The 57,671-nt window shown below is 55.3% G+C and carries 53 protein-coding genes (1 of these 53 running past the window's edge); 30 read left to right on the top strand and 23 right to left on the bottom strand.

The window, feature by feature from the left end:
• Positions 1–166: 166 nt before the first annotated feature.
• Positions 167–424, bottom strand: a complete 258-nt coding sequence (locus K9N21_14975) for a hypothetical protein (GenBank protein ID MCF8145216.1) — start codon at positions 422–424, stop codon at positions 167–169.
• A gap of 400 nt (positions 425–824) precedes the next feature.
• Between K9N21_14975 and K9N21_14980 the strand changes: the two genes are divergently transcribed.
• The 13 genes from K9N21_14980 to K9N21_15040 all read left to right on the top strand — a co-directional run bounded on the left by K9N21_14980 (position 825) and on the right by K9N21_15040 (position 15,593).
• On the top strand, positions 825–1,799 hold the full coding sequence (locus tag K9N21_14980) for a GlxA family transcriptional regulator (protein ID MCF8145217.1): 975 nt from the start codon (positions 825–827) through the stop codon (positions 1,797–1,799).
• A 391-nt stretch (positions 1,800–2,190) separates the two neighbouring features.
• A complete protein-coding gene (locus tag K9N21_14985) occupies positions 2,191–2,676 on the top strand; it encodes a universal stress protein (protein ID MCF8145218.1) in 486 nt (161 codons plus the stop codon).
• A gap of 306 nt (positions 2,677–2,982) precedes the next feature.
• The gene (locus K9N21_14990) at positions 2,983–4,536 is read left to right on the top strand and encodes a PAS domain S-box protein (protein ID MCF8145219.1); all 1,554 of its coding nucleotides are present in this window, start codon (positions 2,983–2,985) and stop codon (positions 4,534–4,536) included.
• Positions 4,511–5,872, top strand: coding sequence for a sigma-54 dependent transcriptional regulator (locus tag K9N21_14995; protein ID MCF8145220.1), 1,362 nt, complete (start codon positions 4,511–4,513; stop codon positions 5,870–5,872). The genes K9N21_14990 and K9N21_14995 overlap by 26 nt, the downstream gene beginning before the upstream one ends.
• A 385-nt stretch (positions 5,873–6,257) precedes the next feature.
• Entirely contained in the window at positions 6,258–7,529 is a 1,272-nt protein-coding gene (locus K9N21_15000) for an ABC transporter substrate-binding protein (GenBank protein ID MCF8145221.1), read from the top strand.
• A 123-nt stretch (positions 7,530–7,652) separates the two neighbouring features.
• Entirely contained in the window at positions 7,653–8,519 is an 867-nt protein-coding gene (locus K9N21_15005) for a branched-chain amino acid ABC transporter permease (GenBank protein MCF8145222.1), read from the top strand.
• A 110-nt stretch (positions 8,520–8,629) separates the two neighbouring features.
• Positions 8,630–9,646, top strand: coding sequence for a branched-chain amino acid ABC transporter permease (locus K9N21_15010; GenBank protein MCF8145223.1), 1,017 nt, complete (start codon positions 8,630–8,632; stop codon positions 9,644–9,646).
• Positions 9,643–10,431, top strand: a complete 789-nt coding sequence (locus tag K9N21_15015; protein ID MCF8145224.1) for an ABC transporter ATP-binding protein — start codon at positions 9,643–9,645, stop codon at positions 10,429–10,431. The genes K9N21_15010 and K9N21_15015 overlap by 4 nt, the downstream gene beginning before the upstream one ends.
• Positions 10,424–11,170: an ABC transporter ATP-binding protein gene (locus tag K9N21_15020; protein MCF8145225.1), complete on the top strand. Its 747-nt coding sequence runs from the start codon at positions 10,424–10,426 to the stop codon at positions 11,168–11,170. The genes K9N21_15015 and K9N21_15020 overlap by 8 nt, the downstream gene beginning before the upstream one ends.
• 247 nt (positions 11,171–11,417) lie before the next feature.
• Positions 11,418–13,082, top strand: coding sequence for an AMP-binding protein (locus K9N21_15025; GenBank protein MCF8145226.1), 1,665 nt, complete (start codon positions 11,418–11,420; stop codon positions 13,080–13,082).
• A gap of 51 nt (positions 13,083–13,133) precedes the next feature.
• The gene (locus tag K9N21_15030; GenBank protein ID MCF8145227.1) at positions 13,134–13,673 is read left to right on the top strand and encodes a response regulator; all 540 of its coding nucleotides are present in this window, start codon (positions 13,134–13,136) and stop codon (positions 13,671–13,673) included.
• Positions 13,674–13,832: 159 nt separating this feature from the next.
• Positions 13,833–15,107, top strand: coding sequence for a phosphopyruvate hydratase (eno, locus tag K9N21_15035; protein MCF8145228.1), 1,275 nt, complete (start codon positions 13,833–13,835; stop codon positions 15,105–15,107).
• Between the two features lie 231 nt (positions 15,108–15,338).
• Positions 15,339–15,593 (top strand): hypothetical protein, encoded by a 255-nt coding sequence (locus K9N21_15040; GenBank protein MCF8145229.1) that lies wholly within the window; start codon positions 15,339–15,341, stop codon positions 15,591–15,593.
• 93 nt (positions 15,594–15,686) lie between these two features.
• On the opposite strand, the gene K9N21_15045 is transcribed toward K9N21_15040, so the two are convergent.
• The 3 genes from K9N21_15045 to K9N21_15055 all read right to left on the bottom strand — a co-directional run bounded on the left by K9N21_15045 (position 15,687) and on the right by K9N21_15055 (position 19,582).
• Positions 15,687–16,646 carry a 6-phosphogluconolactonase gene (locus tag K9N21_15045; GenBank protein MCF8145230.1) on the bottom strand — a complete coding sequence of 320 codons (960 nt, stop codon included), beginning with the start codon at positions 16,644–16,646 and terminating at the stop codon, positions 15,687–15,689.
• A gap of 77 nt (positions 16,647–16,723) precedes the next feature.
• A complete protein-coding gene (gene glmM, locus K9N21_15050; protein MCF8145231.1) occupies positions 16,724–18,073 on the bottom strand; it encodes a phosphoglucosamine mutase in 1,350 nt (449 codons plus the stop codon).
• A 237-nt stretch (positions 18,074–18,310) separates the two neighbouring features.
• Positions 18,311–19,582 carry a UDP-N-acetylglucosamine pyrophosphorylase gene (locus K9N21_15055; protein MCF8145232.1) on the bottom strand — a complete coding sequence of 424 codons (1,272 nt, stop codon included), beginning with the start codon at positions 19,580–19,582 and terminating at the stop codon, positions 18,311–18,313.
• Positions 19,583–19,952: 370 nt separating this feature from the next.
• On the opposite strand from K9N21_15055, the gene rapZ reads away from it, so the two are divergent.
• Entirely contained in the window at positions 19,953–20,822 is an 870-nt protein-coding gene (gene rapZ, locus K9N21_15060; protein MCF8145233.1) for an RNase adapter RapZ, read from the top strand.
• 24 nt (positions 20,823–20,846) lie between these two features.
• Here rapZ and K9N21_15065 read toward each other — a convergent pair whose 3' ends face one another.
• Entirely contained in the window at positions 20,847–21,758 is a 912-nt protein-coding gene (locus tag K9N21_15065) for a hypothetical protein (GenBank protein MCF8145234.1), read from the bottom strand.
• A 319-nt stretch (positions 21,759–22,077) separates the two neighbouring features.
• On the opposite strand from K9N21_15065, the gene K9N21_15070 reads away from it, so the two are divergent.
• The 3 genes from K9N21_15070 to K9N21_15080 all read left to right on the top strand — a co-directional run bounded on the left by K9N21_15070 (position 22,078) and on the right by K9N21_15080 (position 24,397).
• On the top strand, positions 22,078–22,629 hold the full coding sequence (locus K9N21_15070) for an isochorismatase family protein (protein MCF8145235.1): 552 nt from the start codon (positions 22,078–22,080) through the stop codon (positions 22,627–22,629).
• A gap of 176 nt (positions 22,630–22,805) precedes the next feature.
• Positions 22,806–24,053, top strand: a complete 1,248-nt coding sequence (locus K9N21_15075) for an MFS transporter (protein ID MCF8145236.1) — start codon at positions 22,806–22,808, stop codon at positions 24,051–24,053.
• Positions 24,050–24,397, top strand: coding sequence for a hypothetical protein (locus tag K9N21_15080; protein MCF8145237.1), 348 nt, complete (start codon positions 24,050–24,052; stop codon positions 24,395–24,397). The genes K9N21_15075 and K9N21_15080 overlap by 4 nt, the downstream gene beginning before the upstream one ends.
• A 5-nt stretch (positions 24,398–24,402) precedes the next feature.
• Here the strand turns inward: K9N21_15080 and K9N21_15085 are convergent, their stop codons facing one another.
• From K9N21_15085 to K9N21_15115, 7 genes are all read right to left on the bottom strand, one after another.
• Complete coding sequence (locus tag K9N21_15085) at positions 24,403–25,704, bottom strand: pyridoxal phosphate-dependent aminotransferase (GenBank protein ID MCF8145238.1); 1,302 nt, start codon at positions 25,702–25,704, stop codon at positions 24,403–24,405.
• A 731-nt stretch (positions 25,705–26,435) separates the two neighbouring features.
• Positions 26,436–27,077 carry a hypothetical protein gene (locus K9N21_15090; GenBank protein MCF8145239.1) on the bottom strand — a complete coding sequence of 214 codons (642 nt, stop codon included), beginning with the start codon at positions 27,075–27,077 and terminating at the stop codon, positions 26,436–26,438.
• Between the two features lie 74 nt (positions 27,078–27,151).
• Complete coding sequence (locus K9N21_15095; protein ID MCF8145240.1) at positions 27,152–27,745, bottom strand: superoxide dismutase; 594 nt, start codon at positions 27,743–27,745, stop codon at positions 27,152–27,154.
• Positions 27,742–27,981 carry a LapA family protein gene (locus K9N21_15100; GenBank protein ID MCF8145241.1) on the bottom strand — a complete coding sequence of 80 codons (240 nt, stop codon included), beginning with the start codon at positions 27,979–27,981 and terminating at the stop codon, positions 27,742–27,744. The genes K9N21_15095 and K9N21_15100 overlap by 4 nt, the downstream gene beginning before the upstream one ends.
• Before the next feature lie 71 nt (positions 27,982–28,052).
• Positions 28,053–28,508, bottom strand: coding sequence for a universal stress protein (locus tag K9N21_15105; protein MCF8145242.1), 456 nt, complete (start codon positions 28,506–28,508; stop codon positions 28,053–28,055).
• Positions 28,509–28,633: 125 nt separating this feature from the next.
• Complete coding sequence (locus tag K9N21_15110) at positions 28,634–28,774, bottom strand: hypothetical protein (protein MCF8145243.1); 141 nt, start codon at positions 28,772–28,774, stop codon at positions 28,634–28,636.
• A gap of 81 nt (positions 28,775–28,855) precedes the next feature.
• Positions 28,856–29,707 (bottom strand): OmpA family protein, encoded by an 852-nt coding sequence (locus tag K9N21_15115; protein ID MCF8145244.1) that lies wholly within the window; start codon positions 29,705–29,707, stop codon positions 28,856–28,858.
• 214 nt (positions 29,708–29,921) lie between these two features.
• On the opposite strand from K9N21_15115, the gene K9N21_15120 reads away from it, so the two are divergent.
• The 6 genes from K9N21_15120 to K9N21_15145 all read left to right on the top strand — a co-directional run bounded on the left by K9N21_15120 (position 29,922) and on the right by K9N21_15145 (position 39,636).
• Positions 29,922–30,542: a TetR/AcrR family transcriptional regulator gene (locus K9N21_15120; protein MCF8145245.1), complete on the top strand. Its 621-nt coding sequence runs from the start codon at positions 29,922–29,924 to the stop codon at positions 30,540–30,542.
• A gap of 97 nt (positions 30,543–30,639) precedes the next feature.
• Positions 30,640–32,772: an SDR family NAD(P)-dependent oxidoreductase gene (locus K9N21_15125; GenBank protein ID MCF8145246.1), complete on the top strand. Its 2,133-nt coding sequence runs from the start codon at positions 30,640–30,642 to the stop codon at positions 32,770–32,772.
• Between the two features lie 129 nt (positions 32,773–32,901).
• Positions 32,902–35,643, top strand: a complete 2,742-nt coding sequence (locus tag K9N21_15130; GenBank protein ID MCF8145247.1) for an SDR family NAD(P)-dependent oxidoreductase — start codon at positions 32,902–32,904, stop codon at positions 35,641–35,643.
• Between the two features lie 237 nt (positions 35,644–35,880).
• The gene (locus K9N21_15135) at positions 35,881–37,089 is read left to right on the top strand and encodes an acetyl-CoA acetyltransferase (GenBank protein MCF8145248.1); all 1,209 of its coding nucleotides are present in this window, start codon (positions 35,881–35,883) and stop codon (positions 37,087–37,089) included.
• 76 nt (positions 37,090–37,165) lie between these two features.
• Positions 37,166–39,172 carry an FAD-dependent oxidoreductase gene (locus tag K9N21_15140; protein MCF8145249.1) on the top strand — a complete coding sequence of 669 codons (2,007 nt, stop codon included), beginning with the start codon at positions 37,166–37,168 and terminating at the stop codon, positions 39,170–39,172.
• 263 nt (positions 39,173–39,435) lie between these two features.
• The gene (locus K9N21_15145; protein ID MCF8145250.1) at positions 39,436–39,636 is read left to right on the top strand and encodes a cold-shock protein; all 201 of its coding nucleotides are present in this window, start codon (positions 39,436–39,438) and stop codon (positions 39,634–39,636) included.
• A gap of 128 nt (positions 39,637–39,764) precedes the next feature.
• Here K9N21_15145 and K9N21_15150 read toward each other — a convergent pair whose 3' ends face one another.
• The 6 genes from K9N21_15150 to K9N21_15175 form a co-directional block, all read right to left on the bottom strand.
• Positions 39,765–40,931 (bottom strand): 4Fe-4S binding protein, encoded by a 1,167-nt coding sequence (locus K9N21_15150; GenBank protein MCF8145251.1) that lies wholly within the window; start codon positions 40,929–40,931, stop codon positions 39,765–39,767.
• Positions 40,932–40,989: 58 nt separating this feature from the next.
• The gene (locus K9N21_15155) at positions 40,990–41,475 is read right to left on the bottom strand and encodes a hypothetical protein (protein ID MCF8145252.1); all 486 of its coding nucleotides are present in this window, start codon (positions 41,473–41,475) and stop codon (positions 40,990–40,992) included.
• A gap of 1 nt (position 41,476) precedes the next feature.
• A complete protein-coding gene (locus K9N21_15160; protein MCF8145253.1) occupies positions 41,477–41,776 on the bottom strand; it encodes a UPF0175 family protein in 300 nt (99 codons plus the stop codon).
• A 374-nt stretch (positions 41,777–42,150) separates the two neighbouring features.
• The gene (locus K9N21_15165) at positions 42,151–43,047 is read right to left on the bottom strand and encodes an MBL fold metallo-hydrolase (protein ID MCF8145254.1); all 897 of its coding nucleotides are present in this window, start codon (positions 43,045–43,047) and stop codon (positions 42,151–42,153) included.
• A 59-nt stretch (positions 43,048–43,106) separates the two neighbouring features.
• Positions 43,107–44,690 (bottom strand): DUF898 family protein, encoded by a 1,584-nt coding sequence (locus K9N21_15170; GenBank protein ID MCF8145255.1) that lies wholly within the window; start codon positions 44,688–44,690, stop codon positions 43,107–43,109.
• A 317-nt stretch (positions 44,691–45,007) separates the two neighbouring features.
• Positions 45,008–45,811, bottom strand: a complete 804-nt coding sequence (locus K9N21_15175) for an IclR family transcriptional regulator (protein ID MCF8145256.1) — start codon at positions 45,809–45,811, stop codon at positions 45,008–45,010.
• A 279-nt stretch (positions 45,812–46,090) separates the two neighbouring features.
• On the opposite strand from K9N21_15175, the gene K9N21_15180 reads away from it, so the two are divergent.
• The 7 genes from K9N21_15180 to K9N21_15210 all read left to right on the top strand — a co-directional run bounded on the left by K9N21_15180 (position 46,091) and on the right by K9N21_15210 (position 52,882).
• Positions 46,091–47,023, top strand: a complete 933-nt coding sequence (locus K9N21_15180; GenBank protein MCF8145257.1) for a methylenetetrahydrofolate reductase — start codon at positions 46,091–46,093, stop codon at positions 47,021–47,023.
• 168 nt (positions 47,024–47,191) lie between these two features.
• Complete coding sequence (locus tag K9N21_15185) at positions 47,192–47,605, top strand: 4Fe-4S dicluster domain-containing protein (GenBank protein MCF8145258.1); 414 nt, start codon at positions 47,192–47,194, stop codon at positions 47,603–47,605.
• Complete coding sequence (locus K9N21_15190; GenBank protein MCF8145259.1) at positions 47,592–48,260, top strand: methylenetetrahydrofolate reductase C-terminal domain-containing protein; 669 nt, start codon at positions 47,592–47,594, stop codon at positions 48,258–48,260. Before K9N21_15185 ends, K9N21_15190 begins: the two co-directional genes overlap by 14 nt.
• A gap of 123 nt (positions 48,261–48,383) precedes the next feature.
• Positions 48,384–48,677 (top strand): hypothetical protein, encoded by a 294-nt coding sequence (locus tag K9N21_15195; GenBank protein ID MCF8145260.1) that lies wholly within the window; start codon positions 48,384–48,386, stop codon positions 48,675–48,677.
• Position 48,678: 1 nt separating this feature from the next.
• Entirely contained in the window at positions 48,679–50,619 is a 1,941-nt protein-coding gene (locus tag K9N21_15200; protein ID MCF8145261.1) for an aldehyde ferredoxin oxidoreductase family protein, read from the top strand.
• Positions 50,620–50,749: 130 nt separating this feature from the next.
• Complete coding sequence (locus K9N21_15205) at positions 50,750–51,244, top strand: 4Fe-4S dicluster domain-containing protein (GenBank protein MCF8145262.1); 495 nt, start codon at positions 50,750–50,752, stop codon at positions 51,242–51,244.
• 207 nt (positions 51,245–51,451) lie between these two features.
• Positions 51,452–52,882 carry an ethanolamine ammonia-lyase reactivating factor EutA gene (locus K9N21_15210; protein ID MCF8145263.1) on the top strand — a complete coding sequence of 477 codons (1,431 nt, stop codon included), beginning with the start codon at positions 51,452–51,454 and terminating at the stop codon, positions 52,880–52,882.
• A 180-nt stretch (positions 52,883–53,062) separates the two neighbouring features.
• Here the strand turns inward: K9N21_15210 and K9N21_15215 are convergent, their stop codons facing one another.
• The 5 genes from K9N21_15215 to K9N21_15235 form a co-directional block, all read right to left on the bottom strand.
• The gene (locus tag K9N21_15215) at positions 53,063–54,460 is read right to left on the bottom strand and encodes a GHKL domain-containing protein (GenBank protein ID MCF8145264.1); all 1,398 of its coding nucleotides are present in this window, start codon (positions 54,458–54,460) and stop codon (positions 53,063–53,065) included.
• Entirely contained in the window at positions 54,441–55,115 is a 675-nt protein-coding gene (locus tag K9N21_15220; GenBank protein MCF8145265.1) for a response regulator transcription factor, read from the bottom strand. Before K9N21_15220 ends, K9N21_15215 begins: the two co-directional genes overlap by 20 nt.
• A 232-nt stretch (positions 55,116–55,347) precedes the next feature.
• Positions 55,348–56,490 carry a CoA transferase gene (locus tag K9N21_15225; protein MCF8145266.1) on the bottom strand — a complete coding sequence of 381 codons (1,143 nt, stop codon included), beginning with the start codon at positions 56,488–56,490 and terminating at the stop codon, positions 55,348–55,350.
• Positions 56,491–56,567: 77 nt separating this feature from the next.
• Positions 56,568–57,623, bottom strand: coding sequence for a lipoate--protein ligase family protein (locus K9N21_15230; GenBank protein ID MCF8145267.1), 1,056 nt, complete (start codon positions 57,621–57,623; stop codon positions 56,568–56,570).
• Between the two features lie 16 nt (positions 57,624–57,639).
• Positions 57,640–57,671 carry the 3' end of an MFS transporter gene (locus K9N21_15235; GenBank protein MCF8145268.1) on the bottom strand. Its footprint extends 1,261 nt past the window's final position, so the window shows 32 of its 1,293 coding nt (coding positions 1,262–1,293); its start codon lies off the right edge, out of view; it ends in the stop codon at positions 57,640–57,642.

The following is a 57,671-nucleotide window of genomic DNA, read 5'->3' on the forward strand; positions in this document are numbered from 1 at the left end:
AGCATCTCGTACAACAAAAACCGCTGATCCCGTTCGTCCAGAATGAGATTTGCCATAACCGTCCGTCTCCTTGTGTTGGTTTTTAAATCCCGGCCATCATAATGGGAGGGAGTCCAGGCTGTCAATGCCGTTCTTCCTGAGGACAACAGGAGGGAGGAGGCCCGGACTAAGCCGGAGGATTTCCTCCATTGCCGCACCCGCGAGCGCCTGCACAGTGCCATCCGGTTCTTTCAAAAGGGCACGCGAAAAATCTGGAAAGCCATCCGGATTTGGCCCTTCTGCGAACCGCCTTGGCCCGAAGTTCGTTTTGATCCGTTTCCATAAACTCAGCCCTCAACCCCCTGTGCTCCAAATAGAGATGCAACCGTCTGGTAGGGTTCGCGTTTCTGTAGTCATTTAAAAGATCATCCCTTGTTCTTTTCATCTTGTCTGCCTCCTTGCTTGTGAAATCACGCATCCCCGGGTCTTGACCCCGGTCGCTTTCATCACCCGATTCGATTCTGTGAGCCGAACATTTCTCACACATGAACCCTTCAACTCCTCAATTCCTAAGGCGGCCTAACCGCCGCAACCGAAAATTTTCACACAAAGTCACCAAGACACAGAGACTTTTTTTTGTCTGAAGGCTATTACCGAATAACGGACATCAAAACTTCTTCGCGTCCTTGCCGCCTTGGCGGTTCAACAAAACTTCTCCGCAAATTGCGTAGAAGCTGCAAACAAAGATTTTATAACGTTCGGTTCAAAATAGGGCTTGACCGACAGAAACGGAAGTGGCATATATGACATATGAAATGTCGTTCATGCCAAAATGAGGGGATGCCATGAAAAAGGTTGCGATTCTGGCCTTGTTCAACACCATGGCCTCGACAGTCATCGCTCCAATGGATACCTTTTATCAGGCCGGGGTGATCTGGAATTATTTCCGCGGCCGAAGGCCGAAACCCTTGTTTGAAACAGAGATCGTTACCACGGACGGCAAGCCCTTCAAGTGTCTGAACGGGACAATTATCACGCCGGATAATTCCATTCATGACGTGGACACCACCGATCTGATCGTTGTCTCTTCCATCCTCGATATTGAAAAGACCCTGAAATATGAGGGCGAGGCCGTTTCCTGGCTGAAGCATCATCATGGGCGGGGGACGCATATCGCATCCATATGCACCGGTGCGTTTGTGCTGGCGGAGACCGGACTGCTGGACGGGAAAACCGCAACCACCCACTGGGGCGCTGCGGACGAGTTCAGACAACGATATCCCCGGGTCCGGCTCAAACCGGAGAGGCTGATCACGGACGAGGGGGATCTTTTCTGTTCGGGAGGGATGAACGCGGGTACGGACCTCTGCCTCTACCTGGTGGAAAAGTATTGCGGGCATGAGGTGGCGCTGCAAAGCTCAAAGGCCATGATCTCAGATATCGGGCGCACCCTTCAAGCCCCTTACGCCATCTTCCAGTTCCAAAAAGACCATAATGATCCTCAGATCCTGTCCGCCCAGAAGCTCCTGGAGCAGAATTTTCACCAGAGCTATCCCTATGAGGAACTGGCGCGAAAATTCGGGATGAGCCGAAGGACATTCGAGCGCCGGTTCAAGGCCGCGACCGGAGACACCCCCCTGGTATATCTGCAGAGAATCCGGGTGGAGACGGCGAAACGGATGCTTGAGACAGAAGATGCTTCATTTGATGAAATTGTCTACCGTGTCGGATATGAAGATACAAGTGCTTTCAGGAAGATATTCCTGAAGCAGACGGGCCTTCGTCCCACAGAATACAAACAGCGATTCCAGAAAATATAACCTATCGATACCATGGTACTTGGGACAGGCTCCCTCCTTGCTCTCTTGACGGCTTTTGACATGGGGGGTTGATCGCTCCTCAAAAAAGAGGGGAATGTCCTAAAATGAAACTCAACACGTTCTGCATCGGTTATGGGGCGGGGGACTCATGGCATGCAATTCTTACATCCTGTTAAATGAGCTGACGCTGCATTCATGCAATCTTAACTCCTTCCAGGGCCTAAACAGGTCTGTAAACACGGCAACTTCTAACGAATTATGGCGTATTTTCGTCACAATTCCATAAATAGACCTATCATGATTTTCCGTGGCATGTATTTTGTAGCACCTATTGTTGATGAGACAAGCTCCGCGCGATTGTGCAAAATGACCGGATAGAAAGGAGGGCCATATGAAAGCCATCAAAAAAATTCTGGCAGCCATCGACCTGTCCGAATATTCAAGAGGGATCCTCGAATATGCCGAGACCCTGTCGGAATGCACCGGCAGCGAGCTCATTGTCGTCAATGTGATCAATAACCGGGATATTGAAGCCCTGCAGAGGGCGGCCTTGAAAACCAGTGACTTCAGGGTTGAGACGTGGGTGGAGAACCAGAAAAAGGAGCGTCTGGGTGCGATCGAGGAATTGCTCAAAGGCCTCATCTATCCAAAACTCTCCGTCAGGATTATTTTTCGGGAAGGGGTGCCTTTCCGGGAATTGATCAAGGCCGTTGAAGAGGAAGGAGTTGACCTGGTGCTCATGGGCGCGAAGGGTCGCAGCAATCTGGAGGGGGTCCTTGCCGGATCAACCGCTGAAAAGCTGTTCCGGCGATGTCATGTGCCTGTATTGACCCTGCGCACTTCGAGCCATAAGGATATCCTGACAGACAGGCGATGATCCCCGGGTTTTGAAGAGACCGGGGGAGAGGATCTGCTTCGGGGCGCATACCGCGCGCTCCCCATTTCTCTTGACACCCAGGGCCGACTCCGATATCGTCCTTTGCCGAAGAACAAGTGCCTATCAACTGCCTTCCTTCTCTTGTCGTGTCCCGGCGCCCTCACCCGGAGCACCGCCCGGGAGCCGACCCAGAGAGAAGGGCCTGAATGCAGGGCGTATTCTTTCCGTCTTGAATCCCTTGAGACGTCCTCCAAATCGCGGTCAGGCCGCATGACGCCCTGTCGACAATCCTGTCCTGGAGACCATATGGGGTTCAGTCTTGCCGAATTTCACCAGCGACATCGTCCGTTCATTCTCCGGCAATGGGCTGACAAGCTCCATCAGGAGGTGGGGGAACAATATGCCTCCAGGCCTCTGGAAGAGCTGATGGGTACGGTGTCCGAGGCATTTGACGCCAACCACCATGTCCTTGTCTGCGACGAATTCCGATATATCAATGAATTTATCGATAAGATCACAAGGATGCGGCTGGGAGCCGGTTTTCTCCTGTCGGACGTGCAGAAGGCATTTGAGCTGTATCGCATTATCGCGATCCCCCTTCTGGCCAAAGAAACCACCATCGACGAGTTTCAGGAGCATGTGGAAAGGATCAACCAATGTCTTGCCTACACCATCCACCGTTTCAGCGATCACTTTCAGGACATGCACGAAAAGGGAATTATCGAGCACAACCAAAGGCTTGAAGAAGAGGTTAAGGCCCGGACAGCCGATCTGAGGGAATCCGAGCTTAAATATAAAACCCTGGTGGAAGAGATCAACGAAGGCTATTTCGTGATCCAGGACGAGGTCATTGTCTTTGCCAACAAGACCTTTTGTGAGATGCACGGCTATCCCCTGAATGAGGTGATCGGCAGGAAGTTCCATGAGTTCGTGGATCCCGAAAGCAGGCAAAAGGTTGCCGATATCTATGCCAGGAGCATCCTGGGGCGCTCGGCCCCGACCTCCTTTGAATATCTCAGGGTAAGCAAGGAAGGAGAGAGCTATCCCACGGAGATCACCACCAAGGTCGCCCGGTATGAGAGAAGGGTATCGAGCATCGGACTGTGCCGCGATATCAGCGAACGGATCGAGATGGACCAGCGTATGCGCGAGGCTGAAAAGATGGCCTATATCGGTCAGATTACCACATCCCTTTCCCACGAAATCCGCAATCCTTTGTCCGCGGTCAAGATGAATCTCCAGATCATCAACCGAAACGCCCAGCTCAGGGGCAATGATCAACGACGTATTGATATTTCCGTCCGGGAAGTCATACGTCTGGAGCGCATTCTCACGGAACTTCTCGATTTTGCCAAGCCCCTTCAAGTGGAATTCGCCCATTGCCGGATCAACACTATCCTCGATTCCTGTCTGGAACTCCTCGAGATGAAGTTTATGGAAAAGATGCTTTCGATGGTGACCTCCTACGGATCGGACATCCCCGATATCATGGGGGACAGTGAAAAGCTCGGACAGGCCTTCATCAATCTGCTGCTCAACGCCATCGAGGCCTCTCCTGAGGAGGGAGGCATCCATGTGACCACGCGCTTTCATCCGGACGGAGAACCGGGGGTGGAGGTCCTCATCGAGGACCAGGGCCCCGGGATTTCCCAGGAATGCCTGTCGGAAATATTCAAACCCTTTTTCACCACCAAAAGCAAAGGCACGGGCTTAGGCCTCGGCAACGCCCGACGCATCCTGGAAGTTCACGGCGGCCGGGTCGAGGTTGAGAACAGGGCGCGTCAATATCCGTGCGGAGCGTGTTTCCACATCTTTATACCCGCGAGAGGAATGCATGGGCAAGATTCTCATAGTGGATGATGAGCACTCCATTCTTGAATCCCTGGAGATGTTTTTAGTGGAAAAGGGTCATACGGTCTACACAGCCTCTTCCGGACTTGAGGGTTTTGACAAATTTAACAAAGAAAATCCGGACGTATTGATCCTCGACATCCGTCTCCCCGATCTGAACGGCCTCGAGGTGTTGGACCGGGTGCAAGGCAATGGGTGCAGTGCAAAGGTCATCATGATGACCGCATTCCATGACATGGAGACCACCATCCAGGCCATGAAGAGAGGGGCCTATGACTATATCCATAAGCCCCTGGACGCGGACGAGGTGGAGAGATCCGTGAACCGGGCCCTGCGCATCCTGGAGGCGGATCGAGAGAGCCCTGTCCTAAAAAAAGAGAAAAGCCCCCGGAACCAGGAGGTCATCATCGGCAAGAGCGAGACCATGCGGGATATCTTCAAGATGATCGGGCTTCTGTGTCAGAACCGCGCCACGGTTCTGATTCAGGGAGAAACCGGAACGGGAAAGGAGCTTATCGCGAGGGTCATTCACGCGAACAGCCCCTTTTGCGATGAACCGTTCATCACCCTGGATTGTGCGGCCGTGGTCGAGAATCTCCTGGAAAGCGAACTCTTCGGGCACGAAGCCGGGGCCTTCACAGGCGCAACCCACAGGAAAAAGGGGAAAATCGAACTGGCCGGATCGGGCACCCTGTTCCTGGACGAGGTCGGCGAACTCCCTCTCGGTCTTCAGGGAAAATTCCTGGGCTTTCTTCAGCGGCGTGAATACACCCGGGTCGGGGGCCATGAACCTCTCCTCTCCAGGTGCCGGATCGCAGCGGCCACCAACAGGGACCTGTCGGACATGGTCCGCCGGGGCGAATTCAGGGAAGACCTTTTTTTCAGATTGCGGGTCGTCACCCTTCAGGTTCCGTCCCTGCGGGAAAGGCTCTCGGACATCCCGGAGCTCGTGAATCATTTCCTCCATAAAATCAACACGGAACTGGAAACGGACGTCAACAAGCTTCAGACCGGCGTGATCGACCGGCTCATGGCCCATCACTGGAAGGGAAATGTGCGAGACCTGGAAAACGTCTTGGTCGAGGCCGTTGTGAGGGCTCGCGGACGGGTGCTCCTTTTGGACGAGATCGAAAGAACCTTGAGCATGAACGAGCCCTCTCCATCCTCCGTTCTCTCGCCCGCTTCCCTTAACGGCATCGAGAAGGAACATATTGAGAAGACCCTCAGCCAACTGGGATGGAATCGGACCCGGACGGCACAGGCCCTCGGCATCTCCATGCCCACCCTTCGGAGTAAAATCCGTAAATACGGAATTACCCCGCCAACCGACAGCGCATTTACTTAGAATGGGAGGGTCGCCCGCACGCGCCCTGTGAAAATACCTTTCCCCTCCTGAAAACTTCTTTCATGGTTTTCGTCTTTTCCCCCTTTCCCCCTCAAGGGATGAATAGAAAAATATGGAAACAATTTCGATAAGTTGTATCGTTTTTCAAGAACGATTTGCTCAGGCTGAAACCACGGCATGGTCCTTGCTCAATGGATACAAGCCATGGAGGCGACCATCGGCACAGCGATCCACAGCCTCAAAGGGAGGGAAAGGGTGCGCTGCCGATCTGTCGCGGCCCAGGCATTGCGGAAGGTCCTTCAATACGGTCAAAAGACGATCCCATGAGACGGATCTTCCTTATTACAAACCCCAGGGATGAAGGGCAAACAAAGGAGGAATGGACATGAAAATGAGAGGTATTGGAATCTTGGCGGCCCTGCTGGCGGCGGTTTTTCTGGTTCTGCCCGGGACCTATGCCCTGGCTGAAGAACCGATAACCATTGGCTGTCCCCTTTCGACGGCCTATCTTTACGGGTGGGATGCGGACCGGGCCATCCGGCTGGCGGTGGATGAGATCAACGCAAACGGGGGCGTCGACGTGGGAGGCGTCAAGCGGCCTTTCAAGGTGGAGGTGATGGACACCCGGGATCTGGAACCGGGCGTTCCAGTGAGCGAGGCCCTTCTGGCCGTTGAAAAACTGATCCTCGAAAAGAAGGCGGATTTCCTCGTGGGCGGTCCTGTCCGGTCCGAGGCGGCCCTTGCGGCCATGAGCCTGCTTTCCAAACACAAGAAGGTGTCGATTTTTACGACAGGCTTTTTGACCCCCAAATTTCACGCCATGGTGGCCAAGGACTATGACAAGTTCAAGTACTGCTTTCGTATCCATGGGGAAGCCGTGCAGCTGGTCAAGGAGATCATGGCCTGCTTCCAGGAAATCAAGGCCAAATATGGTCTGGATAAGGTCTTTATCATGGTGCAGGATGTGTCCCATGCCCGGGGCGGAGGGAAAGTCCTCGGCAAGGTGGCGGCCGACAAGGGATGGCAGGTCCTGGGTACGGAGATCTATCCCACCGGGACCACGGATTTTTCCATGGGCCTCATCAAGGCCAAAAAGGCCGGTGCTCAAATCCTCAACATCTGGATGGACATGCCGGAAAGTTCCATTCTCCTGAAACAATGGTATGACATGAAGGTGCCGGCCCTCCCCTTCGGTTCCACCCTGGCCGCTGCGGAACAGCCCGGCTTCTGGAAGGCCACCGAGGGAAAAGGGGAGTACACCCTTTGCAATGTGGTCAATGCCGGCAATGCCCCGAGCGAGGCCACGCCCTGGACCATGAAGTTTTACGATGCCTACACCAAGAAATGGGGCATCGAGCCCGAGGGCCTGGGCGCTTCCAGCAGCTATATGGCCATATATGTGCTCAAGGATGCCATTGAACGTGCGGAATCACTGGATCCCGATAAGGTCGTCGCTGCATTGGAGAAGACAGATATGATGGGCGTCTATGGTCGCATTCAATTCAGCCCCAAGGGCCATCAGATCATCCCGAGCTTTGACCCCAAGGAAGGGGCTGTTGGGAGCATCCTTCAGTGGCAGGATGGAAAAAGGGTCGTTGTCTTTCCCAAGTCGATTGCCAAGGGAGAGATCCAGTTGCCGCCATGGATGAAGAAGTAATTGAGAATTCGGGAATTTAGGGATTGAGGAATTCACGAATTGTTATCTGTGAAATCTGCGGTGCCCCATGAAATGCCTTTTGTGCGCTATTTCATCGGGGTAATCTGCGGATGGGATTGAGGAATGGATATTCTGATTTACGGCACCATCAACAGCATCGCCCTGGCCCTGATGGCCCTGGGGTTCGCCTTGGTCTACGGGATCAGCCGGGTCCCCAATTTCGCCCATGGGGCCATTTACGTGCTGAGCGGCTTCATCACGTGGACCTTTCTAAACAGTCTCGGTCTTCATTACGCGCTCAGCATCGTGATCACCATGGTCCTAATCGGGGCATTGGGGGCACTGCTCTATCAGTTTGTCCTGATCCGGGTCAGGGGGATGGCCATTTCCGAGATTATCGCATCCTACGCCATCGGTCTGGCCATCCTGGAAGGACTGCGGTGGGGCGGTTTCAAGGGGATGAGCTATACCCTTCCGCCCTTTATTGAGGGGAGCGTCATGATCGGCGGCATCCCGGTTGATTTTCAGCGGATCTTAGTGGTGGGGCTCGGCGCCCTGATTGTCCTGGGCCTCTGGGCCTTTACGCATTATACCCGGATCGGCCTGGCCCTGCGCGGCATGGCCCAGGATGAACGGGCCGCCCTCATGCTCGGGATCGACTCGGATCTGATGGCCGTGGTGGCCATGGCCATCGGCGCCATGCTGGCCGGCCTCGCAGGCGTCCTCCTCCTCCCCTTAGGCAACATCGTGGTGGAATCCGGGTATAATGTGCTTATCCTGGCCATTGCCGTGTGCATTGTGGGAGGACTCGGAAGTTGGATGGGTGCGGTCCTGGCCGCCTTTCTGATCGGCTTTGCCCAGATCCTGACAGTGGTCTATCTAGGAAGCCATTATCAGATGGTGGTCGCCCTGCTGGCCATCATCTTTACCCTCATCCTCAAGCCCTCCGGATTGTTCGGCATGCAAAAGGAACTGGAGGAAAGGGTGTGAGCAGCAGTGCCTAAAGTGCCTAAAGTGCCTAAAGTGAACTAAAATGTCTAAAGTTGCTTTTAATTATTTTGTCCTAAATTATTTTGCAATCAGTATGGGTAGGGAGTTACATGGGAAACAGTAAACAAAGTCGCAGGGAAAGGCTGGATCGGGGCATCAAGGTCCGGTCCGATGGGCTGTACGCCCTCATGTCGTGGCGGGAGCTGGCCTATCTCACCATGCCCAGGCTGGTGCTGATTGTGGGAATGCTGATCCTTCCCCTGGCGATGCCCGGGATGTACTGGGAACGGGTCATCACCATTGTCTGCATCTACGCCCTACTGGCCCTCAGTTTCGATTTTTTGGCCCACTATCTGGGCCTCGTGTGCCTGGGGGGGGCCTTCTTTGTGGGGGTCGGCGGGTATATCGCGGCCATCCTCAATACCTCTTTGGGGCTCCCTCCCATCGTGACCGTACCCGCGGCCACCCTGTTGGGCGCCGTGATCTGCACGGTCCTTCTCCTCCCCTGCCTTCCGTTGCGGGGCGTCTATTTTGCGATTGTGACGCTCATGTACCCGTTGGTCCTGGCCAGAATCATCGAGGCCCTGGATATCTTTGGGGGGACGGACGGCATCATGGGCGTGGACAGCTTCGCCAACCGGTGGCTGGAACAGTACGCCGTGATCGGCCTGGTCCTTTTGTTCCTCTTCGGGACCCGACGGCTGGTCAATGTGGACATCGGCCTGGTCTTCCGGGCGGTCAAAGACAATGACCAGGCGGTGCGGGCATCCGGGATGAACGTTTCCTTTTACAAGGCAATCGCCGTGTTCGTCGCATCGGCCATGGGATGCCTGAGCGGGGCCTGCCTGGTCCATATCTATATGTGGGCCGGCATCTCCCTCTTTGCCCTCGATTTTTCCATCCTCCCCATAGCGGCCACAGTCATCGGCGGCGCAGGCACCCTGGTGGGACCGGTATTGGGGTGCATCATTCTGGTCCCCATATCCGAACTGCTTCGGGAATTCGGGACCCTGCGCATCGTTTTTTATTCCCTGATACTGGTCGGCTTTGTGGTGTTTCGGAGCGAGGGAATCATGGTCTACGGTGAACGGAAGTATCATCAGTTCCAGAGGTGGGTCAACGTATGAGCGAAAAACCGATACTCGAAGCCAGGGAGCTCACCAAGGCATTCGGCGGCATCCTAGCCCTGAACCGCGTCAGCTTTGACGTGTATCCGGGGGAAATCCTGGGCATCATCGGTCCCAACGGTTCCGGGAAGACCACCCTGGTCAACTGTATCACCGGTTTCATCAAGATGACCTCCGGAAACGTCCGGTTCAAGGGAAAAGACATTACCCGGAAACCGGCCCACAAGATCGCGGATATGGGGGTCACCCGAACCTTTCAGGTTATGCGGCCCTATTACTCCCTTCCTGCTTACAAAAACCTGGTGATCCCGCTCTTTTCTCCGCGGGCCAGACGGACCGGCGGATGGAGGGGCGGGGGCAAGTTGGGAGATCGCAATACCGTCGGCATCGACATCTTGGAAGAGATCGGATTTGAGCGGGACTCCTACGTCCCCTACAAGATGGCCTCTACCCTTCCCACGGGATACCTGAAACGGCTGGAACTGGCCCGCTGCCTGGCTGTTAAGCCCGAGGTGATCTTGTGCGACGAGGTCTTCTCAGGACTCAGCATGAGCGAGATCGCCAGCATGGTCCCCCTTATTGAACGACTTCAGATGGACGGGATCACCCTCATTATGATCGAACACAGATTAAGAGAGCTGTTCCGTGTGGCCAACCGGGTAATGGTCCTCAACTTCGGCGAGAAACTCGTGGAGGGCACCTCTGACGAAGTAATGGCCGACAAGAGCGTCAAAGAGGCCTATTTCGGATCGGAAGAGGTGGAGGAGGTCATGACCTATGCTTGATGCAGCCGACCTGATGGTCTTCTACGAGAACATGCTGGCCCTCAACAACGTGCATATCAGGTGCAAGGATAAGGAGATCGTGGGGGTTTTCGGGGCCAACAGCGCGGGCAAATCCACCCTGATGTATACCATCTCCGGGATCATGGAGGATATCCGGAAAAAGGAGCTGATGGCGGGGGGTGAACGGATCACGGTCCTCGGGAATATCACTTACATGGGCGAAAATATCATGGGGCTCAAGCCGAGCCGGCGGGCCAGAAAAGGGATTGTTTTATGTCCCGAGCGGCGCAGGATATTCAGTGAGAGCAGCGTCCTTGAAAATCTCCGGATCGGCGGCTATTTGGCCACGCCGTCCCAGGCCAAAGCGACCCTGGATTATGTGTTTCGGTTGTTCCCGGCCCTGGAGCGGCTCAAGAAACGGATCGGCGGCTTTCTGAGCGGGGGCGAGCAGCAGATGCTGGCCATTGGCAGGGCGTTAATGGCCCAGCCCAAGCTCCTTCTCTTAGACGAACCGTTGATGGGCCTCAGCCCTTTGATACAGGCCACGCTGGTCCGAGCCACCCGGGTGATCCGGGATGAAACGTCCATTTCCATCATGGTGACGGAACAATATGCGAGGCCGGTTTTTCCGATCGTGGACTATGCCTTTATCCTCGAAAACGGGGCCGCCGTACTGGAAGGGACCCGGGAGGAATTGATGGACAATCCGGATGTCAGATCGGCCTATTTCGGGGTATGAGGGGAATTGAATATTGACGATTGAGGGATTGAGGAATTGAGGAATCAATAATGGACGCGGAATGCGGAGCTCGGAACGCGGAACAAAGAGAACTGAGAGGGGTGAGCAATGAGCATCTGTGAAATCTGCGCCTGCCCCATGAAACCCTCTTTTTTTGTTTCATCGGGGTAATCTGTGGGTGGGATTATCTGTGCAATAAAATCTCTGTGTCTCCATGTCTCTGTGTGAGGATTTTTTTCGAGGGATTATGAGCAGAAGCCAGGATGATTGGGAAAATGAGGTAACCTTTACCCGGTTCGACCGGATGAGCGAAAAATATCCGGACAGGACGGCCATTGTGTACCTGGGTGAACGGTTCACCTACGCGCAACTTCGGGACCTGAGCGAGCGCTTCGCCGGGGCACTGGCGGACATGGGGGTCAAGAAGGGCGATCGGGTCATGATCTATGTCTCCAATTGCGCCCAATGGGTGATCGCCTTTCTGGGCATCCAGAAGGTGGGGGCCGTGCTGGTGCCGGTTTCTCCCATCTACACATCGTTTGAAATCGAATATATGATCAAGGATGCGGGCGTGGAGACCGTCATATGCCTGGATACCAATTTCTGTTACATCCAGGAAACCTTCTCCACCACCGGGCTGAAACGTGCCATTGTGACCAATCTGGTGGATATCCTCCCTTTTTGGAAACGATATCTAGGCGTCCTCTTCGACAAGATACCCAATGGTAAGGTAGACAAGGACAAACGGGTCTATTCCTTCTCATCCCTTCTCAAACACGCGCCTCTCAAGGAGAAGGTCGAGCTGGACCCATGGAAAGACCTTGCCTATATTCTATTTACGGGGGGGACCACCGGCTTTCCCAAGGGGGTGCCGGGCAACCATATCGGGATGACCTCCTATGTCAACGATGTGACCGAAGACGTGGCCGGAAAATATCTAAAGGAGGGGGAGGATGTCTATATCGCGGTGAACCCCCTATTCCATATCATGGCACTGGGACTCTTCATGGCCCTCGGTCTGAACAAGGGGAATAAGACCGTGTTGATGCCCATGCCCCAGGTGGATGCCATTCTAGAATCCGTTCACCGCCATGGGGTCCGCTGGCTGTTAGGCGTGCCGGCCCTCTACCGGATGATACTGGAAAACGACCGTCTGGATCAATACGATCTGAGTTCGCTGAGATACTGCTATTGCGGGGGCGATATGCTTCCCCTGGAGGTCTTCAAGCGCTGGAAGGCCTATACCGGTTTTCCCATCTATCAGGTATACGGGTCGACCGAGGCGGGGCATGTGACCTACAGCCGCATCGACAGAGAACTCAAGCCGGGCGGCATCGGCCTTCCCCTCAAAAGCAGGGAGTGTATCGTGGTCGATCCGGAGACCCTGGAAAATGTGCCCCAGGGAGAAAGCGGCGAGCTTCTGGTGACCTCACCGTACACGGTGAAGATGTACTGGAACAAGCCGGACGAAACCGAACGGTCTTATGTGGATATCGACGGGAAGACCTATTATCGAATGGGCGATTTTGTAAAAGAGGACAAAGATGGGGAGCTGATCTATGTGGAGAGATCCGCGGACATCATCAAACATAAGGCCTATCGGGTTTCCGCATCCGAGGTGGAGGCCGTGCTTCAGAATCATCCCACGGTCATCGGGGCCTGCGTGGTCGGGATCCCTGACCCCAAGGTGGGGGAACGGATCAAGGCCATCGTGGTTCTCAAGGAAGACGCCCGGGGCGTGGGCGGCGCCGAACTGATCCGATGGTGCCGGGAACACCTGGCCTCTTACAAGGTACCGGGCTATATAGAATTCAGGGATATGCTTCCCAAGTCCAAGGTCGGCAAGCTGCTCAGGAGGGAAATCAGGGATGAGGAGCGCCGGCGGCTCCAAAAGGAAAAGAAAAAGCTATAAGGCATCGTTGTCTTGAAGCATTGATGAGATTCAAAAAGGAGCGTTCACATCATGGGGGAAAGCCCGCTGAAGCATACACGCATTCTGGCCGTGGACGACGAACCGGATGTCCTCGAAACCCTCAAGGAACAGCTTGAGGGGTATGAGGGCATCCTCATTGATACGGCGACCGATTACAACCATGCCTATCATCTGATCCGGTCCTGGACCTATGACCTCGTCATCCTCGATATTATGGGCGTTCGCGGATTCGATCTGCTCAACGCCTCGGTATCCCTCGGCTTCCCGACGGTTATGCTGACGGCGCACGCCCTGAGCCCGGAGGCCCTCAAAAAGTCCATTGAGATGGGGGCAAGGGCCTATATCCCCAAGGAGAAACTGGGTGAGATCGCCCCCTTTCTGGAGGATGTGCTCACTCTCAGCCACAAGCCCGGATGGCAAAGGCTCTTTAAACGGTTAGGGGGATTTTTCGACAGTGCCTTCGGGTCTGAATGGCAAAAAGATGAAAAATCCTTCTGGGAGCAGGTTCGATCGGGGCATTACGAACCCAAACCCATCATCTTTAAAAGTGGAACCCGCGCTACCCGCTGAAAGTGCTATACTAAAAACCCTCGCGCTTTCCTGATGCAACCCCGCCGTGCCCTTAACACCGCTGTCACGTCTTCGTCCTTTTCACTTGCCATGAATACCTGAATTCCTTATAGTCCAAGATTATCCGGGTACGTTGAACCCTTTTAAATGGAGGATGACATGGAAAAAATTGAGGTGATTGCGGCACGCGAGATATTGGATTCAAGGGGCAATCCCACAATAGAGGTGGAAGTGGGATTGAGCGACGGGAGTTTCGGGCGGGCGGCTGTCCCCTCGGGGGCTTCAACCGGCAAATTCGAGGCCGTGGAATTACGGGATAAGCGGAAAAAACGATACAACGGCAAGGGGGTTGAGGATGCGGTCAAGAACGTGAATGAGATCATCGCGCCCGTGCTCGTGGATATGGACGCCACGGATCAGCGTTTCATCGACAAGACCCTGATCGGGCTGGACGGGACCGCCAACAAGGGGAAGCTGGGGGCCAACGCCATCCTGGGAGTTTCCCTGGCCGTTGCAAGGGCGGCTGCGGATTCCCTGTACATCCCCCTCTACCGATATATCGGGGGAACCAACGCCTGCCGCCTCCCCATGCCGATGATGAATATCCTGAACGGCGGGGCCCATGCGGCCAACAACGTGAACATGCAGGAATTCATGATCATGCCGATCGGGGGAAAGACATTCAAGGATGCCCTGCGAATCGGCGCCGAGGTCTTCCATGCCCTGGCCGGCGTCTTGAAGAGCAAAGGGTTCAGCACCGCGGTGGGCGATGAGGGCGGATTTGCTCCCGACCTGAAATCGGACGAGGAGGCCATCGAGATGATCCTGGCCGGGATCAAGGCCGCGGGGTATAAGGCCGGAAAAGATGTGGTGCTGGCGTTGGACCCGGCCTCGTCCGAGTTTTACCAGAAAGGCAATTATGTCTTCAAAAAGTCGGACCAATCCGTGCGGAACGGCGGGGAGATGATCCGGTTTTATGAAGACTGGGTCAATCGCTTTCCTATTCACTCCATTGAAGACGGTCTCGATGAAAATGATTGGAAGCACTGGAAACAGATGACTGAAAAATTGGGAGATCGCATCCAGATCGTGGGTGACGACCTCTTTGTCACGAACACCCAGCGGATAGCAAAGGGGATAAAAGAAAAGGCCGCCAATGCTGTTCTCATCAAACTGAACCAGATCGGGACCCTGACGGAGACGTTGGACGCCATCCAGATGGCCCACACCGTCGGATGGAATGCGGTGGTCTCGCACAGGTCCGGTGAAACGGAAGATACATTTATCGCCGATCTGGCCGTTGCCGCAAATACCGGGCAGATAAAGACCGGGTCCCTGTGCAGGTCCGAACGGATATGCAAATACAATCAGCTTCTGAGGATAGAAGAGGAGTTGGGCGGGGCCGCCCTGTTCGGCTGGGAATCGGCAAAATAATTTAGGGCAAAATAATTAAAGAACAAACCCAGCAAACTCAAGCAACCAATTTCACAGAAGGAACACATAAATGACGTACGATGCAAGCAAAGACCGGGTGTTGGACACCTGGGAGAATGAGGAGACCGGGCTTCAGATCTCCATCAAAACAGGCAAAATAATTTAGGGCAAAATAATTAAAGAACAAACCCAGCAAACTCAAGCAACCAATTTCACAGAAGGAACACATAAATGGCGTACGATGCAAGCAAAGACCGGGTGTTGGACACCTGGGAGAATGAGGAGACCGGGCTTCAGATCTCCATCAACCGTTACGGAGACGGCGAGCCCAAGCTGCAGATCGGGCCCCGGACCTATACCAAAAAGGACGGCTCCAAGTCCGCTACCAAGACGGGGAGGCTCAGCATGGCCGACGTCCTATGGCTGGAGGAGACCCTGGCAGAGGTCAACGAAAAGATGAAAAGATATTTCCTCGAGGCCAATTAAGACGCCGGGGGCCGGACCCAAGGGAAGCGTGGGAGGTACCGTTGGGAAACAAGTACCCAGTCTCAAGCATCCAGAATCCAGTATCAGCGCGGCTTATGTGACCTTCTGGGTATGAATCCCCTTCTGTTCAAGGGTCTCGATGTTGTCAAGAAGCGGCTTTCCGACGATCCTGTCCACCACATACATCAGGTTGCCTTTCCCTTTTCCATATATCTGACCATATGAAATCGGAACATCCGGGGTCGGCTCCCCCAGGAGCGATTCGGCCACGGCTGCGACCTTGCGTTCGCCCGCTGCCAGCAGGACCACGGTGCGCGCCTGGTACACCAGCTCAGCCCCCATGGTCACCGCATAGCGGGGGGAATCCTTTTTCGAGGCGAAATGCCCGTCTGAAACTGCATTTTCCACGGTATTGTCATCCAGCTTCACCAGCATGACCCGGCTCCCCTTGAAGGGGATACCAGCCTCGTGAAAGGCCACATGCCCCCGTCCGCCGACGCCGATAATCTGCAAATCAATGCCGCCCGCCTGTTTGATCTTCCGGGCGTATGCATCCAGCACCGTTTTTCGGACCCATGCCAGGTATTCCGATTGGGGCCTCGGTTTAATCACCACGGACCTGCCCGCATCGGCCCCTGCCTCCCGCCAGTCACCGGGATGGGCCTTGAGATGGCGCACCAGATCCTTTTGATCGATCAGGGTCCCGAAAGGAACACCGGTTTCAATAAACTTGTCTTTCAAAAGACCGAAGAATTCCTGGATCATGAAATAGCAGTAGCTCTCCGGGTGCATCATTCGCTGCTGCGCATTCTCTCCGGGAAGTCCCACATATTCGTCCAGGTTGAAACTGCGGACCCGGCCGCTGTCAAACTCACCGGCATTGGCCGCCCTGGCCAGGCGCTTATATACGCCGGTGGGTGAACTTCCTGTTGCCAGTCCCAGCACAAACTCCTGTTTTTCTTCCAGCACACGGCCGATCCGCGCCTTGACGATCTCCGTCGCCACCTCGCTCATATGGTTGAAGTTCTTGGTTATAAATACGTTGATGGGCACGGTATTCCTCCTAAGGCGGCCTGACGGCCGCAACCAAACAGGTTTCACCCAAGTCCCGGAAGCGTTTCGCACGCCCGTCAATTGAGGGCGGTCTTGACCACCTCGGCAATCTCCGTGCAATAGGATTCGGTCACATCGTCGGCCGGTCCCTCGACCATCACCCGGCAGACATTCTGGGTGCCGGAATAGCGGACCAAGACCCTTCCCTCATCCCCAAGCCGTGCCTCCACCTCTTGAATGGACTTCATCACCTCCGGCACTGTAGTGATATCCGGTTTGTTCGTGACCTCGACATTCATCAGCTTCTGGGGAAAGACATCCATCAACGTCGCCAGTTCGGAAAGGGGTTTGCCTTCACTGACCATGGCGGCGATCAGTTGCATGGCCGTCAGGATGCCGTCACCGGTGGTGTGGTGATCGAGAAAGATCATGTGGCCCGATTCCTCCCCGCCGATCACCGCGCCCAGCCGCTGCATATCCTCCAGCACATATCGGTCTCCCACCTTTGAGGCATGGTGCGAAAATCCATATCTCTTGCAGGCGATGGTCAGGCCGATGTTGCTCATGATGGTGCTGACGAGCAGATCGTTCGTCAATTGTCCATATTCTTTTAAAACTTTGGCGCAGATGACCAGGATCTGATCGCCGGTAATCTTGCGTCCCTTTTCATCCACGGCAATCAGACGGTCGCCGTCGCCGTCAAAGGCCAGGCCCACGGCCGCGCCCGTTTCCTTTACGCGTCTCTCGAGATCCTCCGTATACTGAGAACCGCAATCGTCATTGATATTGATCCCGTCAGGGGTGTTGTGGATGACCTCCACATCCGCCCCCAGTTCGGCGAAGACAGCCGGGGCCACCTTATATGTGGCGCCGTTGGCCGCGTCAATGACGATCTTCATCCCCTCCATGGAGAGTCTTCGGGGAAAGGTATTCTTGATAAAGACGATGTATCGGCCAAGGACATCATCAATCCGTTTGGCCCGGCCCATATCTTTGGCAGGCGGGGTCATTTCGGGAAGCCGTCCCTTCAGAATAAGGTCCTCGATGGTCGCCTCTTTTTCGTCGGAAAGTTTGTACCCGGCTCCGGAGAAGATCTTGATGCCGTTGTCCTGGTAGGGATTGTGCGAGGCCGAGATCACGATCCCCGCATCGGCCCGCATGCTCTGGGTGATGAAGGCGATTCCCGGCGTGGGGAGCACGCCCACCAGATAGGGATTTCCCCCCATGGAGGTAATCCCCGCCTCCAGGGAGCTTTCCAGCATGTAGCCGGAGATGCGGGTGTCCTTCCCGATAATGATCCGGGTCCGGTGGTCGCCGTTTCTGAACAGGTGGGTCACGGCCTGGCCCACGGAAAAGGCCGTCATGGCATCCATCGGGTAACGGTTGGCCTCTCCCCGGATTCCGTCGGTGCCGAATAGTTTTCCCATTGATTTACCTCCTCGTTGCTGGATACTGGATACTGGTTACTGGATCCTTGATGCTGGATACTTGATATTGGTTGTTTGATACTTGATACCGGATGACCCCGAGGCCTTGCGCCTTCCCTACTCGCTGCCCGTTGCCGGTCTTCCAAGTCTGGAGTAACGATTTGGAGTTACAAATTTGAAGTGCCTAAAGGTGATCATGAAAAATTCGGATCTTAACTTTCAACGCCACACTCTTCTTCACCTTGCCTCACGGGTCAGATCTTTGAATAGACCCAGAGACGGCACCAGTGCGGCGGCCCTGCGGGAGATGGCATCCACGGTCTCCTGGAGCCATGCCGTCCCCTTTTCGGATACACCCCCGGGCAGGCTCTGCACCGTCTCCACATAGGTCCCGCCACACTCTTTCTGATGAACCGTGAATGCCTCCAAGAAGGCGTCCCTTGCATGCAGGCCGGTCTTCCCTGCGAGTTCCCCTGAAAACAATTCGGCGATCTCTTCAACGGCATCGCAGAGTTCCCGTTTGCCGGCCCCGGCATCGGCCTGATCCCCATGTCTTTCAAGGGATGCTTCGATCTTGTCCGTCATGACCCGGAGCCGTTTGATCCGCTCCTTTTTGGCCAATGCCAACTTGTCCAGCGCTCCCTGGTAGATCAGGTTCCCCAGTTCCTGGGTGTGGAAAAAGGGCTGCCGCACATGGATATACCACTGCTCCAGGGCGGCCAGATTGGCCAGGTAGCGGATATTGTTTTCCAGGATGCGCGGGAGGCCTGAATAAAGGTCCGGTACAAAGGGAAAGAGGCCGGCGCGGTGGGTCTTGGTAATGATCAGTTTGCCGCACTCCGGGACATCCTTGCGCAGGATCGCGCCCGCAGCGATGACATTGCCGTAATTCAGGCGCAGCGGGCCCACCATCCCCCCCTGGCCCCCCAAGAAGATGGGCGGCTGGTTGAGCATGACGCCCCGAGGGACATCGCCGATCAGGGATGCGGTGGTCTTGTCGCCGCTGGGTGTGAAATTGAAATGGATATAAGAACTCCCCACCTCGCTGTGGTCTTTCCGGCTCGTGCCCCCGGCCATGAAGCAGTCGCAGAAGTTGATGAGGCTTCCCAGGGTGACAAAAGGGAAGAGGATGGTCTGTTTCAGACCCACGCAGTGGGCCCCGTTGGCCTCTTCTTCCAGAATGCACCCCTCCCGAACGTGGGCCCCCGATCCCATATTGGCCATTTCCAGAAAAGCCGCCTGTTTAAAGTACCCGGCCTTCAATTCAACCTTGGGGCCGATCTGGCAGTCCTCGATGGTCACAGGCCCTTCCCGCCCGAGACAGGCCCCGCCTGCAATAACGGTCTCCCTGCCGTAAATGCGGCATCCCGGATAAATCCGGACCCCGTTTCCGGAGATCCGGTCGATCTCAACGTCCTCCCCGATATCAATGGTCAGGGGATTGCGGATCTCCACCCCCTTATTGATCAATCGGACAATCCTCTCCTGGTTTTCAGACGTAGGTTCCAATACTTCCTCCGAACAAGGTCACCGTTTTCTTGGTACAAACAAAAAATCCACACACTACGACACCCTTGTAGTTTGTGGACTCCATCGTCTCCTTGAGCAACACCCCGTTGTGTTACTGACTCGGTCCTGCTTTATATAGGGAGTTCAATCTCTTGTCAAGGGTTAATTGGCTCGATCAGCAAGTCTCGTTTTGCGATGGAATGCTGGGGGTGTCCCGTTCGCAGTGTCGCCGTAATGCGATTTCTCGGGGTCTGACAACATCATCGCACACAGGTGCCTTTATCATATCATCACGGAAGGCAAAAAGAGAACTGCCAACCCAAACAAATCCTGTTTGACATGAGGAGGCAAAGCTGCGAAACTCCTTCCCATGAAAAATATCAACATCGTCATCATCACGGGCCTGTCCGGTTCCGGAAAAAGCGTGGCCATTCGCGCGCTCGAGGACGAGGGCTATTTCTGCGTGGACAACATGCCGGTCCTCCTCCTCCCCAAATTCATGGAACTCCGTTCAGTGGGGGTCTCGGAGATCCAGAAGCTTGCCTTTGGCATGGATCTCAGACAGAAGGAATTTGTCAAAAACTACCAGGAGGTCTTTCATGCCCTGCGAAAAGAGGGCTATCACTTCATCGTCATCTTCCTGGAGTGTTCGGAAGAGGTCCTGTTGAAGCGATACAGCGAGACCCGCAGGCAGCACCCGGTTGCGGACGGCACCGGACTGATCGACAGGATCCGATCTGAAAAGGAACAGTTGAAGGGGCTCAAAGAGATGGCCGACAGGATCATCGATACATCGAGACTGACGGTTCACCAGCTCAAAGACGCCGTTATTCAACATGCGCTCCAGGGAGTTAAGACGGAACGGATGCGCATCTCCATCCTCTCCTTCGGGTTCAAGTACGGTGTCCCCCTTGAGGCGGATCTGATGATCGATGTGCGGTTTATTCCCAACCCCTACTTTATCCCCGAGCTGAAGAAACTGGATGGAACCGATGAACGGGTGCAGCAGTTCGTTCTCAGATGGATGGAGACCCAGGTATTTCTTGAGAAATATCTGAGACTGCTCGATTACCTCCTTCCGATGTATGAGAGGGAGGGCAAATCCTATCTGACCATTGCAGTGGGCTGCACCGGGGGGCGGCACCGATCCGTGACCATCGCACAGAAATTCTTCGAATCCCTGAAGGAAGAAAGGCGAGAAGTCACGCTCAAGCACCGCGACATGGATCTGGCTGGCTAAGCTCCCGGCAACAGAAGGGGGCTGTCATTCAAACTCCTCCGACTCCTCTGTCGGATAGAAGAGGTCCCGGCAGTCCCGCCTGATTTCTTCAGAGTCCCTGGAAAGCAGATCTCTTTCAGCCTTATCTCTAAAGTCCCTGGCCTGGTCTTCCAGTGCCATGATCCTGGCCGTCACCCCTGTCTCCTTCAGCATTCCCTTAATGGTGCAAAATAGGTCCTCACTCCCATAGAGCAAGGTCCCTTCCTGAAGGATCTTGCATGCCACCATATGCCTGAAGGTGTCAAAGCGCACCTGCTCCCTTACCCGGTCCATATCCTTGACAATATAGTCGATCTCTTCTCTGAGATGGGGCGTCATCAGGATTCGCTGTTTTTCCTCATAAACAGCCTCATCCAATCTGGGGATCAGGCGCTTCGGGAATTGGTCATCCACCACGATAACGATATCCATATCCGATCCCTTAACCAGTCTCCCAGTGCTCCTTTCAGGCCGGGGGACATCATGGGCCATGTTGTAGACGATATCCCCCGCGATCATGACCGCTGCCTGTTTACGCACCAGCCCGATCACCTCAAACCGCTCCACGGCAGCTGATATGATCTCGTAGGCCAGTTCGGACTTGGACCGGGTTACGGCCTCGATGTGCGACCGGATCTCGTTTATCTTCTGTAAGACCGCATCCGGCTCCCCTGCAAGCCCGATCACCGAATAGGTCAGAAATTCCCTGAGAATGGAAGGGGAGAGCCGTGCAAATCCTTCAATCCTCCGGTCCAGACGCAGGTACCGGGGACCTATGGTCCGGATGAAGAGATCCGGGGAACGCATGCAGTTTTGCCACAAGCGAAACATGTCTTCCGTAAAGATCTCCAGCAGCTCAGCCCCGGTCAAAGGACCGGCCTCCGCGATCGCCTTGACAATATGTCTTTCCATTCCCATCAATACAGGCCTTCCAATTTCGGTTTATCCTCCATCTTTGCATCCGGTTTTCATAATAGCAGAATCGATCGCTTATCTAAAGCGGATACCCGCAACCAGAACGGCTGTGTGCTGTCCCGTCATTCCGGCATGCCCTTAGCCGGAATCCAGTCCGCCGCATTTCTGGATTCCGGCTGGAATCGTGCCGGAATGACGAAAGGCTAAGCGTGCAGTGGAAGGATGGCCAGCTTTTCTTGTTTTTTGTGTCAGAAGGCATGAAGGAAGCCCCGCATCTTCACCTTGACAATGCACAGCCCCTGACCTAAAATCCCGTACCATTATGAAAATATCGTTGCTCACCGAAGAAAACACCGGTCTCGTTATCGTCGATGCCCAGGAAAAGCTCATGCAGGTCATGGCCGACCCTGACAGGGTCAGCGACAGGATGGTCAAGCTCCTGCACCTGTCCCGGGTATTCCATCTGCCCGTCATCCTGACTGAACAGAATCCCAAATTTTTAGGTCCTACCATCCCTGCAGTCAGGGCAGTCCTCCCTGAATACAGTCCCATTGAAAAACTCGATTTCGACTGCTGCAACGTGGACCTCTTCAACACCCGCTTGCAGGAAAAGGCCCTCCATAACATCATCCTGACAGGCGTTGAAACCCACATCTGCGTATTTCAGACCTGCATCTCTCTCCTCGAAAAGGGATACGCGGTCCATGTCCCCCATCTCGCCGTGGATTCCCGAACCGTGGCTAACCGGGAGGTCGGCCTCTCCCTCATGCGAGAGGCCGGGGCAGTTATCACCTCTGCCGAGACCATCATCTTCCAGATACTGAAGCGTGCCGGGACAGTTGAATTTAAAGAGATGTTGAAGATCGTCAAATAGTAACGCCTCCATCCGCATAGCGGCTGATCTCACAACGCCTCAGCAACGGCGGCAAACAGTACTTAAACAGATTCAATTTGGATCGGAATATTGAAACACTCCGGAGCAATAGCACCCTTCCCGGTTCGCTGCTGAACGCGGCGGCGTAATTTCAGAGTCAGGAGCGATCACGCATTTTGCCGCAACCGAGCAACAAACAAAAGGAACCAGGGTTTTTTTACGGTTACATCATCGTCATGGCCTGCTTCCTCGTGCAAGGCATCGGCATAGGCAGTTATATTGCCTACGGCGTCTTTTTCAAGCCGCTGCTGAACGAATTCGGCTGGTCCCGGGCCACCTTATCCGGGGCCTCGTCCATGGCCTTTCTTTTGATGGGCTTCCTGGGCATCCTGGTGGGGAACCTGAATGACAGGTTCGGGCCCCGGGTGCTCATGACGGTCAGCGCCCTTTTCTTTGGCTGCAGCTATCTCCTTTTGTCCCGGATAGACGCGGTCTGGCAACTCTATCTCTTCTACGGACTAGTGGGGGGAATCGGCCTGAGCGCAGTGGATGTCATCCCCCTGACCACCACGGCAAGGTGGTTTCTCTTGCGCAGGGGGATGATGACCGGGCTCGTCAAGGCGGGCACCGGCGCCGGGCAGATGATGATGCCCTTTCTGGCGGGCCTCCTCATCATGGCGTTGGGTTGGCGGACCGCTTCTGTAGTTATCGGCATCATCGCAATCCTTTGTCTCATGGGGGCCGGGCAGTTACTGCGCCGAGACCCCGGCCAGATGGGACAGGTTCCCGACGGGCGGATGAACGCCGCCGCAGGGGATCGCCCCGGTTCCGACAGCGGCCTCACCCTTCAGCAGGCCCTCCGCAATCCGCAGTTCTGGATGATCTGCACCATCAATCTGCTGGCCGCGTTCTGCATGCTCACCATCCTGGTGCACATCGTGGCCCATGCCACCGACATCGGGATAGACACACTGAAGGCCGCCGGAATCCTATCCACCATCGGCGGCGTCAGCATGGCCGGCCGCCTGTGCGTCGGCATGGCTATCGACAGAATCGGCAACAGGAAATGTCTGATAGGCTGTCTTATTCTCCTGATCGCCAGTTTGCTGTGGCTGTGTACGGCCCGGCAAATATGGATGCTTTATCTTTTTGCCGCCATCTACGGCATTGCCCATGGCGGTATTTTTACCCTCATGTCGCCCATTGTGGCCGAGTTCTTCGGTCTTCGTTCCCACGGCGCCTTTTTCGGCATCGTGGCCTTCACCGGAACCGTGGGCGGGGCCGCCGGACCGGTGCTGGCCGGCCTGATATTCGATGTGACCCGCAGCTACCAGCTCATCTTTCTGATCCTGGTGGGGCTGGCCGTTGCCAGCCTCCTCCTCACCTTGCTTCTGAAGCCGGCGATCGGGAGGGAAACCGAATGAATGCTTTGACAAGGAATTGGGAATGGACGGTCGCCCACACCAACCATTTCTCCCAGCCTGGCATGGAGAACTTTTCCGTGCAGGACGCCAATTCCCACTCGCGCCTCGAGGTGTTGACCGGTTTGACGGATGGGTATGCAGCCCGGCTGGGCGATCTCTATGGGGACCTGCTGACGCAATTTCTCTCCAGCCACGATCATTGGCCGGATTCGCCCTGTGTCCATGCTCAAACAGAGGAAGCCGGTCAAACCCTGGGGAGCACCCTCTTTGACGTCAACAACGGCACCTGGCGAATCGCCTACAACAACCCCTGTAAAAGACAATTTCAGATGATGCGGTTTTGATGAAGCTATACATATGCCTTCACACCCTCTGCCAGGGTGTTCACCATGCAAAGGAAAGAGTCTTCATCCGGATCGAGCAGCGTAAACCTGAAGCCCTGCAGATTCGTATTAAATGAGGAGAGGGGGACCACGCACACCCCCGTGGCCGCAAGAAGGTAGTACACAAAGCGCTTGTCGAGGGAGATGTTCCCGTTCGACTGAAGCAACGACTCAATGAGTGCCCGGATCTGATGGTTTTCAATGGGCAAGGTCTGGCTCTGGGTAAGGACGCCTTCCCTGAAAAGCACACTCATATAAAACGCCCCGTTCGTCCGGTTGATCAGAATGGAAGGGATCTCTTTCAGTATGTTATGGGCGGTCTGCGACATCCGCTTGTAGCGCGCCCTCCGTTTTCCCACATACGCTTCGAGTTCAGGGTGTTCGAAGATCAGAGGAATGACCTTCTGCGGAAGCGTGGTGGAACAGACTTCCACCATCTTTGAATTGAGAATGCTCTGCGTGTAGGTATTGAAATCCGGGTCCCTTTCCCGGTTGTATATCTCAATCCAGCCGCACCGGGAACCCGGCCACGGCAATTCCTTTGAAATTCCTTTCATGGCAATCCCGGGCACCCCTCCGATCACTTCGGAAAGGGTGCGCGTCCGGGTTCCCTCAAACACCAGGTTTTGATAGATCTCATCGGCGATGATAAAGAGATCGTAATCCTTCGCGATCTGCACGATCTCCCTGAGGACCTCTTCCGGGTACACCGCCCCTGTGGGATTGTCCGGATTGATCAGCAAAATACCGGCCACGGCCGGGTTGTATTTCACACGCTTCCGCAGCTCCACTGTATCCGGATACCAGTGATGATGGGGATCCAGGGGATAGGTTACCGGAGAGACACCCGCATGGGCGGCCTCGGACGATGAATGGGTGGTATAGGTGGGTGACGGCGTAATGATTCGGGCGGTCCGTCTTAGAAACCCGTAGACCTTGGTGATGGCATCCCCGAGCCCGTTAAAAAAAATGATATCATCCGCGGTTATTGCGGCGCCTCCCAGGCGGTTGTTCCTCTCCGCGAGATATTCCCGCGTTTCCAGGATACCCTGACTGGGACAATAGCTGTAGGCACAGTCCTCCATACTGATATCGGATACGATTTTTTTGATCCATACCGGGACCTCCTCTCCCTTGGCCACCGGATCACCGATATTTTCCAGGTTGATTTCCGCGCCCAGGGCCTTCAGCTTATCAACGACCCGGATAATATTTCGGATTTCGTAATTGAGTTCTCCCGCACCGATATGGACGATTTCCGTTCTCATGATTTACCTGTCCTTTCCATTCCATCTGTCCGTCTATCCTGAAGCGGCATCGCCGCAAACATAAAATTGAAAATGCTTAAGCCTCTGAACCTGTGGCGCCCGGGAGGGAACTCTTTTAAAAGGCTGCGACCATTAAATTCATACAGCCTTTCAGCCAGATGTGCTCCAGGCATGCCCCCCATGACCCGTCACAAAAAAAGGCCGCCTCGAAGTGCAGCCTCAAAAAAAAGGCCGCAGGCATTGCCCGCGGCCCCTGAATCATCGATGTTTCATTTAAGGAATGAATTCCCCGACCAGGACCGCGGGCCACCGGGCAGAAGCTGCCGCAGCGGCGGTGATAGCTATTGCAGGGTAAGCGCGCCTCGGTTTCCGGGTCATCGTCCTCATTCTCCTGTCAGCCCTTTGGCTGTATTTTCAGAAAACCAAAAGATTTTCAAGTGAAATCCTATGCAAAAGGACATTCGATGTCAAGAGCTAAAAAATACCCATGTCAACAATTTTCATTTCGCCGGGGATACAGGCTGCCCAAAAATCCATTGACACACGATTTGGCTTCTTGCCAAAGACTTTTTCAATAAAATTCCGGGTGTTTCATATCCCATCCGGCACAAGCAACAAAGAACAGGGGCAGTCCTACACGGACGCAAGTTCCAGACCCGGCTGGATGTTCTGAAATGGTTGACAGGCCTATGCGCACCGGCTCGATGAGGTGTACGGCGTTGCGATCACTCTTATGATTCTTCCGGGGATGATCTTCTCCTGTCCCCCTTTTCCTCCGCAAACGATCGGATCGTTTCCGCTTTCTTTCTCAGCTCCAGATAATCCATGCGCAAACGCGAATTGGCTGCCCAGACCGACTCCATATATTCCCGTTCCTCTTCTGAAACCAGCCGAAGCGACAGCACCTCGGGCCTCTCGCGGATAACGCTACCGGCGGGCACTCTGGTAAAGGAGGGGAGTGTCACCAGTTTGGCAATGGCGCCCATCCCCAGCCACACGTGATCCTCGAGGGTGACCTTGTAGAGACAGGAGCGCAGGGACAGAAAGCACTCTCGTCCAATGATGCACGGCCCATGGATGGTCACGCCGTGGGCTACGGAAGTCTTGGGTCCGATGATTACCGAGGCGCCTGCATCGTTGTGGATAATGACGCCATCCTGGATGTTGACCTCCTCATCGACGACAATGGGTGCGACTTTCCCGTCCGGTCCGCGTTGATCAGCCCGGATAACGGTCAACGGCCCCACAAACACGTCCCTCTTAATCTCGACATGACCGATGATCTGGGCCGAAGGATCAATCAATGAGGTAGAATCAATTTTGGGAAAATCTCCTGCAAGGTTGGGGCGTATATTGTACGGCAACGATGTCATTTCTCTCCTCCAAGCTAGAGTTTGTGATCCTATTGGGTAACCCTGGGCCTCTCCGCCCAAAGTCCCCCAGTCCTCTATGCCAGATTGGACGCGACGAAATCCCAATTGACGAGGCTGTTGATAAACGCATCGAGATAGTCGCCGCGCCTGTTTTGATAGTCGAGATAGTAGGCATGTTCCCACACATCCGCCGTCAACAGAGGCCTCAGGCCACGGGCAACGGGGGTATCCGCGTTTGCTGTCTTCATAACCTCCAGCTTACCCTCTTTCAATATAAGCCATGCCCACCCGCTGCCGAACTGAGTCAGCGCGGCATCCTTGAACTTCTGAACAAAGGCATGGTAACTTCCGAAATCGGAGGTGATCTTTTCCCCTAAGGGTCCTGCAGGTTCGCCGCCCCCTTCGGGTTTCATGGATTGCCAGTAAAAGGTGTGGTTCCAGACCTGCGCCGCATTATTGAAAATGCCGGCTTGCTCGGGGCTGCCGGCTGTTTTCCGTATGATGGTTTCGAGAGTCTCGCCCATCAAATCGGTTCCTTCAAGGAGTTTATTCAAATTGGTGACATAGGTGTTATGATGCTTTCCATGGTGGAAATCCAAGGTCCTTACGCTGATATGCGGTTCAAGGGCATCCTTCTTATAAGGAAGATCGGGCAATGCAACCGTCATTTCTGTCTCCTTTTTACAAGTCGGCTATTTTTTGAATTAGCGCCGCCCTTTATGAGCATTGCAACGATGAGTCCCATGACGAATCCTCCCACTGCGGTCATTAACAGGAGCAGGACTATGGGCACCCCCCCGCTCAGCCAAAGAAAACGTATCTGGACAGGCGACGTGTTCTGAAAAATGACCACCACCAGTGCCATGGCCAGCACCAGAAGCGACACCAGCTTCGCTGTTTTCACCGGTTACCACCTCCTTTCCCTACATGCGGGACGTTTGGCTGCAGAATTCAGGTTTCCCCCGCTTTTCCATGTCACGAATGCCGATCCCGAATGGTGAGAACAGGCCGGGTGGCAAGCCGAACGACCTTTTCCGCGACCGAACCGAAGACAAGGCGTTTTATTCCCGTCTGCCCCCGGGTAGCGATGACGATGAGGTCCACCTCTTCATCCTCGGCCGTATGCACAATCTGATTGGCAGGATCGCCTAGAGGCAATATCCTTCGAACCAAAACCCCTTCAGGTATCCGCTTTTCAATTTGCTCCTCCATTGACTTCCTCGCCGATACCTCCATTGCCTGCTGATACTCCTGGACATTGAAGGCTGCCGGGCTGGTGTACTCCGTTGCAATAATGGGAATCGGTGCAACAACATGGATGACGATCAGTTCTGAGGAAAAGTGCACGGCCAGTTCAATGGCCACGTTCAACGCCTCAAAGGATGGATCGCTGAAATCCGTAGGACACAGAATTTTTTTCAAAGGCAACATGTGGACCTCCTTTCTTGGATGACAATGTGGGTAGAGAGGATAACTACAATGGCTCCTTATGAATGGTATCGATATCCGGCAAAGATTGCAAAAAGAAAAAGCGGATCTTTGCAGATTCAGGATATTCAGAGAAAACATCCGGCCAAGGGGGAATATTCTATTCCACATTCCCCATAGGCACGGCTCCCCTTCCCAACTCCCATTTTTGAGCTCGGGATTTCTGATTTTTCATCTTCCATGAATTCCGAAAAGAGCTTAAAATTCATCCGCACATTTCCGAGGGCCATCCGGAAAGCGACCGGCTGGAATGCGATGGTTTTCAACTTTCAATTGAGGCCAATTAGGGGTCAGATTTTTACCAGTTCAACCCGGCGGTTCTTGGCCCTTCCCGCTTCGGTGGCGTTGTCCGCAACAGGACGCGAGGCCCCATGACCGGCGGCCATAAGCCTCTCTTTTGCGATCCCCGCCCCGGTTAATGCACCCACCACCGCCTCAGCCCTGTCCCGGGAGAGCCTGCGATTGGCCTCGGCATCACCTGTGGAGTCGGTATGACCCTCAACCTTTACTCTGAGATCGGGATTTTCTTTCAACATTCCGACAATTTCCCTAATAACGGGGGATGCTGATTCATCCAAGACTGCGCTATTGGAAGCAAAGTTGATGTACACCGCGACGTGTCCATCCTTATCCAGTGCTTCAAGAAGCTCCCCGGCCTTCACCTCCTGCTTCATGTCGCCGGACTGGACCACGGTCAGCAGATAGGATTCTCCGCCATTATGAACCTGCACGACAATCCAGGTTTCCCGTCCATCTTTGATCAGGTGCATGACCGCCTTTTCCCGACCTTTTTCAACAACCTTCGCTCCGATCTGTTGCCCGGCGCTCACATGGTTCTTCACGATCTGATACGCCGACGGCGGGGACGCATCGTCCTTGATCCAATAGCTGATCCTTGTGGTCTGGCCCTCGACGGCCATTTCTTTTTCGTCATCACCCGCCGTAATTGTAAATTCAACCAGGTCGAAGTTGTGCTCGTAATTATCAATGTAAAAGTTCTTCATGCGCGAAAACAAAGGATGATCCTTGCTGTTTTCCACATCATCATTTGCCAATACAGGCTGCCCAACCGCAAAAACCGCCAGGACAAGACCCATACAGACCTTCAGGCCGAATCGTCTTCCAAAGTCAATGCATTTCACTTCACTATCCTCCTGTTTGCGATTTTTTTTGAGAAGGTCGGACTATAGAGAAACCCTGGGTATGCGTCAAGATAATATCTTTCGGCAAGATATGGGGGGCATCGCACCAGCTAGGATTTCATCATGGTCAAATTCCAATATTTTTTTCTTGACATTTTTCCGATCCTTGCATAGGGTTCCATCAAATGATGGAAACATGAATTGGAACAAACCGATGGTCACACCCTTAGAGAAGGCCCGCAAAGACCCGGATTCCATGAAGGCCAGGATACTGAAAGTGGCCCGGCGGATGTTCGGCGAGTACGGATATCACGGGACCACCACCCGGATGATCGCCCAGGAGGTGGGGATCGATATCTCCACGCTGTATTACCACTGGGGCGAAAAAGGCGATCTGTACGAGTCGGTGATCCTGGACATCAACACCGACCTCCGGAACCATCTGGCCCAGGTGGAAAAGGTCATTCACGGCCTGCCGCTGGCCAGAAGGATGGAGATTGCCATCGACAAGGTCACCGATTTTCTCTTTGAATGCCCCGAGATCTCCAATCTGATCCTGTTTCAATATTTCCGAAAAACCCGCAAGGAACCCAACCTGGACTTTCATGTCCCGGATGTCATATCGGATGTGGCCAGGTCCATGAACCTCTGCAGAGCGCACGATCCTGTCCCCACCGGGGCCTCCATGAAGGTTCTGGCCATGATGAATGCGATTTATAATTTCATTTCGGGTGAGGATTTCTTTCGGGAAATGCTCCAACTCAAAAGAGAGGAATATATCGACCGCTCAAAAGAGACCCTCAAGTTCATGCTCATCCCTGCATTTACAAACTGACGGACGGGGGTATACTGGAGAGATTGGAATGCCGTTTTTTGCGGCGATATGAACTGATGCTGGAATCAACCCAACTCAACATCAAGGAGGTGACAGGATGGCCCTCAACTTGGATGCCATCGGCAAGAAGATCGGCCCGGTGAGCAAGGACTATAACTGGAAAAACGTTGTGCTCTACGCCCTCGGTGTCGGCGCCGGGTTCGATGAATTGGAGTACTGCTACGAACATCAACTGAAGGTGATCCCCAGTTTTTCCATTGCCAGCGTGTTTGAGTTTCTGGCCGAGGTGGGGATGAGTTCCAATGCAGATCTTTCAGGGATCCTCCACGGCCAGCAGGATATCATCTTTCACAATCCCATCCCCACCGAGGGGACCCTTACCACCGAAGGCGTCATCACGAACATGTACGACAAGGGCCCCGGCAAAGGGGCCCTGGTGGTCGCAGAGGCCGACACCTATCATTCCAACGGCAGCAAGCTCTTTACCAATATATTTACCATCTTCTGCAGAAAAGACGGCGGCTTCGGCGGCGAACCGGGCCCCGGCACCGTATTTGAACTCCCGGACCGCGACCCTGATTTTGAGGAGCTGGCCCGGCCCACTCCGGATCAGCCGCTCCTCTACCGGCTCTCCGGCGATATCTTCCAGCTCCATGTGGACCCGGAGTTCGCCAGGGCCAGCGGCTTTGAAAAGCCGATCATGCACGGGCTCTGCACCCACGGATTCGCCTGCCGCGCGGTCATTAAGCACCTCTTTCCGGGAGAGCCGGAGCGGATGACCCGGTTTCATGTCAGGTTTTCCAAAACCCTTTATCCGGGCGTTCCCATGAAGACCCGGATCTGGAAGATAGACGAGGGAAAGGCCGTCTTTCAAACCCTCAATGCTGAAACCGGAGAGGTGGTCATCGACCAGGGCATTGTGGAATGGATCAGCCCTGAAGAGATGGCCCTGCGAAAGACCCGGGGGGGTATCCGCTTTGACGACCAGGTGGCGGTGGTGACCGGGGCCGGGGCGGGCCTGGGAAGGGTATATGCCCTTGAACTGGCCAAACGGGGGGCCAAGGTGGTGGTGAACGACCTGGGCGGCGCCCGGGATGGTTCGGGTGAAGGATCTTCATCGGCCGCCGACAGGGTGGTGGAAGAGATTCGAGGGGCCGGGGGCGAGGCCGTTGCCAACTACGACTCGGTGGCCACTCCCGAAGAGGGCCAGGCCATTGTGGATGCGGCCGTTAACGCCTTCGGCCGGATCGATATCCTGATCAACAACGCCGGGATCCTGCGGGACAAGACCCTGGTCAAGATGACGCCGGAGAACTGGCAGGCGGTCATGGACGTCCACCTCAACGGGGCCTACCATGTGACCCGGCCCGCCTTTATCCGAATGCGGGAAAACCGCTACGGCCGGATCATCCTGACCACATCCGCCGCCGGGCTATACGGAAATTTCGGCCAGACCAACTACTCATCGGCCAAGATGGGACTCCTGGGCCTGATGAACACGGCCAAACTGGAGGGGGACAAGCACAATATAAAGATCAACACCATTGCCCCGGTGGCGGCCACCCGGCTCACCGAGGATATCCTCCCCCCGGATCTCCTGGAGAAACTCAAACCCGAATTCGTCGCCCCCCTGGTCCTCTATCTTTCCTCCGACCGCTGTCCGGTAAACGGCGCCGTCTACAACGCAGGCATGGGATATTTCAACCGGGTCGCCATCGTCACCGGTCCGGGGACGGTCATCGGCAAGGAAGGAGAAATTCCTTCTCCTGAGGCCGTTGCCGCGGATATGGACAAGATCAAATCCCTCACCGGCGCAGAGGAATTTCCCAATGCCACGGCAGCCTTCGGCCCCCTCCTGGATGCCTTCAGCCCCAAGAAGAAGGAGACGGATGCTTCCCAAGAACCTAAGGGGCTGACCGTTGCAGGCATTTTTGAGGGCCTTCCCAATGCCTTTCAGGCAGACAAGGCCGCAGGCGTGGATGTGGTGTTCCAGTTTGACATCTCAGGGGGTGGTGGCGGCTCCTGGCATGCGACCATAAAAGACGGGACCTGTGAGGTGGCCGAAGGGTCCCATGCCAGTCCCACCACCACCATCAAGATGGCGGACGATGATTTCGTGAATCTGATCACCGGAAAGCTGAACGCCATGAGCGCCTTTACCGGCGGGAAACTCAAAATCGAAGGCGACCTCATGAAATCGCAGCTCATTGAAAAGCTGTTCAAGTTCTAAAGATTGAGGGATTGAGACATTTAGGAATTCGAGAATTGCCGGGCAGCAAAGCATAGGTGGTCGCCATGATTTTTTTAATCTTCCGCCTAACGCCTTGTGCCTTGCGCCTATTTTAAAGGAGGACCTTCCATGATCGGCATCACATCATACGGCGGCTATATCCCCAGGTTCCGGCTCGACCGGATGAGTATCTATCAGACAATGGGTTGGTTTGCGCCGGCCATCGTCATGGTGGCTCAGGGGGAGCGATCTTTCTGCAACTGGGACGAGGATGCCCTCACCATGGCCGTGGCAGCATCCAAAGACTGCCTTTCCGGGCAGGATAAATCCGGAGTGGATGGTCTGTTTTTATGTTCGACGACCCTCCCCTTTTCCGACAGGCTCAATGCCGGGATTGTCCAGACCGCCCTTAACCTCACCGAAAAGGTCCATGCAGCCGATGTCACATCCTGTCTGAGGGCCGGGACCACCGGACTGGTGGAGGCCCTCTCAGCGGTCAAGAGCGGCGACAGAAAGGGTGTGCTGGTGACGGCGACGGACAAGCGACTCACCAAGGCCGCCTATTTCTATGAGATGTGGTTCGGCGACGGGGCCGCCTCGCTCCTGGTGGGAGACACCGGCGTCATCGCAGAGCACCTCGGTTCCCATACGGTCACCCACGATTTCGTGGACCATTACCGGGGCACGGACCACCCCTACGACTATATGTGGGAAGAACGGTGGGTCCGGGACCTGGGATATTCCACCATCATCCCCGAGGCCGTCACCGGGCTGTTCGAGAAGCTTTCCATTACCATGGAAGATGTGGACAAGCTGGTCTTTCCCTGCTTTTTCAAGGCAGAGCACCGCAATATCGCCAGGAAACTGGGGGCCGCCCCTGAAAAGGTCATGGACAATCTTCACGAGGTGTGCGGCGAAACCGGTGCGGCCCATCCACTGGTGATGTTTGTGAATGCCCTGGAGGAGGCCCGGCCCGGGGACCGCATTCTGTTGGCCGGCTTCGGCCAGGGGTGCGACGCCCTCTACTTTCGGGTGACGGACGAGATCCTCAAGCTTCCGGCGCGAAAGGGGATCAAGGGATCCCTTGCCGGCAAAAAGCGGACCGATAATTATGCCAAGTACCTCAAGTTCAGGGACCTGATTCAGACGGAGATGGGGATCCGGGCGGAAGCCCCCACCCAGACCGCCATGACGGTCCTGTGGCGCAAACGGGACATGGTCACCGGCCTGGTGGGAGGAAAATGCACCCGATGCGGCACCCCGCAGTTTCCGAGGATGGACATCTGCGTCAATCCAAAATGCCACGCGGTCCATACCCAGGAACCCTATGAGTTTTCAAGCGTGCCCGCCCGTATCAAGAGTTTCACCGGCGATCTCCTGGCGGTATCGGTGGACCCCCCGGCCATTTACGGCATGGTCCAGTTCGAGGGGGGCGGCCGGCTCATGGCGGATTTCAGCGACTGCGAGCTCTCGGATCTCCGTGTCGGGCAACAGGTGGACATGTCCTTCAGGCGGCGCTATACAGACCGGGGGCGCGGCTTCAGCGGCTATTTCTGGAAGGCGGTGCCCGTCCCGGAAGCCAAAGAAGAAGGAACTAAGACGGTGGAAGCCATCCGTTTTGACGACCAGGTGGCGGTGGTGACCGGGGCCGGGGCGGGTCTGGGAAGGGTATATGCCCTTGAACTGGCCAAACGGGGGGCCAAGGTGGTGGTGAACGACCTGGGCGGCGCCCGGGACGGTTCAGGTGAAGGATCTTCATCTGCCGCCGACAGGGTGGTGGAAGAGATTCGAGGGGCCGGGGGCGAGGCCGTTGCCAGCTACGACTCGGTAGCCACTCCCGAAGGGGGCCAGGCCATTGTGGATGCGGCCGTTAACGCCTTCGGACGGATCGATATCCTGATCAACAACGCCGGGATCCTGCGGGACAAGACCCTGGTCAAGATGACGCCGGAAAACTGGCGGGCGGTCATGGACGTCCACCTCAACGGGGCCTACCATGTGACCCGGCCCGCCTTTATCCGGATGCGGGAAAACCGGTACGGCCGGATCATCCTGACCACTTCGGCCGCCGGGCTATACGGCAACTTCGGCCAGACCAACTACTCATCGGCCAAGATGGGACTCCTGGGCCTGATGAACACGGCCAAACTGGAGGGGGACAAGCACAACATAAAGATCAACACCATTGCCCCGGTGGCGGCCACCCGGCTCACCGAGGATATCCTCCCCCCGGATTTCCTGGAGAAACTCAAACCCGAATTCGTCGCCCCCCTGGTTCTTTACCTCTGCTCGCACGGGTGTAATGAACAGGGGATGATCTTCAATGCCGGAATGGGGTACTTCAACCGGGCGGTGATCGTTACGGCCGCAGGCACCCTGGTGGGCGACGGGAAATCCGTTCCCACATTGGAAGACATCCACCGGCACTGGGATGAGATTAACGATCCTTCAGGGGCAGAAGAATTCCCCAATGCCACGGCCGCATTCGGTCCCATGCTGGATGCCTTCAGCCCCAAGAAGACAGCGGCGAGTGCTTCCCAAGAGCCCAAAGGTCTGACCGTTGCAGACATTTTTAAGGGACTTCCCGGGGCCTTTCAGGCGGACAAGGCCGCGGGTGTGGATGTGGTGTTCCAGTTCGACATCTCAGGAAGCGGCGGCGGCTCCTGGTACGTGACCGTAAAAGACGGGACCTGCGAGGTGGCCGAAGGGTCCCACGCCGGCCCCACAACCACCATCAAGATGGGGGATGACGATTTCGTAAAGCTGATCACCGGGAAGCTGAACGCCATGAGCGCCTTTACCGGCGGGAAACTCAAAATCGAAGGCGACCTCATGAAGTCGCAGCTCATTGAAAAGCTGTTCAAGTTTTGATGCCGGAGGCTGGTTACTGGATACTGGATGCTGGATGCCGGTCACTTTCAGGTTTTTGATCTTTTCTGCTTTTCAACTTTAGGCATTTTAGGCACGTTAGATCACTTTAGGCACTTTACATGATGGAATTGCTGAGAGAGGATAGAGAAGTCACTCCAATTTCTTACCTTGCGCCTTGCGCCTCGTGCCTTATACCTTTATTCACTTATTAGTTACTTACTTTAAGGAGGACTCGCTATGGCCACAGGAATCAGAGACAAGGTGGCGATTATCGGCATGGGCTGCACCCGTTTCGGCGAAAGATGGGATATGGGCGCTGAGGAACTGATGGTGGAGGCCTTCACAGAATGCCTGGAAGATGCCGGAATAGAGACATCGGAGATCGAGGCCGCCTGGCTCGGCACCTGCCTTGAAGAGGTGAACGTGGGCAAGAGCGCCCTCCCCCTCTCCACAACCCTCAGACTCCCCTTTATACCGGTCACCCGGACCGAAAATTACTGTGCCAGCGGCACCGAGGCCTTTCGGGGGGCGGTGTATGCGGTGGCATCCGGGGCCTATGACATCTGTCTGGCACTGGGCGTGGAAAAGCTCAAGGACACGGGCTACGGGGGCCTCCCCAATCCCGGCTCCAATTTCGGATCCCTCAACTGGCTCTGGTATCCCAACATGACCGCACCGGGGGTCTTTGCCCTGCTGGCCACGGCCTATGCGGCCAAACATCATGTCTCTGATCAGGATCTCAAGCGGGCCATGGCCCAGATTTCCGTAAAGAGCCACGAAAACGGGGTACTCAACCCCAAGGCCCATTTGCGCAAGGCCGTCACCATCGACCAGGTCATGGCCGCCCCGATCATTGCCCATCCCCTCGGCCTGTTCGACTGCTGCGGCGTGAGCGACGGGTCGGCCTGCGCCATCGTCACTACGGTGGAAAAGGCCAGGGATATGGGGATCAAGAACCCGGTCACGGTCAAGGCCCTGCAGCTGGCCCTCAGCAACGGCGAAGAGATGGGATTTGACGAGTGGGACGGCGATCATTTCATGACCACGGACCAATGCAGCACCAGGGCCTACAAGGAGGCCGGCATCACCAATCCCCGTGAAGAGATCAGCATGATGGAGCTGCACGACTGCTTCTCCATTACCGAACTGGTCACCTATGAGGACCTCCACATCTCTGAGAGGGGCAAGGCATGGGAGGATGTACTGGAGGGTTTTTATAACCGCGACGGCCGGATTCCGGCACAGGTGGACGGGGGGCTGAAGTGCTTCGGCCATCCGATCGGGGCCTCAGGGCTCAGGATGCTGTATGAGATGTACCTCCAGCTCCTGGGGAGGGCCGGGGATCGACAGATCGCAAATCCCCGTTATGGCCTGACCCATAATCTGGGTGGATTTCCACCCCAGAATGTGTGCAGCATCGCCATTATCGGGCTGGGAGAGGGGTAGTGAAAATTGAATATTGAATACTGAATAATTTTTAACAATGTGCTGTGACTATCAACAAGCCTGTTAAGGGGGAGCCATGGAGATCAAAAAACTCTTCGAGCCGATTACCATCAACAAACTCACCATAAAGAACCGGATCGTCATGCCTTCCATGGGGCTCGCCTACAGCACCGATTATTCCTTTAATGACCGCTATCGGGCCTTTTATCGGGAACGGGCCCTGGGGGACGTGGGACTTCTGACCATCGGACCGGTGGCCATCGACCGGGTGGGGAGCGCACCGTTCATGCCCGGGCTCTTTGACGACAGCCACATCGCGCCCTTGCGAAAGTTTATCGATCAACTGCACCAGGAAACAGACGTCCGGATCGCGACCCAGCTCATTCACATGGGCCGCTATACCTTCTCCGCCCTGACAGGAGTGCAGCCCATAGCGCCTTCCCCTATCCCCAGCACGCTGACCCGTGAGACCCCGAGGGAGATGACCCTGGAAGACATCGAAACCGTGCGGACGGCCTATGTCCGGGCCGCGGGCCGGGCAGTGGAAGCGGGATTTGACTTCATAGAAATCCTGGCATGCACCGGGTATCTCATCAGTGAATTTCTCTCCCCCGTTACCAATAAACGCACTGACCAATACGGGGGCGGTATCGAGAACCGGATGCGGTTCGGCCTGGAGATCATTGAGGCGGTGAGGGAGACTGTCGGTCAGGACCTGGCCATCGGGATCCGGATCGCCGGCAACGACTTTATGAAGGGCGGTCATACCAACCGGGAGTCGGCCCGATTTGCCGCAGAGGCTGAGAAGGCAGGGGTTGATGCCGTCAACGTGACCGGCGGCTGGCACGAGACCCGGATACCGCAGCTCACCTCCAATGTCCCCCCCGGGGCCTTTATCTATCTCTCCCGCGGCATCAAAAACAGTGTCTCCGTTCCGGTCTTTGCCTCCAATCGGCTGGGCGATCCCTATGTTGCAGAACGGGCGCTCCGGTCCGGGGCCTGCGACATGATCTGCTGGGGAAGGCCCCTGATCGCCGACCCGGAGCTTCCCCGTAAGGTCAGGGAGGGCCGGTTTAATGAGATCATCCCCTGCATTGCCTGCAATCAGGGGTGTTTTGATTCCATATTCGCCGGCGTGCCCGTGACCTGCATCCTCAACCCGAGGGCCGGAAACGAGACAATATTTGAAATAGAAAAGACGGCTTCGCCCAAAACCATCATGGTGGCCGGCGGGGGCCCGGCAGGCATGGAGTTCGCACTCACTGCCGCCCAAAGGGGTCACCATGTGATGCTCTATGAAAAGGAGAACCAACTGGGCGGACAGGTGAATCTGGCCATGAAACCTCCTGGTAAGCAGGAATTCCATCGGCTCATCGACAGTATGGCCGCAAGGATGGCCCATGCGGGCGTCACGGTCCATCTCAATACGCCCCTGACACCGGCAATGGTAAAAGAGAAAAGGCCGGATCTCCTGGTGGTGGCCTCGGGCGCCAGACCCGTTCGCATCCAGGTGCCGGGCATCGATAACCCCCATGTGGTGGACGCCTGGGATGTCCTGGCTGAAAAGACCTGGAACATCGGACAAGATGTGGTGGTGGTGGGAGGCAATGCCACCGGCTGCGAAACCGCCCTTTTCGTGGCGGAAATGGGTGTCCCCGACCCCGAGACCTTTACCTTTCTGATGCATCACTCGGCCGAGGATCGGGACACTGCCGCTGAACTCCTGCACACGCCCGGAAGAAAGGTGACCGTCATCGATATGGTCCCCCGCCTCGCCGACAATGCGGGCCGCACCGCCCGGTGGTCCCTCATCAAGAGCCTGAAGCTCATGGGCGTCACCCTCCATCCCAAAACCACCCTTCTCAAAATCAGGGAGGATTCGGTCGTGGTGAAGAGAGAAGACCAAGAGACTGTCCTCCCGGCCGACACCGTTATCCTGGCGGTCGGGGCCGGGGCCGTCGACGATCTGGTCCGGGAGGTTGAAGGATCGGGAATCCAGGTGATCGCCATCGGTGATGCCAAGGCCCCCAGAAAGATCACCGAGGCGGTGAGGGAAGGGTTTGAAGCGGCCTTGACCATCTGAAGCAATTGCAATCCGCTGTTTTGGGGGCTCGGCCAAAGGCCTCCGGCCTGTGAATATCTGTGTTGAAAAATTGTGGTGACGGGCATAAAAAAAGAATTTATTTTGCTTGATTTTTATCAAACGCCGGATGTATCATGTATGCAATTGTAATAAGTCCGTTCTTAGTTTTTTGGCGGGCAGGTTGTGTTCTAAAGGGAAGATCCATTTAACAAAGTGGCAACCCGAGTTTAGAACCACAAAACTTGTGAAAGGAGGGTGCCACGATGGCTACCGGAACTGTTAAATGGTTCAATAACAAAAAAGGTTTTGGCTTCATCGAACAGGAAGATGGTCCGGATGTATTTGTTCACTTCTCAGGGATCAAATCGTCTGGGTTCAAATCGCTTGAAGAGGGCGACCGGGTTAACTTTGACATAGAGCAGGGTCAGAAAGGACCTGCCGCTGTCAATGTAACCGTGGTCTAATCCGAGATCTACCGACAGAGAAAAGGCATTTCATCCCATCGGGGTGAAATGCCTTTTTTTTTGACCGGGGCTCTCCTTCAGCCGTGACTGATTCAACGGCATCGCCTCATGACAGCAGAGGTGGGACCTCAGGCAGAAGGGCGGAGCCTGGGCGGAAGCACCATCACTTTTCGCAACCCCTCTTGCAGCGATATGGCCTCCTCAGGGCAAAAACGGGCGCAGATACCGCACCCGAAGCATGCCTTTTCATCGCGCTCGGCCGTTCCCTCGTCATTGATCCGGATCGCGTCGGTGGGGCATCGATCCGCACAGATCCCGCATCCTGAGCAGAGATCCGGATCGATGACCGAAAGGTAATAGGTGGAATTGATCAATGGAAATGCGCCGTCCCGCCAGAGGTTCAAGGTATCGCAGCAGTCCTTACAGCAGTTACAGATGCTGGTCTCGGGCCGTGAGACATTGGAACCGGGATGAAAGGCCTTGTGAACCAGGCCTGCCTCCTCTGCTTCCCTCATGATCCGGCGAGCCTCTTCTTTGGTGACACTGCGGCTGAACCCCTGGGCAACTGTATGACGGGCGGACTTCCCGAAGGTAAAACAGTTGAGCGTCGGCGCATCGGTGGCGCAGGGATTGCCGAGTACCTTCTGGCGCTGCCGGCAAAAACAATACCCCACTGCAATCTCATCGAATTTGTCGATGATCTCATCCACTGACTGGCTCGGAAGAACAAACTCCTCGGGGACCTCAACCCGTTTATCAAGAGGAATAATCCGAATCGTTTTTCCATTATCCGACACCCGGGAAGGTACGGTACGGTCCACCGGCGGGGCGGACTGAAGCATCGGCACCACATGATCATAGTTGGCCTGGACCTGATCTCTGACCTCGTCCAAGAGGGTCTGAAACAGGTGGGCCAGCTCCCCCTCTTTCTCATCGCCCGTCAGTTCGGTCATGAATTTGTATTCCATCAAACCGACGGTCATGAGCGGAAGCAGCCGATAGACCATCATTCCGGCCGAATTGGGCTGGTTAAAGACAAGCCCCTTTCGCGCAAGGCGTGTGGCGAGAGAATCGACCTTTTCCCGGGAAAACCCGCTTGACAGGGCTAATTCCTCCAGTGTCTGGGAGGCCTTTTGGCTGAAGGCACAGATCAGATCCAGCTCATCTTCCTCGTCTTCAATCACATGTTTCATAATGGACAGGGTGGTATCGTTCACCGGAAACGGGAACATCCCCTGTCTGCACACCACCGCGGCCGCAGCCCTGTATTTTTCCTCCAACGCGTTTTCAGACATCTTTTTCCTCCCTCCTTATCAATGTGACAATCCCGACTGTGCTGCCAGTGCGGTCTTTTTAAAGGAGTTCTTTTCGCACTGCATGATAAACAAGCGTACTAATTCTGAAGGCGTGTTCTTCCACAAGCCGTTCAAACAACTCCATGGCCCTTTCCGCCGACAGGATGGATCTCCTCTTGGCGTGAATAAGGGTCCCGAGCGTCCCGATCACCCGAAATCCTTCGAGCACCGCCACTCTCCTCAACAGCCGATCATCTGACAGAATCACGTCGGCATGCTCCTGATAAGCCAGCGTCAGGACGCAGTTGTCCGCCAAACTGAGCCCCGTTGCGTAGATGTGCGGCATGGCCACATCCACAACGTTGCAGACGGGAAGAAATGTCCTCAGCAATCGTTCTTCGTCAGGGGGAACAGGAGGACCCAGGATTTCATTTTCAACGACCGAAGGGATCAGAATCCGCGCTTCGAACACATCGGTTATCAAACCAAGCTGACGGATCTTGGCAAGAAAAATGATAGGCGCTGCATCCGCAACCAGGTCCATATCACCACGCTTCCACGTCTCTCTCGAGTTCTCTTGTGTCGTAATTGAGGTCTATGCCTTCCTCTGGCAGCCGTAGCAACATATCCCTCAGGCTCAGACCGGCGGTCTCGGCAGCCCGTGAAAGGGTAATGGTTCCCTGACGATATGCACGAAGCGCCCTTTCGGTCTGGATATCTGTGTACCCCTTGCGGATAAGCTGTTTGAGAAGCGACCCACGGTCAAGACCCAGTTCCCCTGCGAGCGCATCGATTTTCTCAGCTTCGTCTTTTTCCAGCCTTGCAGAAAGCGTTATTGTGCCCATGCTTGTATACACCTCCTCATTTTGCATACAGTAAATCAGGCGACATCATAAGTCAATCAGAAGATGCTGTGGTTTTCTGCGAATAATATCCTGCCGTGAGCTTTCGCGGTTCGGCAATATGATGCGCACGCTCCTCTGTGAGTTCCACATTGTCATCGAGGTAAGGGCAGAAATAACGACTCATCTATGACCTCCGTTCTTGATCTTCGCAACCTCTCTCTTCTCTTCTCTTCTCCCCTCTCACCGCGACCCCTCGCTCTCTGTGTAATGGGGTTCCACACTCGATGTTCGCGGCTTGGAAGCCGCTCTCACAGTCTCCTTTCGCCCCTCTCCGCGTCTCGTCCCCCCTCGTCGTGTTCCTCTTTGGTGCGTCCTCATCTCCTCACATACATTTCCCCTTCCTGGATAACCCTCCCCTCCCTCATGAGCTTTTCCAGATGTTTCTTCATGTGCACCCGCTCGCCGAACTCGAAAAAGGCCTTGGGTTCACGGGGCCTGCCGTAGATGATCCATGCCGCCACAATGCCTTCCAGAGTCTGAGGGGTTTGCAAATGCCCCACGAGCTCATTTTCCCGCTCGTTAATGACCCCCAGATAATCATCCCATAGGTCTCCCGGTGCTTCTTCGAAAACCCCTTTCTCATGGGATGCCAGCCATATTTTGGCCGGGACCTGTCGCAGGCGTTCTATTGAGGCTATGGTTTCTTGGATGCTCGAATCGCGGTCCCCGTACCAGGGTCCGAACCGGGTCAGATCGTAATCCCCCAGGAGCAATACCCCATCGGGTTGAAAAAAGAAGGAGAGATGACCGGGCGTATGACCCGGCGTGGCCATCACCGCCACGTTCCCGGTTTTCAGAGGAATGATGTCCCCATCGCCCAGAAACCGGGTCGGCTTGCGGGACCGGTAGTGAAACTGGTCCCTCAGGATAGCACGCCAGTATTCCCGCTCCTCGGTCCCCTCCATCCCGTAGGCGTCCAAAAATGCATCCAGGTCCGCGAGGGGCGGCGCATCCGGTCTCGAGGTCAGCAGCGGGAGGTCGTCAAAAAGATCCAGATGCATGAAATGATCTTCGTGCCAATGGGTCAGCCAGATCTGGCGGACCCCGGGGCCTTCTCTCAATTGAATCAACCGGTCCCGGTCCGAGGCCGGATCGATGAGCACCCCGTCTCCCTCGATGTAGATGGAATGGCAGTTGGGGTATCTCCCATGGTTATCGCCCGGAATAAACCATACCGGCCCGAAATGCCGTTCCTTAACCGGCGCCTTCATCCGTGATATCTCCTATCTCTGAAGCGGATATACCGTCATATCCCCTGTGCTCTCCCGTATCAATTTGCGGCCGGCGTACCGGGACCCGCCTCTTTTCCCGGCGATTCCGAAGAAGGTCGCTCCCTCAGGGCAGTGGCCTTGCTGAAATCGGCCCGGGCCTCTGCATCGCGCCCTTCAGAGAGATGGAGGAGCCCCCGGTTATAGTAAAGGTCCGCATCCTCCGGGTTCAGTTCCAGTCCCCTGGTATAATCTTTCAGGGCCAGGTTCCTCTTTCCCATTTGAAAATAGGCGCTTCCCCGGTTGCAATAGACATCGGCGGCATGCGGATTCAACTCGATGGCCTCGCTGAAATCTGTGACTGCCAGGTCAAGCTTCCCCATCCTCGCCCGTATCAGGCCCCGGTTGTAGTAGGCATCGCTGTTGCGACGGTTGATTTCAATGGCGCGGGTAAAGTCCTTTTCAGCCTTTTCCAACTCCCCCATCCGTCCATACAGACCGGCGCGGCTGTAATATGCATCGGCATTCTGCCCATCCTTTTTAATAAACGCATTGAGATCTTGGATCTCTCTTTCATACTCCCCTGAAGACGGAACCGTTTCCCCGGCAGGGGATGTCCAGGCAGGCGCCAGCAGTCCTTCAGGGACCCCCTTTTCGGAAGAAGGCGGCCTGACAGGTGCGGCCGAACCAGGGAGTGTTCCCTTCGGAGCAGGGGGAGACGGCTTGTGGGCCGGTTCCGGGGCGGTTTTCAGAGTGGGTCGTTTCACTGGACCTCTCACAGAACCCTGGGATAGGGGGCCTTCTCCCTTCATCTCAAGAAGCCGGCCCAGGTTGACTGTCTCGGATATCCGGATCCCCAGACGATCCTTGATAAACAGGGCCGCTGCGGCCATCCCCACCAGGACGATCAGGACAAAAAGAATAACCCAGAGAAAGCGTGTTCTGACAGGCGGAAAGTGTTCGATCTCTTCTTCGTCGCCCACCACCAGACCCCGGGTCTCCCAGCGAAAGAACATGCAGATCAGCCAGGGGGATATGATGATCCCCAAAAGGGGCGACAGCCACGCCACGGCAGGCAGGTTCACCAATGGCCCGACCGCGGGGAACAGGACCAGGACCACCACCAGGATGAGATATATCTGCAAGAGCCCCCAGAAACCGGCCCCAAAAGAGGTTTTGGCGCCCCCGTATCGGAAATGCACTTGTTTCCAGGCATAATAGCGGTACATGGCATAGAAGCTGTAAAGCCCCAAGGTCAGGATGGGCAGGACAAAAAAATGTATGAGGGAAAAGAGAAGGAGGCTCCCCCCTGTCCCCACGAAAATGCTCGGATGGCCGTCCACCAGCGTGCTTCGGGCCTTCCATCGGGATATGGCGCACGCGGCCCATGGCCAGTAGATGCCGAGGGTGACAACCGTCAGCAGGCCGTTCACCAGACCCAGGACCAGGAGCTGTCCGCCGGTCCCGGTGAAGGTCATCGGCCTGCCGTTGATCCGGGTATGGGATGCCCTCAACCGGAAGAGTCTGACCCATGCCCAAGGGGAATAGATGCCCAATGTGAGCATGCTCAGCAAAAACATATGGATAATGGAAACCGCCAGGTAATCTCTCCCGCTACCGTTGAACTCACAGTTTCCCTTGGGCATCGCCTTCTCCTTTTTGCAGGTGAATTATCCGTTTCCGGAACTTCGAGGTAATCCTGAAGGGCCACTCAAAGTTTCGGATAGATTATCCTAACCTCTTGGGGCGAGATGATCTGGTCCCAAGGCAGTCCAGATAAAATACCCGGATCAAGACCTGATTGCAAGTCAAGATCTTGTTTCAGCGGAAGGATATGGGAGTTTTAGGGGATGAGAATCGATATTTTCTTTTGAAGAACTCCACGGCAGAAGCGAGACCATGAAAGAGATATGAATGCTCCCAGCTGTGAAGAATAAAGTGGCGTGGGATAACGCTCGAGACTTCAAGCGACAGGTCCAGCATGCCCTCGCCCTGAGGCGGATGCGGGATCCTGACAGCAAAGCCGGCTGATCTCTTCTCCCGCCGCCTTTGTGGCGCTGATCAAGTCCGCCATCTTGTCCCTGTCAAGGCTCCTTTTGAATCCCACCACCCAGATGGCGGATATCAGATGTCGCCATCCTTTGATGGGCGCGGCGACCGCCCTCACCCCCGGGATGTATTCTTCATCATCCGTGGCATAACCGTCCTCCCGGGCACGGGCGACCTCCTGCAGAAAACGTTCCGGATCAGTGACCGTATGCTCTGTAAACCTGGGGAGTCCATCTGTTTTTATGATTCGAAGGGCCTGGTCCGGATCCATGGACGCTAAAATGACCCTCCCCGTGGCCCCTGCAAACAAGGGAATGATGGTTCCCTTGGGGGAGGTGATCTTGTGATCCTGACTCGACTCGACAATATCCAGGATGGTGATGTGGTTGGTATTCAAGACCCCCAGACAGACTGTTTCCAATGTCCTTCCCATCAATCTCTCCATGGCAGGTCGCGCCAGTTCTTTGAGATCAAACTGGGAATACGCCTGTTTACCCAATTCAAACAAGGTGACGCCCAGGGTGTACTTCTTTGTCGTGGGCGCCCTCATGATAGCCCCTGAATTCTCCAGGGCGGAGACAATGCCATGGACCGTACCCTTACTCATATGGAGACGATCTGCGATCTCGGTGATGCCCAATCCGAATCGCGCCTTGGAGATGAGCCTCAATATTTGAAACGCCTTTGTTACTGAAGGAGCTTGATAGGTTGTCGTCATCGTTCACCATAATGAATTTTTTCATAAAGGTTATTCTACTGCGGATTATTTGTCAACCCGAATCTCTATAGTATCAAATATGACATAACATTATATTATTCTGTGTCTTTATTGACATTTTTTCCTTGACTCCTGGCGGGAATGTGGTACTTTTAATGTACGTGGGATTTCTGTTCGGGTTCAGTATCATGAACTACCATATAATTTCCGGCCGATCGACGGCTGTATCGGAGACAGAGGCCCGCGGGCGGGATTACATCTTCTAATATCTTTTACGCCATGGAAACAAAGACACCCGGCAGACTTGAAAAAGTCCTTTCCAGCGGACATTTGGCCGTCACCTCGGAGTGTGGACCTCCCAGGGGAAGCGACGCTGATGTCATCAAAAGAAAGGCCGCGATCCTCAAGGACCATGTAGATGCCGTAAATGTCACGGACAATCAGACGGCCATGACCCGGCTGTGCAGTCTGGTCTCGGTGATTCATCTGAAATTGATGGATATGGAGCCGATCCTGCAGATGGTGGTGCGGGACAGAAATCGAATCGCCCTCCAGAGCGACATACTGGGGGCAGCGTCCTTCGATATCCGGAATGTACTCTGTCTCTCAGGAGATCATCAGAAATTCGGGGACTGTCCCGAGGCCCAGAATGTCTATGACCTTGATTCGATGCAATTGATTCAGATGGTCAGGCATATGAGCGACCAGGGCAAATTCCTGAGCGGCGACGACATCCAGCGACCCCCCCGCCTTTTCGTGGGTGCGGCGGCCAACCCTTTTGCAGATCCCTTTGAAATCCGCGTCCCCCGTCTGGCCAAAAAAATCGCCGCAGGCGCCCAGTTCATTCAGACCCAGTGTATCTATAATATTGCCCGGTTCGAATCATGGATGGCACAGGCCAGGGACCGGGGACTCCATGAGAAGGTCTTCATACTGGCGGGGGTAACCCCGATGAAGTCGGCAGGCATGGCAAAATATATGAAAGCCCGAGTCCCGGGGATGGACGTGCCGCAGGAAATCGTCGACCGGATGGGCGGTGTGCCTAAAAAGGATCAGCCTGCAGAGGGGGTCAATATATGTGTGGAAACCATTCAACGGCTGAAAGAGGTTGAAGGCGTCAGCGGGTTCCACATCATGGCCATTGAATGGGAAGAAACGGTTCCGGAAATTGTGGAACGAAGCGGGCTCTTTCCGAGGCCAGGAATCGACTGAGTTTTGTAGGAGGAGCAAGGCGCAAGGCATGAGCCTTGAGGCACGAGCAGCAGGCAGTAAGGAGTAAGCAGCAGGCAAGCCAGTATCCAATATCCAGGAACCAGCAACGATAACCCCTGAACTTTTGAACCCGAAACCTCTGAACCTCTACTCGAGGAGACAACCCTGATGTCCTATTTTGTAGTCAGTGACAATTGCAACGGATGTCTGTCATGTGTGGAGAACTGCCCTGCAAACGCATTGAGCTACGAAGACGCCGATGGAAAGAGGACGATTCTGCACAACATGGCCAGGTGCGTCAGGTGTGCCAACTGCTGGAGGGTTTGCCCGCAGGAGGCGATCCAGTTCCAGCATTTTTTGGAGAACAGATGGGATGCGGTCATCCAACTCGGGCTGGTTTACTGTAGCGTATGTGGAGAACCCCTCTACACCGCGGCTCAGGAGAAGACGCTGTCCGGAAACATGGGGAGGCCCCTGGAGCACCTTTGTCCGAAACATAAGAGCGCTGATTTCGCTGCCAGACAGGCATTATTTCTCAAGAAAAAACAGAGTAACAGAGAGACCCAACATGATCGTCGCTGAGCTGAAGCCTATAGATGAAATTGCCGAATCCATCTCGCATTTCAAGAAAGTCGCTATCGTTGCCTGTGGCGGATGCGTATCGATCTGCCTGACAGGGGGAGCGAATAACGCCGACGCCCTTGCAAGGGAATTGGCACACCCCAGGCATTATCAATCCCTTCCGCCGGTCTTTGACACCACCACCATTCAGAGACAGTGTGAGAAGGATTTTGTAAACGCCTTTCTCAATATTCCTCCTGATGCCGACGCGATCCTGTCTCTCGCCTGCGGCGCAGGCGTACAGACCGTGGCAGAGGCGATGGAAACGCTTCCGGTGATTCCGGCGCTCAATACCAGTTTTTTGGGATCCCTGGACGCACCGGGGATATGGAGGGAGAAATGCCAGGGCTGCGGGAATTGCCTGCTAGCCTTTACCGGCGGGATCTGTCCTGTGTCGCGTTGCGCCAAACATCTCCTGAACGGTCCCTGCGGCGGTTCCAAAAACGGCAAGTGCGAGATCGGTGAGGATACGGATTGTGCCTGGCAGCTGATCATCGACCGCTTGAAGGTCCTCGGCAGGCTCGATGAATACGAAAAGCTGTTCCCTCTCAAGGACTGGTCCACCGACAGGGGGAAAGGGCCGCGTGTCCAGGGAGTTGACAGGACAAAAACCTGAAATTCACGGAAATAGGCTGCGTATATATCGCAACTCAAACGAAAATCATTAGCTTAGCATTGTTTTGACTGACGAGGAAATAGACCAAGACGCAAGCAAAGCCAAAAAAGGAAAGGAGAAAATATGGCAATGGAAAAAGGGACATTGTCAGGAGCTGAGAGTCTGCGCAAGACCAGAACCTTCGGCAAGATCAGGTGTCACAACCCGAGTTGCATGGAAAGGATTCAGCCGGCTCCAGGGGCCAAGCATGTGAAGTGCCCCACCTGCGGCATGGAGTACCGCCTGTTCTGGGTGAACGAAAACCTTCCCAGAATACGCGGACCGGTCTGGGATGTGAACCGGAAATTAGCGGAAGAAAAAATGGCCGCGATAGAAGCGGCCGCGCCCGCAAAGGGTGCAAAGAAGGGGGGCAAGTAAGATGGCATTGAACAGAAAAATAGCGTTTATCGATCTCTCTACCGGAGACATCCAGATCAAACCGATCCCGCTGGACGTGCGAAAAAAATTCCTGGGCGGGAGAGGCCTGGACGCCTATTTGCTATATAACCATACAAAGAAGGGGTGCGATCCCTTGGGTCCGGACAATACCCTCATGGTCAGCGGCGGCATCCTGACAGCCACCTGCGCATCTGCAACGGCCAGGACCCACTTCATGGCCAAGTCCCCGCTCACCGGCCTGCTGGGGAGCGCCAACATGGGCGGTTTTTTTGCACCGGAGCTGGCCTGGGCCGGATTCCATCATTTGGTGATCAAGGGAAAGGCCGAGAAGCCGGTCTACCTCTGGATTCACAACGGCAAGATTGAGATTCGAGACGCCGCACACCTCTGGGGCAAGACCACCACGGATACCCAATGGGCGATTCGGGAAGAACTGGGGGATGACGAGATCAAGAGCGCGGTCATCGGCCCGGCCGGAGAAAACCTGGTGACCTATGCCAATGTGATGACAGGCATCAAGAACGCCGCCGGCAGAACCGGCATGGGCTGCGTCATGGGGTCGAAGAATCTCAAGGCCATTGCCGCAAGGGGCACCATGGACATCAAGATCGCCCATCCGGTGGACGCCTTGGAGTACAATAAACGATTCATCGATCAGATCACCAGCGCCAAGGTCAATCAGACCCAGGGAAGCCTGGGGACCCCTTTTATTTGGGGGGCCACCAACTGCTGGGGCGGCATCCGGACACGCAACTTTCAGTATAACCAGTGCGAGAATGCCGATGATATCGAACCCGAGCGGATCGATGAAATCTGTGAAGAGACCATGGGACCCTATCACATGACCGGGTGCTTCGGCTGCCAGATTCATTGCCGGGCCCAGTATAAGATTCCTTCAGGTCCCTATGCAGGGAAATACGAGGAGGGACCGGAATACACCTCCCTGGGGGCCTTTGGCGGCGAGCCGGACTGCAAGAGCGCCGAGACCGTCCTGACAGGAAATCACCTGGTGGATCAGTACGGCATCGACAACCTGGAGATCGGCAGCATCATCTCCTGGGCCATGGAACTCTATGAACTGGGGATCCTCACCAGCAAGGATACGGACGGGCTGGATCTGAGTTTCGGCAATGACGAGGCCCTTCTGGAAATGATCCACCGCATCTGTTACCGGAAAGGGTGGTTGGGCGACACCCTGGCCGATGGCGGCATACCGGCGGCTGAGAAGATAGGCAAAAATTCCTTTGATTATCTGATCCAGGTCAAGGGGATGAACAATCTCCACTCAGATGAGCGGGCCACGCCCGCCCTGGCCCTGGGCATCGCCACCGGTTCCAGGGGTTCGGATCATCTGAGGAGCCGGCCGGCCATCGACCTGTACCATCTCCCTGAAAAGATTCTGAGGCAGATATACAGCAATCCAGTTCCTTACGAGGGGCCATTGAGTTCCGAACATACCGCGTATGAGGGAAAGCCGTGGCAGGTCTTCTGGCAGGAAAACTGCTACATGGGAGTGGATTGTCTCGGCATCTGTAAATACCACACCACCTTTTTAGGTGCGACCCTTCCCAACTTTGAGGATTGGGCCAAGGTTCTCTATTACAATACCGGGATAGAGCTGACCCCGAAAGAGATATGGGACGTGGCAGAACGATGTTACAACATTGAGCGGCTGTTCAATTTGAGAGAAGGTCTGACCCGTGATGACCTCAAAAAAGGCGACACCCTTAATCATCGCTATTTTGATGAACCCTGCAGGCGGGGGGCGCCGGATGTCATCGGCAAGACCATCGACCGAAAGAAATTCAAGAAGATGATCGATGAATACTACGAGCATCACGGCTGGGATGAAAACGGCGTGCCCACGGCAGAGACCCTGAAGCGCCTGGGCCTGGAGAATGAGCCGTCCCATCTGGTTTAGCCCGCATACTGCCCCGAAATGCACCCGGAGCGGCCTTTTTCAAGACCGCTGAACCAAACGGGGCAGTCATCTGAAAAAATCCCTCCGGCCCCGGCAGGAGGGAAGAGCTTATTTTGAGAGGAGAAGATCAATGGAGAAAGTCCTGATGATAAATTACCAGAAATGCACCGGATGCCGGTTGTGTGAGCTGGTATGTTCGGTCATGCACGACGGGATTTCCAATCCTGCACGGAGCAGAATCAAGGTCATGAAATGGGAATCCGAGGGTCTGTATATCCCCATGTCATGCCAGCAATGTGAAGATGCCCCATGCATGGATGTATGTCCTGTCAAGGCGATTTACCGCGACATGGACCTCGGATACGTGACCGTCGATTATGACCTGTGCATCGGCTGCCGCTCATGTGTTGCGGTCTGTCCCTTCGGGGCAATGAACTACAACATTATCGATAAAAAGGTTTTCAAGTGTGACTTGTGCGGGGGCGACCCCCAGTGCGCAAGGTTCTGCGAGGTAAAGGCCATCGAATACGTGGACGCGGACCGGATCAGCACAGGCAAGAAGAAGGTCGCTGCCGAGAGGCTTTCCGCAGCACAGAGAGAGGCTTCGGCCCTCCAGGCCGCGTAGTCATCAAGATACGGACTGCGGTGTTCCGGATCTCAGGATCCAGGATTTCCAACAGGAGACGGATGTTGCCGGCGGATTGCTGAGGCATCCGTCTCCTCCTTTTTTTTGGTCCTTTGGCTTACGCGAGAATTGCCGGAGGGAACCCCGAACCTTAGAGTTTCAAACATCTGAACCTTAGAACCTCTGGACTTTACAAGAGAGATATGAATGGAAATTAACACCATAGAACTGCTTTCGGTGGGGGTGGACGTCGGGAGTTCAACCAGTCATCTGGCCTTTTCCAAACTCCTGCTGGAAAGGGACCACCAGTCCCCTACCCGGCGGTTTGAAATTCGGAACAGAGATATCATCTATGAAGGGACGATTATCGATACGCCGCTGTTGGACAGGGATACCATCGACATTGAAAAGCTATCCCTATTTTTTATCCAGGAGTATGAGCGGGCAGGGATCGATCCCGCGGATATTCAGAGCGGGGCGGTGATCGTAACAGGAGAATCCGCCCGAAAAGAGAACGCCAGACAGATCGTGGAGGCCCTGTCCAGAGGCGCCGGGGATTTTGTGGCCGCCACCGCCGGGGCCAACTTCGAGAGCCTCATCACTGCCCTCGGATCCGGGGCAGCCGCCCGGTCAAGGGATACCGGAAAGACCATCCTTTCCTGCGATATCGGCGGCGGCACATCCAATATGGCCATATCCAAGAATGGGGAGGTCCTGTCTACGAGCTGCATCGCCGTAGGAGGAAGGCTCCTGGCCGCACATGCCGATGGCACCATCTGGCGGGTCGACGAACCGGCGCGACAGGTGATGACGCATCTGGGCGTCCAATACCGGGTAGGGGATCAAATCGCTGCAGAGGATATGGAAAGGATCGCCGCCGCCTTTGCCGAAGCCCTGATCGAGGTCCTGAGCGGCCCGGCGACCTCTGACCTGGCCAGACGGCTCATGATGACGGAGAACCTCAATTTTACACACAAGATCGATGAATATTCGTTCTCAGGCGGGGTTGCAGAGTTGATCTACGGCGGCAACGGCTACTACAATGATATGGGAAAGCCGTTGGCCGACAAGATACGGTCCCTGGCGCCCAGGCTGGCAGCCCCGATCATTGAACCCAAAAACAAGATCCGGGCAACGGTCATCGGTGCCGGCGCGTACTCCCTGTCCATCTCCGGTTCTTCGGGATTTATGGATGACGCAATATCCTTTCCCATCAAGAACGTCCCTGTACTCAGGGTGGATGCGGAGGCGGAGCGACTGAGCCGGGATCATGTGATCTCCGCTATACAGACCTCCTTTCGGAGATTTGATCTTACCGAAGGGGAAGAGGTCGTGGCCTTATACTTCAAGGACCCTGTGAGGGCCTATTACCCTGAACTGGAGCTGTTTGCAAAATCCATCGAGGCCGCCCTTCCCCGTTCAATCATCAACCGTCTCCCGATCATCCTGATCTTTGAAAAGGATATCGCCTGCAGCGTGGGGAACGTGATCCGCCGGGAGACCGGTCTTAAAACGAATCTCCTGTCCCTGGATGAACTCATCCTGACAGAAGGAGACTGGATCGACATCGGGGAACCCCTGGTGGCGGGCCAGGTCTTCCCCGTGACGGTAAAGTCGCTGGTGTTTAACAGGAATTAGGCGTGAGGCGCGGCAGTAAGCAGTGAGAAGTAAGCAGTAGGAGTAGGAAGTAGGCAGTGGGCAGTAAGGAGTAGGCAGGACGCAGGAGCAGCAAGACGCATGAGCACCGGATAGCACATTTTCCAAATATCCAGCACCCCATCCCCGGTCCAGACTTTTTCAGTTGTCAATTATCAATAGTCAGTTCCCGACCGGCATCCGGATCGTAAATCTGGATCCCTTGTTCAATTCGCTCTCCACACCGACCGTGCCGCCGTGGGCGTGTACGATCGCCCTTACAAAACTGAGGCCCAGGCCGAGCCCCCGCTGGGACCGGCTGTGATCCCCCCGGTAGAGGCGGTCCCAGATCTTACTGATGTCGGCGGGAGGGATCCCTACCCCCTGATCTGAGATGGAGATGACAGCACAGGCATCTTCTGGTCGGGCGGATATTTCTATCTCCCTGCCGTTTCCGCTGTACTTGATGGCATTATCCAGGAGATTGGCCATGACCTGCTGGAAGCGGATTCGATCGGCACGGATAACCAGCTCTTGGGGGAGATTTCCGGTGATGGCGATCCCCTTCTCCTCTGCCACCACCTCATAGAGATCCATTATGGACTCAATAACTTCGGGGACAGATACCTCGCCGATCTCCAGCCGCATCGCCCCGGTCTCCGCCTCGGCAATATCCATCAGGGCATTCAGCATGGTCAACATCCGTTCGGATTCTTCCATGCAATCGGCCAACGCCTCCCTGCACGCATTCTGTTCCCTGGCATCCTGGAGCGCCAGTTCGGCCACGCCGCGCAGGCGGGTCATGGGGGTCCGCAGATCATGGGCCACATTGTCCAGGGAGTCATGCATGGCCTGTATCAGGGAATCATTCCTGTCCAGCATCTGGTTGAAAAGAGAGACCAGCTCATACATCTCCCCCCGTTCTCCCCGTACAGGAACGCGCAGACTCATCTTCCCTGTCTTCAGAATATCTCTCACGGTCTGGATGAGATGACGGATCGGCCGGATGGCGCGGAAGGTCAGGAGTCCGCCGCCGACAATGCCCAAGAGGAGGATCGGGACGCTGAACATCAAAAACACGGTCCTGAAAAACGACAGGAGTTCCTGGGCCTGGGTGGAACTCTTTCCCACCTGGAGCTTGAGGCCGCCCGGCAACCCCGTTATACCGATGGTCCAGGCCTCTTTTTCCGCCTGGTCTTTGATGGTGAGCCACAACTCCTCTTCCGTGCGCGGCACCGACCTGAGCCGGCCGTCGTCAACGCCCTTAAACCCTTTTGGAAAGCTGACAAAGAGGACCTGGTTGAGGGGACCCACGATACGCACAAAGAAGATGTCCCTGGCCGTACCGCTCTGTTGATCGAACCGGGCCTTGAGCGCGCGGAGCCCGCCCTCCCCATACCAGGCGCGGTACTCCTGGATCCGGTCCCGGACGGTCTCACGCTCCCGCTGCTCGATGAGGTTATCCATAAGATAATAGGCGACGACAAACAGGCCGCCGGAACTGACCACAAAAAAGAGCGCATAAAGGGCGCTCAATTTCAGGCTGAAGGTCAGTCCGATCTTACTGTTCCTTGAGAACATAGCCCATTCCGCGAACCGTCTGAATCATCTTATGGTCAAAGTCCCTGTCGATTTTGTTGCGAAGCCGGCACACCAGGACATCCACCACATTGGTCTGGGGATCAAAGCTGTAATCGTACACATGCTCCAGTATGGAGGTCTTGGACACAATCCGATTCTTGTTTCGCACCAGATATTCCAACAGGGCGAATTCACGGGCCGGAAGGCTGATATCCGCATTATTCCGTCGGGCCTGGCGGGACAGAAGATCCAGGGTCAGTTCTCCTGCGGTAAGGGTGGAGGGCTCTGATATCCGGGTGGATCGCCGGATCAGGGCATGAATCCTGGCCAGGAGTTCTGAAAATGAAAAGGGTTTGGTCAGGTAGTCATCGCCTCCGGCCTGGAGGCCCTTGACCCGGTCGTCCACCGAGCGTTTTGCGCTTAAAATGATCACCGGGGTTGCAATCTTCTTTGCGCGCAGCCGCTCGATCAGGGAGAGACCGTCAAGACCGGGGAGCATGATATCCACCACGGCCGCATCATAGGGCTCGGTGAGCCCCAGATGAAGACCGTCCACCCCGTCATGGGCCACATCCACGGCAAATCCAGCCTCCTTCAGGCCCTTTGATATAAAGGAGGCGATTTTTGAGTCGTCTTCTACAACCAGTATTCTCATGTAAGCCCCATCCGTGCACATGCCCCTCTTTTTTAAATTGCCGGTGCTCCCGTTCACAGCCGAGGGAAATCATAAGAATGACCCCTTTTTGTTGTTTTGGGCTGCAACAATTTGTGTATGGAGCATGGGCACCCTCAAATCATAACCCTTCCGGCATGCGAACCGTCGGCCATGTTCCGATACCTGTAAGAAAATGGTAAATAATCCCGGAAAGTCAAGGGCCTTATCCGCCTTATTCAACGATCTGGTTCTGGAAAAATTTTTGGACGTCTTCTTCCAAATACCCAAGATCGCCCAACATCTCTTTTGTGTTGGCGCCCCGGCGGCCCCTTGCGGGGGTAGCTTGTCCCGGGGTCCGGGAGAGTCTGGGGGCCGGGGCCGGCTGCGGCACATCATCAATGGTCAGGATGATCTCTCTTTCCCTGTTGTGGGGGTGGTGTTCCACCTCGTTCAATTCGAGGACCGGGGCCACACAGGCATCTTTTCCCTCAAAGATCCGGGTCCACTCATCACGGGATTTTGTCTTGAATACAGCGGTGAATCGCTCGGTCATCTCCGGCCATTTTCCCATATCCATCTGGTGAGGAAGGGATGATGGATCGATCTCGAGACCTTTCAGAAGCTCGGCATAGAATCTCCCCTCAATGGCCCCCACCGCCATAAACTTATTGTCAGCGGTCTCATAGGTCTGATAGAACGGGGCGCCGCTGTCCAGAACGTTGGTCCCGATATCGAGGGTCATCAGGTGGTGGGCCAGCATACCGTAAAAGAGGGTTGACAGGTTGGCCGCGCCGTCCACCATGGCCGCATCCACCACCTGTCCCTTCCCGGAACGGGTTCTTTCAACAATGGCCAGGAGAATGCCGAGGGCGCACAGCATCCCGCCCCCGGCAAAATCCCCCAGAAGGTTGCAGGGAGGGAGCGGCCGTTCCCCCTTTCTGCGGAAGAGCGACAGGGCCCCGGACAAGGCGATGTAGTCGATATCATGCCCGGCCATACCGGCATAAGCGCCGTTCTGTCCCCAGCCCGTCAGCCGGGCGTAAATCAACCCGGGATTCGTTCCCATCACCTCATCCGGACCCAATCCCAGGGCCTCCATCACGCCGGGCCGGTAAGGCTCTACCAGGACATCGGCATTACGGATCATTCTTCTGACAATCTCGACCCCTTCACCTGTTTTGAGGTTGACCCGAACAGACCGTTTGCCCCGGTCAAACGGGTTCTTCTCCATGATATTGGGGATCTCAGGGGCTCCTTTGGCTAATCGATCCACAACAGTCACGTCCGCCCCGAAATCGGCCAACAGCATGCCGCAATAAGGGGACGGGGCCAGACCGGCCATCTCGGTAACCTTGATTCCGTCTAATGGGCGCATATGCCTTTCCTCGGTAATTGAAGGTTTACGGTTGGTTCAGAATCCCTCATGATCGGTTGTCAATTCTCACTCGTCCCTTATGCGCCGTACGCCAGGACCTTCATCCAATCATCAATTTCGATGCCCGGCGTTTCCGCACCCGTCTCTTTGTAAAAGGCGGCCAGCAGGTCGCGGGCCGATTCAATCCTTCTGCTGTCAAGGGACCCTTCCAGGAGGTGAACCGCCCCTTCGGGAAAGCAGAAGAAGTCTCCGGACAGGCGGACTCGCCTGAATCGTCCCTCCTCCACTTCAAAGTCCGACCGTATCAGCCCGCCTGCCGCCTTGTGCACCCTCTGTACAACATCTATTCCTGCCCGGATCTTCACGCTCCGGCCTTCCCGCGGCCGCCCCTTTTGATGGAGCCATTCCTCTGACAGCATCCGTTCTCTCAGATCATCCATCTTTTTCATCAGGGCCCGGTCCCTGACACCGGGGGTCATCGGTCCCAGCAACGCCTGAAAGGCCTCACCCATGAGGCGGTTCAATCGCGCTTCGGTCCACTCTCTTGCCGCATCCGTGCCCAGCTCGCGCCGTATGGTGGAGAGATTATCGTAGAGGGTCTTGTGGACCTTGTCACGAAATTTCTCATCCGGGACCCTCAGGACCTTCGCCATCATCTCATAATCGAAATCCACGATCAAATTCCCCACAAAGACGACCGCATCTCCGATCTCGCCGGCGCCGGTACCGGATATTTTACGTGTTCCTGCGACCACATCATTGACCGGCTTGAATCTCACAGGGATGCCGACCCTTTGATAGACGTCAAGGATGGGCTGAAGAAATTTCCTATAAAACGCCTCTTTGTTCCTGGGGACCTGGGGGTTGTTTTTGTGAAGAACCAGTTGAAAAAAGAGCTGGTGCCCGTCAAGATAGACCGCCCCTCCGCCCACTTCGCGCCTGAAGACGGGGATATGGTTGGCCCTGCAGAAACCCAGATCGACCTCCTGTTCCACATCCTGATGAAATCCGATGCAGACATAGGGGGTGGCCGGAGAAACCAGAGAGAGTGCCTCCCGCCCCAATCTGGCCAGGGCATGGTATATCAGCTGCGACTCGTCCCAGGGGACCTTTCCCAGGTTGTAAAGCTCCACGTGAAAATTACCTTTCTCAATCCACCAACTGCCGGCAGTGGGTCTCCG

The organism is Deltaproteobacteria bacterium (genome assembly GCA_021737785.1).
Taxonomy (GTDB): domain Bacteria; phylum Desulfobacterota; class DSM-4660; order Desulfatiglandales; family Desulfatiglandaceae; genus AUK324.

Coding starts and splice junctions, on each gene's coding strand:
- K9N21_15170 (MCF8145255.1), bottom strand. CDS start 44,690: ATGCCCAAGGGAAACTGTGAGTTCAACGGTAGCGGGAGAGATTACCTG.
- K9N21_15135 (MCF8145248.1), top strand. CDS start 35,881: ATGGCCACAGGAATCAGAGACAAGGTGGCGATTATCGGCATGGGCTGC.
- K9N21_15125 (MCF8145246.1), top strand. CDS start 30,640: ATGGCCCTCAACTTGGATGCCATCGGCAAGAAGATCGGCCCGGTGAGC.
- K9N21_15120 (MCF8145245.1), top strand. CDS start 29,922: ATGGTCACACCCTTAGAGAAGGCCCGCAAAGACCCGGATTCCATGAAG.
- K9N21_15145 (MCF8145250.1), top strand. CDS start 39,436: ATGGCTACCGGAACTGTTAAATGGTTCAATAACAAAAAAGGTTTTGGC.
- K9N21_15110 (MCF8145243.1), bottom strand. CDS start 28,774: ATGAATTTTAAGCTCTTTTCGGAATTCATGGAAGATGAAAAATCAGAA.
- K9N21_15065 (MCF8145234.1), bottom strand. CDS start 21,758: ATGGGAATGGAAAGACATATTGTCAAGGCGATCGCGGAGGCCGGTCCT.
- glmM (MCF8145231.1), bottom strand. CDS start 18,073: ATGGGAAAACTATTCGGCACCGACGGAATCCGGGGAGAGGCCAACCGT.
- K9N21_15155 (MCF8145252.1), bottom strand. CDS start 41,475: ATGGACCTGGTTGCGGATGCAGCGCCTATCATTTTTCTTGCCAAGATC.
- K9N21_15040 (MCF8145229.1), top strand. CDS start 15,339: ATGGCGTACGATGCAAGCAAAGACCGGGTGTTGGACACCTGGGAGAAT.
- K9N21_15220 (MCF8145265.1), bottom strand. CDS start 55,115: ATGAGAATACTGGTTGTAGAAGACGACTCAAAAATCGCCTCCTTTATA.
- K9N21_15140 (MCF8145249.1), top strand. CDS start 37,166: ATGGAGATCAAAAAACTCTTCGAGCCGATTACCATCAACAAACTCACC.
- K9N21_15215 (MCF8145264.1), bottom strand. CDS start 54,460: ATGTTCTCAAGGAACAGTAAGATCGGACTGACCTTCAGCCTGAAATTG.
- K9N21_15165 (MCF8145254.1), bottom strand. CDS start 43,047: ATGAAGGCGCCGGTTAAGGAACGGCATTTCGGGCCGGTATGGTTTATT.
- K9N21_15210 (MCF8145263.1), top strand. CDS start 51,452: ATGGAAATTAACACCATAGAACTGCTTTCGGTGGGGGTGGACGTCGGG.
- K9N21_14990 (MCF8145219.1), top strand. CDS start 2,983: ATGGGGTTCAGTCTTGCCGAATTTCACCAGCGACATCGTCCGTTCATT.
- K9N21_15080 (MCF8145237.1), top strand. CDS start 24,050: ATGAATGCTTTGACAAGGAATTGGGAATGGACGGTCGCCCACACCAAC.
- K9N21_15190 (MCF8145259.1), top strand. CDS start 47,592: ATGATCGTCGCTGAGCTGAAGCCTATAGATGAAATTGCCGAATCCATC.
- K9N21_15205 (MCF8145262.1), top strand. CDS start 50,750: ATGGAGAAAGTCCTGATGATAAATTACCAGAAATGCACCGGATGCCGG.
- K9N21_15225 (MCF8145266.1), bottom strand. CDS start 56,490: ATGCGCCCATTAGACGGAATCAAGGTTACCGAGATGGCCGGTCTGGCC.
- K9N21_15085 (MCF8145238.1), bottom strand. CDS start 25,704: ATGAGAACGGAAATCGTCCATATCGGTGCGGGAGAACTCAATTACGAA.
- K9N21_15015 (MCF8145224.1), top strand. CDS start 9,643: ATGAGCGAAAAACCGATACTCGAAGCCAGGGAGCTCACCAAGGCATTC.
- K9N21_14980 (MCF8145217.1), top strand. CDS start 825: ATGAAAAAGGTTGCGATTCTGGCCTTGTTCAACACCATGGCCTCGACA.
- K9N21_14975 (MCF8145216.1), bottom strand. CDS start 424: ATGAAAAGAACAAGGGATGATCTTTTAAATGACTACAGAAACGCGAAC.
- K9N21_15130 (MCF8145247.1), top strand. CDS start 32,902: ATGATCGGCATCACATCATACGGCGGCTATATCCCCAGGTTCCGGCTC.
- K9N21_15105 (MCF8145242.1), bottom strand. CDS start 28,508: ATGTTGCCTTTGAAAAAAATTCTGTGTCCTACGGATTTCAGCGATCCA.
- K9N21_15150 (MCF8145251.1), bottom strand. CDS start 40,931: ATGTCTGAAAACGCGTTGGAGGAAAAATACAGGGCTGCGGCCGCGGTG.
- K9N21_15200 (MCF8145261.1), top strand. CDS start 48,679: ATGGCATTGAACAGAAAAATAGCGTTTATCGATCTCTCTACCGGAGAC.
- K9N21_15180 (MCF8145257.1), top strand. CDS start 46,091: ATGGAAACAAAGACACCCGGCAGACTTGAAAAAGTCCTTTCCAGCGGA.
- K9N21_15000 (MCF8145221.1), top strand. CDS start 6,258: ATGAAAATGAGAGGTATTGGAATCTTGGCGGCCCTGCTGGCGGCGGTT.
- eno (MCF8145228.1), top strand. CDS start 13,833: ATGGAAAAAATTGAGGTGATTGCGGCACGCGAGATATTGGATTCAAGG.
- K9N21_14995 (MCF8145220.1), top strand. CDS start 4,511: ATGGGCAAGATTCTCATAGTGGATGATGAGCACTCCATTCTTGAATCC.
- K9N21_15090 (MCF8145239.1), bottom strand. CDS start 27,077: ATGACATCGTTGCCGTACAATATACGCCCCAACCTTGCAGGAGATTTT.
- K9N21_14985 (MCF8145218.1), top strand. CDS start 2,191: ATGAAAGCCATCAAAAAAATTCTGGCAGCCATCGACCTGTCCGAATAT.
- K9N21_15095 (MCF8145240.1), bottom strand. CDS start 27,745: ATGACGGTTGCATTGCCCGATCTTCCTTATAAGAAGGATGCCCTTGAA.
- K9N21_15160 (MCF8145253.1), bottom strand. CDS start 41,776: ATGGGCACAATAACGCTTTCTGCAAGGCTGGAAAAAGACGAAGCTGAG.
- K9N21_15020 (MCF8145225.1), top strand. CDS start 10,424: ATGCTTGATGCAGCCGACCTGATGGTCTTCTACGAGAACATGCTGGCC.
- K9N21_15185 (MCF8145258.1), top strand. CDS start 47,192: ATGTCCTATTTTGTAGTCAGTGACAATTGCAACGGATGTCTGTCATGT.
- rapZ (MCF8145233.1), top strand. CDS start 19,953: ATGAAAAATATCAACATCGTCATCATCACGGGCCTGTCCGGTTCCGGA.
- K9N21_15025 (MCF8145226.1), top strand. CDS start 11,418: ATGAGCAGAAGCCAGGATGATTGGGAAAATGAGGTAACCTTTACCCGG.
- K9N21_15010 (MCF8145223.1), top strand. CDS start 8,630: ATGGGAAACAGTAAACAAAGTCGCAGGGAAAGGCTGGATCGGGGCATC.
- K9N21_15175 (MCF8145256.1), bottom strand. CDS start 45,811: ATGACGACAACCTATCAAGCTCCTTCAGTAACAAAGGCGTTTCAAATA.
- K9N21_15195 (MCF8145260.1), top strand. CDS start 48,384: ATGGCAATGGAAAAAGGGACATTGTCAGGAGCTGAGAGTCTGCGCAAG.
- K9N21_15005 (MCF8145222.1), top strand. CDS start 7,653: ATGGATATTCTGATTTACGGCACCATCAACAGCATCGCCCTGGCCCTG.
- K9N21_15070 (MCF8145235.1), top strand. CDS start 22,078: ATGAAAATATCGTTGCTCACCGAAGAAAACACCGGTCTCGTTATCGTC.
- K9N21_15030 (MCF8145227.1), top strand. CDS start 13,134: ATGGGGGAAAGCCCGCTGAAGCATACACGCATTCTGGCCGTGGACGAC.